The sequence below is a fragment of the Microbacterium sp. CFH 31415 genome, assembly GCF_022538185.1.
GTDB lineage: Bacteria > Actinomycetota > Actinomycetes > Actinomycetales > Microbacteriaceae > Microbacterium.
Genome location: NZ_JAKYXC010000018.1, coordinates 1 through 56199, shown reverse-complemented (window position 1 = coordinate 56199; position 56199 = coordinate 1). Strand labels below are relative to the sequence as shown.

Here is a 56199-nt window from a genome sequence, read left to right as displayed (position 1 = left end):
CCGGCGGGGCCTGACCCGCATCAGTCCTGCCCAGGCGCGATCCGCGCCCGCAGGTCGCCCAGGTCGGCCGTCGACGCGTGGTCCGTGGCTCCACCGGCACCGCCGGCCCGATCAAGGTCGAGCGTCGCGTCGAGGAGCTCGGGGGCTGTGAGACGCCGCGGCGACTTCTCGATCGTCGCCGGCTCGACGAGCGCGTCGAGCTTCGTCGCATCGATCCCGGGGAACCGGCGGGCGCTCACGAGCACTCGCGTCTCGAGGGATCCGGCGAACCGGTTGTAGCTGTCGACGGTGCGCTCGATCGCTCGGCGGAGATCGTCGGCGTGACCGGCGAGTGAGCCGAGCCGCTCGTAGAGCTGGTTGCCGAGCTCGAACAACGTGCGCGCCTCGGCCGAGACGTCCTGCTGCGTCCACGTGTAGGCGACAGTCTTCAGCACCGCCCACAGGTTCACGGGCGACGCGAGGGCCACGCGCTTGCCGAAGGCGTGGTCGAGCAGCGACGGGTCTTCTTCCAGGGCCGCAGCGAGCAGCGACTCGCTCGGCACGAAGCACACTACGAACTCCGGGCTCGACGGGAGGCCGGACCAGTACGCCTTCTTGGCCAGGGCGTCGACATGCGCGCGCACCGCCTTCACGTGCTTGTCGAGCAGCGTGCGCCGGCGCGCGGCCTCCGCACCCTGCGCCGTGAGCGGAATGGCGCTGGCCTCGAGGTAGGCGTCGAGCGGAACCTTCGCGTCGACGGCGATGGCCTTGTCGCCGGGGAGCCGGATGACCATGTCGGGTCGGCCGGCGCCGGCATCCGATCGGATCGAGGCCTGCAGATCGAAGTCGACGTAGCGCGTGAGGCCCGCCGCCTCGACGACGCGGCGCAGCTGGGTCTCGCCCCACACGCCTCGGGTCGAGCCGGACCGCAGCGCGCTCGCGAGCGACTCGGTGGTCGCACGCAGGGCTTCGTCGGACTCGTGCGCGCGCCGCAGCTGCTCGGCGAGCGTGCCGAACTGCGTGTGCCGGTCGCGCTCGAGCTCTCCGACCTTGGCCTGCATGGCCGAGAGCGTCTCGTGAACCGGCGCGAGCGCGCGCAGCACCGTCTGCTCGCGACGCTCGCGCTCTTCGCGTGTCGCCTGGTCGTGGCGCGCCTGGCTCGCGAGCTCGCGGTAGAGCACCTGCTGGTGGTCGAGCTGGGCCTGCACGCCCTGTCGCGCGGCCTCGGCCGCGGCCAGGCGGGCGCGCAGTTCGGCATGCTCGCGCGCGGCGCGCGCGGCACCGCGGGCGAGGCCGGCGGTGAAGCCTGCGAGGGCCCCGACGAGCAGGGTCGCAACGGCGATCATCGAGACGAGGAGTGCGTCCATGGGCCCAGGATGACGGAGGCCCCGGACATCGCGGCGGGGGCGCGCCCGCTACGCGACGGCGAAGGAGACCGCGGGCGCCTCGGCCACGGCGATCTGCGACACGCGCACTCCGCAGTACTCGGTCAGGAGGTCGATGTCGTCCGCGGCCAGGCGGCGCGCCGCATCGATCATGACGTGAGCGCACGCGAGCGCGTCGGCGGTGGCGTTGTGATGGGCGAACTCGGAGAATCCGGCCTCTGCTGCGACGAAGGGCAGGCGGTAGGACTCGAGCTGGTACACCTTGCGCGCAACCTGCAGGCTGCAGGCATAGCGGTACGGCGGGCAGTCGTCGCCGGTCGCCTCGCACGCCCGCTTGATGACGGCCATGTCGAAGCCGGCGTTGTGGGCGACCAGCACGTCTCCGCCGATGAATGCGTTCATCGCCGCGAGCTGGCCGGTCCACGTCGCGGCACCGATCACGTCTTCGGCGGTGATGCCGTGGATGCGCGTGTTGAGCTCGAAGAACCGGTCGTGCCCGGCCGGCGGCTGGATCAGCCACCCCGTCTGCGCGACGACCTCGCCGCCGCGCACCTTCACGAGCCCGACCGCGCAGGCCGAGGCATTGCTCGGATTCGCCGTCTCGAAGTCGATCGCGGTGAAGTCCAGGGCCACGTGCTCAGCCTCACCCCCGGTCGGCGGCGCCCGCGGCAGGCGCGCCGTGCTCAACCGGCATCGAGCGTCCTAGGCTCGGAGCATGGCCAGTCGCGATGAGATGTCCCGGTCGTTCGGAGCCGCCGCGAGCGCGTACGAATCGGGGCGGCCCGACTACCCTCGCGAAGCCGTCGAGTGGCTGCTCGCGCCGGTGCGGGCGGAGGGGCGAGCGCTGCGGGTCGCCGACGTCGGCGCCGGCACCGGCAAGCTCACCCGCACGATCGTCGAGGCCGGAGCCGATGTCGTCGCCATCGACCCCGACCCCGACATGCTCGCGACGCTGCGCGACAACGTGCACGGCGTTCCCACGTTCGTCGGGACGGCGGAGCGGATGCCGCTCCCCGACGCCTCCGTCGACGCGCTGCTGCTCGGTCAGGCGTGGCACTGGGTGGATGCCCCGGTCGCCGCCGCGGAGTGCGGCCGTGTGCTGCGGTCGGGTGGCGTGCTCGGGCTGATCTGGAACGTGCGCGACGAGTCCGACGCCTTCGTCAGCGGCCTGACCGCGATCATGCACGCCTCGAGCGCCGAGCGCATGATCGCCGAGGGCGGGCCGGACGTCGGGGAGCCGATCGGCGACCTCGAGAAGCGCGTGTGGACCTGGAGCCGCACGATCGGACGAGACGCTCTGCTCGACATGGTCGCGTCGCGCAGCTACGTCATCACCGCACCCGCGGATGAGCGCGAGCGCATCCTCCGCGGCGTCGGCGAACTCTTCGACGGTGCGAGCCGCGTGACCGACAGCGGCGTCGTCGTCGTCGATCTCCCGTACCGGACCGAGGCGTTCCGCGGCATCCGCGGGATCGACCGCTGAAGACCCGGCCGACGAGTACCGGAACGCGTCCGGCCCGGCTAGCGTGACGCCATGCGCACGCTGACCGTCTGCAACTTCGTCACCGTCGACGGCCGGTACGAGGACGACGACCACGACATCGCCTCGTTCTTCGAGCACCAGCACCCGGACTACGCGGGCGCCGACTCGTTCGACCACTACACGACCGGGCTGCTGCGCGACGCCGGGACGCTCGTGCTGTCGGGTCGCCGGTCGGCGCTGGGCAACCTGGGCTATTGGACGGGGGTGATCCAGGATCCGGACGCCTCGGCCATCCGTCACGAGTTCGCTGAGCTGATCCTCGGGGTCGAGAAGCTCGTCGTGTCCGATTCCCTCACCGACGCCGACCTCGAGCCGTACGAGAACGTGCGGATCGTGCGGGTGGAGCAGGCGCGAGAGTCGGTCCGGGCGCTGAAGGAGGGCGAGGGCGCCGGCATCCTGATCCTCCTCGGACGGCGGATGTGGAACGACCTGATGCACGCGGGACTCGTGGACGAGCTGCATCTGGTGACGTTCCCGCTCATCGCGGGGTCGGGCGTCCCGCTGTTCGATGCCCGCCCGCCCGTGGCGCTGAAGCTGCTCGGCACCCACTCGTGGGAGTCGTCGGGGAACGTGCTGATGCGCTGGCGCGTGGATCCGGTGGCGCCGGTCGAGGCATCCCGCGCCACGTAGACCGAGGCCGCCCGCACTCCTCACCGGCCCCCTGCACCGCGCGTCACGTACGGACGGCGCCCACGACGTGCCAGGGTCCGCTGCGCTCGCGGTAGCGGGGTGCCAGCCCGTGGCCGACCAGCACCGACTCCATCGCCGCGGGGTCGTGCGCGAAGGAGCGATACGGGTTTCCGGTGAGGGTGTACACCGCGTTGATGGCGCGGGAGCCGATCCGGGTCCAGAGGCTGTTTCCCGGGTGGCTGAAGACGAGGGCGCGCCGGCCACGGCCCGCGGCGGCCCCGAGCAGTCTGCGGTAGTCGGGGTAGCAGCAGACGACGCGGTGGAGCACCACGATGTCGGCCGGCTCGATCGCCTCAGGTTCGCCGGCCACGTCGACACCGAGCATCCGCGTGGCCCGGTTGCGCAGTCCGGCCTCGTCCAGCAGACGTGCGGCCTCGGGTTCGTACGCCGACGACAGCTCGACGTTCGTCGTGTGCGCGGCCCCGCGCTTCAGCGCTTCGAGCTGGATGTCGCCGATGCCACCGCCGATCTCGAGCACGGACGCCCCCTCGAGTCCCACCGAGGCGGCGAAGTCGAGGATCAGCTGCGCGCTGGCCGTGAGACCGTCCCGGCGGTACCCGCGGGCCAGCCGGCGGGCGAAGCGGTCGTCGAACTCGCGGTCGTAGCCGCTCGGGGGGCCGGGAGCGCAGCACTCGTCCACGCGCTCAGTATCGTCCCGGCCGGATGACCGGGCAATGCCCGGGGCGCGACCCGCGGGTCGAGGCATCCCGCCCCACGTAGACTGAACTCCCGTGGCTCTCACCATCGGAATCGTCGGACTGCCCAACGTCGGCAAGTCCACCCTCTTCAACGCCCTGACCAAGAATCAGGTTCTCGCGGCGAACTACCCGTTCGCGACGATCGAACCGAACATCGGGGTCGTGAACCTGCCCGACCCGCGCCTGGAGAAGCTCGCCGAGATCTTCGGGTCGGAGCGGATCCTGCCCGCCGCCGTCTCGTTCGTCGACATCGCCGGCATCGTGCGCGGCGCATCGGAGGGCGAGGGCCTCGGCAACAAGTTCCTCGCGAACATCCGCGAGGCGGACGCCATCGCGCAGGTCGTCCGCGGCTTCGCCGACGACGATGTCGTGCATGTCGAGGGCACCGTCGATCCGCAGAACGACATGGAGACCATCAACGCCGAATTGCAGCTCGCCGATCTCGAGACGCTCGAGAAGGCGATCACGCGGTACGAGAAGGAGGTCAAGGGCAAGAAGCTCGACCCCTCCGTCCTCGCGGCGGCCGTCGAGGCCCGCGAGGCGCTGCAGCGCGGTGAGCTGCTGTCGGCCTCGGGCGTCGACCTGTCGCCGATCCGCGAGCTCGGCCTGCTGACCGCGAAGCCGTTCATCTTCGTCTTCAACGTCGACGAGGCCGTGCTGATCGACGAGGCCCGCCGCGCGGCGCTCGCGGCGCTCGTCGCACCGGCCATGGCGGTGTTCCTCGACGCGAAGATCGAGTCGGAGCTCATCGACCTCGACCCCGAGGATGCCGCCGAGCTGCTCGCGTCGACGGGTCAGGATGAGTCGGGTCTCGACCAGCTCGCGCGCATCGGCTTCGACACGCTCGGCCTCCAGACCTATCTCACCGCAGGTCCGAAGGAGGCCCGCGCCTGGACCATCGGCAAGGGCTGGAAGGCACCGCAGGCCGCAGGCGTCATCCACACCGACTTCGAGAAGGGCTTCATCAAGGCCGAGGTCATCTCGTTCGACGACCTGGTCGCGACCGGCTCGGTCGTCGAGGCGCGCGCCAAGGGCAAGGCGCGCCTCGAGGGCAAGGACTACGTGATGCAGGACGGCGACGTCGTGGAGTTCCGCTTCAACGTCTGAGTCTCCGCCTGCGACGGCCCACCCGTCGCACAGGCGTCGCCCACTGGTGGGCGCGACGGCTCATCGAAACCCCGAATCTGAGAGGACCTTCCTCATGTCCGAGATCCAGACCTTCGATCCCGACGGACGCGCGATCCCGTTCGTCGAGGAGGGCGACGGCCCGGTCAAGCTCGTGCTGATCCCGGAGCGCGGTCAGGACGCGCTGGGAGTCGTCGGCCATTACCTCGCCGAGGAGGCGGGCTTCCACGTCGTGCGGATCGGCTACCGGGCGGGATCGGGCGGCCGCCTCTCAGCCGCGGAGCATGCCGAGGACATCATCGCAGTCATGGACCACCTCGGCCTCGATCACTCGTGGATCGGCGGCCACGGCTTCGGCGGCACGGTCGCGCGTGCGGCCGTCGCGGCGCACCACGAGCGCGCGAACGGCCTGCTGCTGCTCGGGGTCGAGGACGAGGACATCCCGCTCGCCCCGGTGATCCCCGTACTCATCGTGCAGGGCTCGGCCGACGACGTCACCGTCCCGGCCATCGGCGAGCAGCTGCAGACGACCGCGCCCGAGCGCGCCAGCGTGAAGACGCTCGACGGCGAGGGCCACTTCTTCCCCTCCACGAAGCCGATCGAGACGGCCGTCATCATCGAGGAGTACCTCGACTGGGACTGACGTCCGGTCGTCAGCGCCCCTGCCGCTTCTTGTAGGGCTTGGGCTGCCCCTTCACCGCGGGCGCACGCCCCTTGCCCTTCGATGCCTTGGCCTTGCCGCCCGCCGCCACGACCGGCTTCGCGGCAGGGGCGGGCTCAGCGGCGATCCGGCTGCGGGCCTCGTCGAGCAGCAGCGTGCCGGCGGGCGTCAGCGTCCATCCGGACTTGCTGCGCGTGAAGAGCGGATGCCCCACTTCGGCCTCGAGCTTGTCGATCGACGAGTGCAGCGAGGCGAGCGGCACGCCCAGCCTCTCGGCGGCACGCGGCACGTGCACTCCGGCATCGACGACGGCGACGAATCGCTGGAGCAGGGTGATGTTCACGTGAGCCTTCCGGAGCGCGGCTGCGCCCGTTCAGGCTACCGGCACCCACGGGAGAGAGGGGAGGGATGCCGCGGCCGGCGTCGGCCGCGGCATCCGTCGTCCTACGCTCCTGCGATCCAGACGGTCGTCTCACCCGGAAGGATGCGCTCGTCGCGGTGCCTGCTCGACAGCGAGATCGGCGGCCCGTCCGGCAGCTCGAACGGCTCGGTGCCGAAGTTCGTGAACACGGTCCACCCGTTGCTGCGGCGGAATGCGAGCACGTCGTCGTGGCCCGTCTCGACCCAGGTCAGCGACTCGTCGGTCTGCAGCAGGCGGCGCATCGCCAGCGCCGCGCGGTAGAGCGCGAGCGAGGACGTCGAATCGTCGTGCTGGGCCGAGACCGCGTAGTCGGCGAACCAGCCCGGCTGCGGCAGGTGAGCACCGCCGGTGCCGAAGCCGAAGGACGGCCCGTCCTCCGACCAGGGCAGTGGTACGCGGCATCCGTCGCGTCCGATGTCCTCGCCCGGGCTGCGGAAGAAGGTCGGGTCCTGCCGATCGGCCTCGGGGATCGCCGCCACCTCGTGCAGGCCGAGCTCCTCGCCCTGGTAGATGTACGCCGAGCCCGGCAGCGCGAGCACGAACAGCGCGGCGGCGCGGGCGCGACGACTGCCGCGCTCGGCGTCGAGAGCCGGCCGCGTACCCCCCGACAGCAGCCACTCGTTGCCGTGCTTGCGCGTGGGCCGGCCGGCGGAGTCACGCTCGGCATCGGGAAGCCCGTAGCGCGTGGCGTGGCGCACCACGTCGTGGTTCGACAGCACCCACGTCGTCGACGAGCCCGATGTTCCGGCGAGCTCGAGGTTGTCGCCCACGATGCGGCGGAACTGGCGCGCGTCGAAGTCGGCTTCGAGCAGGTCGAAGTTGAACGCCTGGCCGAGGCTCTCGGCGCGCGCGTACAGCGGGATGCGCGAGGGCTCCACCCACGCCTCGGCCACCGCGGTGCGCGGCGGGTCGTACGAGTCGAACACGGCGCGCCACTCGGCGTACACCTCGTGCACGTCGTCGCGGTCGATCATCGGGTGGTTGCCGTCGCGGGGCATCGCGTCGAGCTCGGCCTGGGAGGGGAGCGGGTCGACGAAGTCCTTCGTGAGCATGTGGGCGACATCGATGCGGAAGCCGTCGACGCCGCGGTCGGACCAGAACCGCAGGGTCTTCACGAAGTCGGCGCGCACCTCGGGATTCGACCAGTCGAGATCGGGCTGCTCGACGGCGAAGTTGTGGAAGTACCACTGCCCGTCGTCGACGCGCTGCCACGCCGATCCGCCGAACACGGACACCCAGTCGGCGGGCGGCTCCGAGCCGTCGGGGCCCGTGCCGTCGCGGAAGATGTATCTCGCGCGCGCGGCCGAGCCGCGGCCCGCCGTCAGCGCCTCCTGGAACCACGCGTGCTGGTCGGAGGTGTGGTTGGGCACGATGTCGACGATCACCCTGATGCCCGCGGCATGCAACGCGCCGAGCATCTCGTCGAAGTCGTCGAGAGTGCCGAGCCGCGGGTCGACGTTGCGGTAGTCGGCCACGTCGTAGCCCCCGTCGGCGAGCGCCGACGGGTAGAACGGGCTCAGCCAGACGGCGTCGATGCCCAGCTCCTTCAGATACGGCACGCGTGAGGTGACGCCCCGGATGTCGCCGATGCCGTCGCCGTCGGCGTCCTCGAAGCTGCGCGGGTACACCTGGTAGACCACGGCCTGTCGCCACCAGGCGGGCATCTCGCGGTCGTTGAGCTGGGCGGTGAGGGGTGCGGAGTGCGCGGTCGTCACGGGGACGCGGTTCCTTTCGTCGGTTCTTTCGAGGGAGGGATGCCGCGGCCTCAGCCCTTGACGGCTCCCTGGGTGACGCCTTCCACGACCCATCGCTGGGTGAAGAGGTAGACGACGATCGCGGGCGCCATCGCCATGAGATACGAGGCGAACGACACGTTGTAGTTGTTGCTGAACTGGGTCTGGAAGATGTTCTGCACCACCGGCAGGGTCTGCGACGCGGGGTCGGAGATGATGAGCGACGGCATCATGAAGTCGTTCCACGAGGCCAGGAACGCGAAGATGCCGACCGTCGCGCTCATCGGTGCGAGGAGCGGGAAGATGAGCTGCCAGAACGTCTGCCACGTCGACGCGCCGTCGATCCGCGCGCTCTCCTCCAATTCGGCGGGGATGGAGCGGAGGAAGGCGGTGAAGAGCAGGATGCTGAAGCTCAGCTGGAACATGATCTTGAGGATCACGACGCCGATCGGGTTGTCGAGCCCGGCGAGACCCGTCAGCTGGATCTGGGGGAGCGCCACCACCGGGAACGGCAGGAACATCGCCGCGAGCAGGTAGTAGAACGAGTACCGGAACAGCTTGTGATCCCAGTTGCGCGAGATCGCGAACGAGGCGAGCGATGCGAGGAGGATCGTGCCGGCGACGGTGAAGACCGTGATGAACAGCGAGATGATGAATGCGCGCGGGAAGTTGGTCAGCTCCCACGCCGTGACGAAGCCCTCGACGCTCCACGGTGCGGGCAGCGAGAACGCGTTCCCGTCGACCGCCTGACCCTGCGTCTTGAACGCCATCATGACCGTGACGTAGAGCGGGATGAGCACGGTGATCGCGCACAGAGCGAGCACGATCGTGCCGGACCAGTTCACGCGCTCCATTGCGAAACGCGAACGGGGGCGGGCCGGTTTGCGGGGGGCGTCGCCGTCGAGAACGCGCTCGGCGGTCATGTCCTCGGCAGCGAGGGCGGGCTGCGTGGTCATCAGAACACGTTCCTTCCGCGAGTCAGGCGAAGTTGGAGGAGCGAGAGCGTGATGGCGATCAGGAAGAAGATCGTCGCGTTGGCCATCTGGTAGGCGTAGTCGCCGCCGGAGAAGCCGGTGAAGATCGTCATCGCGATGCTCCGGGTCGCCGTTCCCGGGCCTCCGTTGGTGAGGCCGACGATGATGTCGTAGGCGTTGAGGAAGTCCTTGAAGCCGATGATGACGTTGATCACCACGTAGCCGGCGACCAGCGGAAGGGTGATGCGCCAGAGCTGCTGCAGCTTTCCCGCGCCGTCGATCGACGCTGCTTCGTACACGTCGCCGGGGATCGCGAGGAGGCCGGCGATGTAGATGAGCAGTGTGCCCGGGATCGCCTGCCACGCGGTGACGATGACGATCGCGACCCAGGCGAGGTCGGGGTTGGCGAGGATGCTCTCGCTCATCCAGCCGATTCCCCAGGCCTGCCCAAGCGCCGGGACGGAGTTGGAGAACAGGAAGTTGAAGACGTAGGCGATGATGATGCCCGAGATCACCATCGGGATGACGAAGATCGTCCGCAGACCCGTCTTCAGGCGCACCCGGGAGACGAGTCCGACGGCGAGCAGGAACGCCAGCACGTTGACGACGATCACCGTGACGAAGGCGAACCAGAATGTGAACAGGTAGCTCTGCAGGATCGCCGGATCGGTGAACACCGCGAGGTAGTTGACGAGGCCGATGAACTCCCAGTCGCCGAACCCGATGGAATTGGTGAAGCTGAAGAAGATTCCGATCACCGCGGGGATCGTGATGGCCAGCGTGAACAGGATGAGCGAGGGCAGGAGGAAGGCGTAGTAGATGCCCTCCACCTTGCGGCGTCTCTGCGGGGCGGGCTCTTCCGCCCGCCGGCTGTCGGTCTGCGACTCCGTGACGGCCGCCGTGGTCGTTGCCATGATTGCGTTCCCTTCGTCTCGCGCTATTGGCGCAGCGCCAGTCGGGCCCAGTCGGCGTCGAGCGTGCGGAGGGTGCTCTCGACGTCGGCTCCGGTCACGATGCCTTGCATGTAGTTGTCGGTGGGGATGGTCAGCGGGATCGCCTTCGAGGCGCCCTGGTAGAACTTCGCGGCGTCGTAGTACTCCTTCATGCCGACGATGCGCTCGTCGCTGACCGGCGCGGAGTCGGTCGTGGTGCCGTAGCCGAGGAAGGCCGCGTTGTACTCGTCCATCACGTCCTTCTGGAACAGGTAGCTGAGGAAGTCGCGCGCGCCCTCCTTCTGGTCGGACGCCTCGGGGATCCACGCGGCGAGGTCGATGTTGACCCGCACCCTCAGATCGTCGGGGTCGTCCGTCATCGGCAGCGGGAATGTTCCGAGGTCGAGGTCGGGGTTCGTCTTGTCGATCTCGCCGAACGCCCATGGACCCTGGAGATACATAGCCGCCTCCTCCTTGGCGAAGGCCAGGTTGCCGTCGCCGTACGCGCGGCTCGCGGCATCCGCGTTCGTATAGTTCTTCACCAGCTCGGTCATCTGCTCGACCGGCGGGGCGAGCGTCTTCTCGAAGGACACGGGGGAGTCCGGCCCGACCTCCGTGCCGAGCTCGTTCAGCTGCGCGTAGAAGTCGGCCACATCGATCCGACCGCCGACGGCATAGTCGAACCAGCCCTGTCCGACGGTCCACGGGTCTTTGAAGGTGCCGTAGATCGGTGTGATCCCGGCGGCCTTCAGGGTCTCGCACACCTCGATGAGCTCATCCCACGTGGTGGGCACCTCGAGGTCCTGCTCCTCGAAGATCCGTTTGTTGTAGATGACGGATGCCGCCATCACCGAGTACGGCAGCACACTGGTGCGTCCCGGATAGGTCGCGTACTGGTCGACGAGGTCCTGAACCTCGGGGAGGATGCGCTCGGCTTCGGGCATGTCGCTCAGGTCGCTGAGGGCGCCGCGCTCCATGAAGCGGGCCATCTCCATGTTGTAGTTGAGCAAGCCGAGGTCGGGCGGATCACCGCGCAGGAACCCCGCCTGCAGGTTCGACGAGGTGTCGAAGACCACGACGACCTCGTCCTGACTGGCGTTGTACTCCTTGATGAGGTCGCGGAAGTAGGGGATCGCCTCGGGCTTGCTCAGGTGGAATCTCACTTCGGCAGGCCCGGACGATGCGCCGGCGCACGCGGCCAGCACAGTGCCCGCCAGTGCGAGGATCGCAGCCGCGGCTGCGGCGCGACGGAGAACGGATGACACAGGCACGTCGTTGTCCCTTTCCGAGGATCGCTGGGGCAATCGTTGGTTCGGTGAGTAAATTTAGCTATCAAATCAACTCTGGTTAATCCAAGATTGCAGGAGAACCGGCGAAAGGTCAATGGTCTTGTCCCAACCCCCGCTCAGTGCTTCCCGCCTTCGTCGAGCCAGCCTCGACGCGGTGCTCGGATTCGCGTGGGACGTCGACGTCTTCACCGTCTCGGACGTGCTCGACGCGGTCGGGCTCACACGTTCCACAGCGATCGACGTGCTCGAAGAGCTCGTGTCGCGCGGTCTCCTCATCGAGCTGCCGAACGCCCGCGCGGTGGGGGAGTACAGCAAAGGAAGGCCGGCGCGACGGTTCGCCTTCCGGCCGGACGCCGCGCTCGTCGTCGGCGTGGATGCCGGACGCGCGAGCCTCACTGTGACGCTGGCAGACCTGCGAGGTGACTCCGTTGCGGTGCGGCGTCTGGCCGTCGACCGAGCGCATGACTCCGGCGAGGAGCGACGGCGGGCCGCCGCCGGACTCGTCGACGCAGCTCTGACCGATGCGGGCTTCTCGCGTTCGGACGTCGCGGCGCTGTGCATCGGCGTGCCCGCACCCGTCAATGCGCACGGTGAGTCGCCCGCGCATCGCGACGGGTTCTGGAGGCGGATGAACCCGGAGTTCGGCGAGCTCTTCGGTGCGTGGGCCCCGCTCGTCCGCGTCGAGAACGACGCGTCGCTGGCGGCGGTGGCCGAGCGCGCCGTCGGCGCGGCGGTCGGATGTGACGACTTCGTCGCGCTGATGGCGGGTGAGCGGCTCGGCGCCGGCGTCTGCGTCGACGGGCGTCTGCTGCGGGGCGCGCACGGGGGCGCGGCCGAGATGGTGGCCTTCGATCACGTGAACGGCGTCGAGGGCGCGTGGGGTCTGGGGCACCGCGCGGCCGCGCTGGCTCGCGCGGCGCACGCAGAGGCGACGCTGCCCGCGTCGAGCGCACTCCGCGCGATGGACCCGGCGCAGATCGACGGGAAGGCCGTGCTCGGGCTGGCGAAGCAGGGCGATCCCGGGGCCCTCGACATCGCGCGCCAGGTCGGCGAGACGCTGGCCGTGATCGCCGGCGTGCTCGGGAGCCTCTTCGACTCGACGCGGATCATCGTATCGGGGGCGGTGGCCGACGGAGCAGGGCCGGTGATCGACGCGGCCGTGCGGGCGCTGCCTCAGGAGCTCGACCTGCCGGTGCCCGAGATCGTCGCTTCGACCTTGGGCGGCGACATCGTCTCGGTCGGCGCCGTGTGCGCGGCGGTCGAAGCTGCTCGCGCCGGCGCTCTGGACCTGCCGGCGTTCGCTGCGGCCGGCTGACGCGGCTGACTACGCCTGGCGAGCGAGCTCGAGCAGGCGCGCCCGGCCGGGCGCGATGTTCTGCTTGAGGCGCTCCCTGGCGTCGACCACCGCGGGATCGCCGGCGCGATCGGCGGGGATGCGCACCGGGTTGAGGGCGGTCTCGTTCGCCCACGCCCGCAGATCGGGTTCGATCGTCATGGCCAGCGACGCATCGCCGCCGATGACCTGCATGGCAGCCCAGTCGGCGGGCGTGTTCGAGAAGGGCGACGGCCGGCAGACGTGGTTCTTCTCGGTGTCATCGTCGCGCGTCGCCTCGACGTGGCCGACGATGGCGGCGCCGAAGCACGGGAACCCGACGCGCACCGGCTGCGGGGTGATGGCCTCCGGCGACCAGATGGGGCGCAGCCCGGGGTACTTCAGCCCCTCGGCGGCGCAGTGCACGATGAGCGTGTCGGACGGCACTCGCACGTCGCCGTCGTCGAAGCGCAGGCGCCCGGGCGCGACGGAGCGCACGTGCCCACGGCGCACCACGTCGACGATGGTGCGGACGAGGGCGAGCTCCCATGCGGCCAGGGTGGGGGTCTTCGCCATCGTCGGCAGCACCGTCGCGTCGATGCGCAGCATGATGCCGGCGTCCTCGAGTCGGAGGAACACGTCGTCGGGGCTGGTCGCCGCCGCCGCGGCGGCCATCGTGTCGGCCGCCATCGTCAGGAAGACGGCCGGATCGGGCTGGACGAACGCGCGGTTGAGCATCCACGGATCGCGCGGTCGTACCCAGGTGATCGCGTTCGGATCGACGCCCTGCTGCAGCAGCCACACGCACGTGTCTGTCCCGGTCTTGCCCGCGCCGACGACGACGTAGTGCCGGGGCGCCCGGTCGAGGCGCACCAGCTCGTTCACGGTGACGACGTGCGCCCCCTCCTCGACCGCGAACGGCGGAGGCGTGAGGAGCGGGATGTCGGGCGCCAGGTACCGGGCGTCCACGAGGCGCGCGCGAGGGGCCTGGAATCGCGTGCCGCTCAGCAGCGAGGCGAAGCGGCGCTCGCCGCGGTACTCGCTGCGGCCGTGGAACTCCACCCGGCCGGTGGCGGTCAGTCTCGAGAGCACGCGGTCGTAGTACGCGCGCACCTCGTTCGCGGTCGCCCGCTCGTGCAGGCCGCGCTCGGGGCCATCGGTCTGCAGTCGTCCTTCACCCAGCAGGGTGGAGGCGACGCCGTAGAACGCCGACGCCTGGTGCAGGCGCACGAAGCCGTACGCGTCGAGCCAATGACCGCCCGCGCCATGTCGACGGTCCACGATCGCGACCGTGGCCCTCTCGTCGGCGGCGACCAGCGCGTCGACGAACGCCATCCCCATCGCCCCGGCACCGACGACGAGGTAGTCGACATCGACGATCGACTTCATGCGCCCATGAGAGCAGGCGGCGTCGGGCGAGTCAATGGAGGGAGCGGTCGCGGCCGCGCGGAGCGCACCCCCTTGACGTGGGCGAGGATCGTGTTCGCGGGTGCCCGGGTCGTCCGCGCCTCATTCGCTGAATCGCGCCACCAGGCGGATCAGGGTGGGCAGGCCGCGCGATGTGGCGCGCCGGCCCGTCAGTCGCTCGAGCACGGGAGTCGCGTGCCCTTCGCCGTCGACGTCGTTGCGCACGACTGCCCACCCCGGACCGGTGTCGACGAGGGAGCAGCGGTGTTCGGCGGTGAGGGCGACGACGTCGGGAGACCGGCCGTCGATCGAGCCACCGCCATGCAGGGTGAACTCGATACGGTGCGCGTCGGGCGCCGAGCCGTGCGCATCGACGACCGAGGCCAGCTCTGTCAGGCTGACCCACCGGATGTCGCGCTCGACGCCGGAGCGCACACCGATCGCCTCTTCCGCCAGTTCGACCACCCGAGCGGGCTCGTCGGACTCGAAGACGATGGTGCCGTTGCTCTGGAAGGTGCGTGCGTCGGAGCAGCCGGCGTCGGCGAACCCGCCCAGGATGTCGGACGTCGACGGGTGACCGCGCTGACCCTGGTTGACGTTTCGCATGAAGGCCACGCACCGCATGCTCCGAGCGTACGAGGCGGCGGGGACACGTCGGGGTGGCAGGGGTGCTGTGCGCACCCTCCTCTCGGGTGTATCGTTCGGCTGTCCGCGACGCAGACTCTGCGGGCGCGGGTGACCGGCGGACGACACTGGGGAGTGCGACATGGTCACCAAGCTGCCTTCGTCCGGGGCGATGCCGGAGGGCCAGGAGGCCGGGTGCGACACATCCGGTCTGATCCTCGTGCACCGGATCTTCCGCTGGCTCTACAGCGAGCTGCCGAAGCTCGTCCGCGAGGTGCGGCCCGGTGATACCGCCCGCGCGGCGATCGTCGGGCGCTACGCGAACCTCGACTTCTTCGCCCTGCACATGCACCACGAGACCGAGGACCTCGCGCTGTGGGACCGGCTGACGTCGCGCGACCCCGCGTGCGCGGTGCACGTCGAGCAGATGAAGGCGCAGCACGCCGAGGTGGCCCGGCAGCTGGCGATCATCGAGCCGCAGCTGCAGCCCTGGGTCGCGTCGGCCGATCCGAAGCTCGGCGAGGCTTTCGCCCGCGACATCGACGCTCTGCGTGAGACGCTCACCGCGCACCTCCGCCAGGAGGAGGCGAGCATCATGCCCGTCGCGGGCGCTGTGCTCTCACAGCAGGAGTGGGACTGGATGGAGGAGCACACGCGGGCGGAGCTCTCCGCGCACCGCAAGGAGCTGGGCAAGGACATCATGGCCCTCCAGGCCGGCCTCCTGATCGCCAGCGTGCCCGAAGCCGAGCGCGAGGAGTGGATGCGCGCGAACATCCCGGTTCCGCTCCGGGTGCTCTACCAGCTGCTGCTGAAGCGGCAGTACGCCCGCGCGATGCGCGACCTCTACCCCGACCGTCCTGTTCCCGCGATGGTGTGACGACCATGTGGCGGCGCGTGGTGCTCGACGTGCTCCTGCCTCACCCTCCCGCGCGCGTCTACCCGCTCCTTGCCGATCCGGCCCGTTGGCCGGAATTCGCGCCGGCGGTCGCCTTCCGTCAGCGGATCGGCGACGGCCCGCCCGACGTCGGGAGCCGCTGGTGGGCGGTCGACCGCATCGGACCGTTCCGCGTGCGGTTCGCCGACGTGCTCGAGAGCGTCGAGCCGGAGGAGCGCGTCGTGTGGCACTCGACCTCGCCGTGGAACTCGCGCGTCGAGTACGTGTGTGCGCCAGATGGCGGAGGCACACGCGTGCACGCCCGCTACGAGGGCGACATCGCGGGCTGGCTGCAGCTGACCGCGCTGCTGCCCGACGTCGTGTGGAGGTCTATCCTGATGCGCGACTTCCGCGGCATCACCCGCCTGCTCGACGCGGACGACCGGGCGATGGGGAAGACCGCAGACCGGATGCCGCAGCCGCCGTAGCGACCGGCTCCCGATGGCGCAACCCCCGTGCGCCGCTTCTCGGCCTTCGTTAGACATGGGACATGAAGGCGCTGATCTATGCGGGGAGCGAGTTTCTCACGAGCGACGCGATCGCCGACGCCCTCCTCGAGTACGGAGCAGCACTCGCCGAAGGGCGCACGGGGGCCACGGTCGAGATCCCCATCGTCGACGCGGCAGGGAAGGTCACGACCGCGGTGTTCCTGGTCGGCCCGGCCAGCCAGATCGTCGCGCGCGAAGTCGTCACGGATCTCGCCGAGCCCGATCGACTCGAAGTCGTCGAGCACCTCGAAGCACTCACGCGGCGGCTGCACCCGACGGCGCGTGCCGACACCGAGGCACCTCCCGACATGGACTGGAGCTGGGAGAGCTGAGCGCCCTACGGCTCCGGCGGCGCCTCCAGATGCATCTCGTTGCCGTCGGCGCCCCACACTGATCCGCCGGCGACCTCGGGGGCGTCGTCGGGGATAGGGATGATCGCGAGCGATACGCCCGGCGTGAGCATGAGGTGGGCCCATCGCGGCGCACCCTCGCCGTCGTTGACCGTGATCCACCCCACCCCGCCCGATGCGAGCTGGTCCTCGATCTCGGCGCGGAGCGAGTCGAGATCACGGCCGCCGACGCTGTAGTGCTCGCCGCCGTAGATGATGTCAATTCTCTTCATCGTGCATCTCCAGCGAGCTCTCGGCGGGTTCCGGCACGAGGTAGAGGCCTGCCGGGGAGTTTGCGGTGTACACCAGCGCCTCGATCCAGGCCATGTTGATCGTCGGCTTGCGGCTGCCGTAGTACTTGTACACGAGCGTGCACCGCGGGTGCACCCACACGGTGGTGCGGCCGTTGCCGATGCTCGTGTCGTCCTTCCAGGTGAAGTGGAACGGCTCGCCCCGGCGCAGCTTCGTGCCGATGACGAGCTGAAGATGCGCCAGCGTCCGGTCGTCGAAGTCGACCTTGACCGAGCCGTCGTAGATGAACTTTCCCATCGTCAGCCTCCGCGACGGCCCCGGATCGAGGCGATCACGGGGGCGGGGCCGCCGACACCACTGTCGTCGCGGGCGCGGCCCGGGCCAACTCCCTTGACACCCGCAGACCTCGCGGCTATCGAGCAGAGCGGCGGGCCCAGCGGAAGGAGAGCGGGGCCCGATGCGGGATCGGGACCGGCTTCGAGTCGCCGACCACCGTCGACGACAGGCGCCGGCTGCCCGCGACGAGCACGGCCTCCAGCGAGGGGAAGGTCTCGACCGCGGGTCCGCGCCACACCCACACCGCCTCGTACTCGCCGCCGGCGACCCTTTCGATGTAGGCGATCAGGGTGCCGTCCTCGTCGCTGCCCAGTCGGATCCGCGACCGGTCGCACAGCCGCCAGGCGCCGTCCCCCATGGGCACGAGCTCCAGATGGTGAACCGGTGCAGCCTCGATCGTCATGGGTCCCACTCCTTCGTCGCAGGCATCATGCGGTTCGGTCCGATGGAGCAGGGAGGGGCTTGACTTCCGTGCACGCACTGTCTACCGCGTGACCGCCGACGGCGCTGTCGTCAAGCGCGTGCCTCCGCGGTGTCTTCGCGCTAGACAGGAGGCATGCCCCGCTCCGATGACATCGAGATCCGCGACATCCGCCCCGACGACGCCGGCGAGACACTGACGCTGCAGCGCGCGGCGTTCGTGCAGGAGGCGCTGATCTACGACAGCGTGCAGATGCCGCCGCTCACGCAGTCCCTCGACGAACTGCGTGCGGAACTCGTCGGCAACCTCGGGTGCGTCGCCGTCGACCACGGGAGACTGGTGGGCGCAGTGCGTGCGCAGGCGGACGGCGAGCTCCTGCTGATCGGCCGACTGGCGATCGCGCCCGACCGACAGGGCGAGGGTCTCGGATCCCGGCTTCTCGAAGCCGTCGAAGAACGGGGAAGGGCGAGCGGATGCCGCGAGTCAGAGCTCTTCACCGGCTCGCTCAGCGAGGCGAACCTTCGGTTGTACGAGCGGTGCGGCTATCGCGAGACCACGCGGGTGAAGGAGGACGACGGCATCGAGCAGGTCTTCCTGCGCAAGCCTCTCAGCTGATCGAGGGATCGGGATCGCGGGTGCCGTGGTGTCGGGACCCGGTGCCAGGATGGGGACATGCCGGAGTCTCCCGAGGTGCAGGCGCTCGCCGAGTTCCTCGACGAGCGTGTGCGCGGTCGCACGGTCAACGAGGTCGACGTTCTCGAGTTCCGCACAGTCAAGACCCGTCAGAGCCCGCCGTCCACCCTGGTGGGGCGGGCCTTCGTCGGTGCCGAGCGGCACGGCAAGCACGTCGTGCTCGTCGTCGACGTCGACACCCGGCTCGTGGTGTCGCTGGGCCGCCACGGATGGGTGCGCTGGCGTGACACCGAGTCGGACGAGCTGCCGGCCGACGCCCCGCCGGCGCTGGCTGAGGTCGCGCTCGACGATGGGTCGGTGATGCAGGTGACCGATGCCGGCACCTGGGTGTCGCTCGGCCTGTTCGTCGTCGACGATGCGCTCGCCGTGCCGGCGATCGCCAAGCTCGGCCCGGATCCCGCCGACGCGTCGTACTCGCACAACGACTTCGAGGTCGCGCTCGGCCGACGCCGGAAGCAGGTGAAGGCGATCCTCCAGGAGCAGGAGTCGATCGCGGGCATCGGCAACGCCTACTCCGATGAGATCCTGCATCTGGCGAAGGTGTCGCCCGTCGTGCACGCGGCGACTCTCGACGACGGCGCCCGATCCCGCCTTTACACCGCGACGATCGAGACCGTGCGAGGCGCGATAGGCGCCCGGCGCGGCATCCCGATCGATCTCCTGAAGGCGGCCAAGGTCGCTTCGATGCGCGTGCACGGTCGCGCCGGCGAGGCGTGTCCGGCGTGTGGCGACACGATCCGCGACTTCTCGTTCGCGAGTACCGACGCGCAGTACTGCCCGACGTGCCAGACCGGCGGCGATGTGCTGTGAGCACGTCCTGCGGCCGGCCCGGTGTCGCCGCGGGTAGCATGGCGGAATGACTTCTTCGCAGCTGCCCACCCCGACCCTCCAGCCCGTCGCAGAGGACAAGAATCTCCTCACCGTCGTCGAGTCCGCAGGGTCGTGCTGCGGTGGCGGCAACTGCACCACCGACTGACCCGTCACCACTCCCGCGCGCGACGCTGACTGCGATGTCCGACGATCAGCTCCACATCACGCCGCGCATCGCGCGCGTCCTGATGTCGGAGGAGGCCATCTACGGCCTCATCCTGGTGTCGGGCATGATCGTCGTCAGCGCCGGCAGCACTTCCCTGATCGCGTTCCTGACCGTCGCCGTCACCGTCGTGGTCTTCTACGCGGCGCACGTGTACGCGGGCACCCTCGGGCGCCTCGCGGTCAGTGAGGGGCAGCGCGGCCTGCGATCGAGCCTCCGCGCCGCAGCGAAGCAGTCGTCCGGCATGCTTCTCGCGTCGATCGCACCGCTCCTCGCCCTGCTGCTGGGCACGCTGAGGGTGATCCCCGATGACACGGCGCTGTGGTCGGCGCTCATCCTGAACACCGTGATCCTCGGCGGTCTCGGATGGACCGCGGTCGCGCGCTGGAGCACCCACTGGTGGGCGCGCGTGATCAGCGCGCTGCTCACCGCCGCGTTCGGCGGAATCCTGATCCTCCTCAAGGCGGTCATCCACCACTGACGCCGCAGCGCCGATGCGACGCCGGGTACGCCGGCGACGTAGGCGCCGGTCAGGTGGTCGGGTCGAGCGGCGAGAGCAGCGCGGCGACCAGCTCGGGGCCCAGGTCGGGCACCTCGTCTGTCGGCACCGCAAGAGCGAGCAGCGCCCGGCTGAGGAAGTTGCGCGCCGCGGCGGCGAGCGTGATGTCGACCATCTGCCGGTCGCTGAAGCCGACCGCGCGCAGCCGCTCGGAATCGGCATCCGTCATGCTGCGCGGATCGCTCGACAGCTTCTCGGCGTAGGCCATCACCGCGACGTCCGCCTCGCTCAGCCCGGCGGACGTATAGTCGCGCGCGACCCGTGCGAGCTGATCCTCGTCCATGAGTTCGGCGCGCAGGGTCTTTCGGCCGTGCGCGAGCAGGCAGTGCGACGAGCCGATGGCACGTGCCGCGCCGAGTGTGGCGAGCTCGTACACGCGGATCCCGATCGAAGGCACGATCGCATGCACGAGCCCCTCGAAGGCCTGGTGCGCCTCGGGATTCACCGCCAGCGCCTGGGTGTGGGAGAGGACGAACCCCACGTCGGCGATGTCGCCGGAGTACATCTCGGCCGCGTGGTCGGTCACCTCGTCGGGTGCGGATGTCTGAATGATCATCGGGGCCTCCTGCTGCTCGGTGGCGGATCCCACAATGCCGGATGCCCCACCCCCCGTCGAGGGGATGGGGCATCTCGGTGATGCGTTGGTCAGTGCACGGCCGCGCCCATCGGCTGGTCGGCCGGCTTGCGGATGAGGAACGCCCCCACCAGCAGAGGCAGCGACAGGAACGCGGCCGTGAGGAACGCGGCGTGGGTGCCCGCGGCCCCGGCGGTGAGTGCGTCGGCGCCCGCCTCGGTCGCGGCGCTGTCGGCCGCGGCCATCACGCCGAACATCAGCGCGATGCCGGCAGCACCGGCGACCTGCTGCGCGGTGCCGACGACCGCCGAGCCGTAGGAGTAGAACCTCGGCTGCAGGGACGCCAGCGACGCGGTGAACAGCGGCGTGAACGACAGCGCCAGTCCGAAGGACAGCACCGTCTGCACGACCGCCACCAGCCACACCGGGGTGTCGACGCCGAAGGTCGTGTAGACCCAGAGCATCGACGAGGTGATGACGGCGCCCGGCACGAGCAGGACGGTCGTACCCCAGCGGTCGTAGATGCGGCCGATGAAGGGCCCGGCAAGGCCCATCGCCAGCGCGCCCGGGAGCACCACGAGACCCGTGGTCAGCGGATCGACCTCGAGCACGTCCTGGAGGTACAGCGGAACGACCGTGATCGCGCCGAAGAACGCCATCGACATGACCACCATCTGGCCCATCGACAGTGAGAAGTTCCGGCTGCGGAACACCCGCAGGTCGAGCAGCGCGTCGTCCTTGCGCTGAAGCAGCACCTGACGCCAGCCGAACAGGCCGAGCGCGACGACGCCGACCGTGAGCGACACGATGAGGGTCGTCGTCGACGTGGCCGTCGCGGCCGCGGCATCCGCTCCACCGCCGTGACCACCGGCGCCCAGCTGGCTCAGCCCGAACACGAGACCGCCGAAGCCGAAGGCCGAGAGGATGACCGACAGCACGTCGATCGGTGCGCGCGTGGTCTCGCCCAGGTTGTGGATCCAGCGGCCGCCGACGACGAGCGCGACGATGGCGATCGGCAGCACGATGCCGAAGATCCAGCGCCATTCGAAGTTGTTGAGGATCGCGCCCGCGAGGGTCGGGCCGATCGCCGGGGCGAGCGACATCACGATGCTGACGCGGCCCATCATGCGACCGCGGATCGCCGGAGGCACCACCGTCATGAGCGTGGTCATGAGCAGCGGCATCATGATCGCGGTGCCGGACGCCTGCACGACGCGCGCGACGAGAAGAACCGGGAAGCCGGGCGCCAGGAAGGCGATGAGCGTGCCGGTCGAGAACAGCCCCATCGCGGCGATGAACATCGCACGCGTCGTGAAGCGGCGCAGCAGGAAGCCCGTGATCGGGATGACCACGGCCATCGTCAGCATGAAAGCGGTGGTGAGCCACTGCGCCGAGAGTGCGGTGATGCCGAGATCGGTGATGAGATGCGGGATCGCCACGCCCATCGTGGTCTCATTCAGGATCGCGACGAAGGCGGCTGCGAGCAGCAGCCAGATGACGCGGCTCTCCTGGGGGCCCAGCTTGAGCCTGATATCGGGGGATACGCGGATGCCGTCGGTGGCGGGATGCATGTCGGTGGCGGCCATAGGGCGTCTCCTCATGGGATGGAAGGGCGAAGGTCTGCCTTGGACGATGGCGAAGAGTCGGCCACGCGTGGATGACAGGAGGGCCGCACGAGAACGGCAAGCCATGAGCATAACGGCGGGGTCGGACACGACATTCCCGCGGGACCGGATCGGATCCGGCTTCTCGTCAGGGGCGGGGCGCTCCCGCGAGAACGGAGGTCAGTTCTCGAGCGTCTCCTCCGACGCCGGGCGATCCCACTTCTCGCTGCCCAGCGCGTCGGTCGCGTGCGGTGTGGGCTCGTTCTCCTCGACGAAGGGAGGGAGCGGGTTGAGCAGATCCTCTTCGGGGATGGCCTTGAGGGCGTCGATCTCCTCGCGAAGCGCCGCCAGGTCGGAGCCGTCGTGCTGCGGGTTATCAGGAGTGGAGACCATGGGGCAAGCCTAGCGGGCGCGGGGAAGGCCGTCAGTAGGCTTCGAGGGTGAGCATGCGTGGCGGTGGCGGCGGGGGCGGCCATCCCGGATTCCGCGGTGTCGACATCGAGTCGCAGAAGAAGCTGAACGCGGCCGCGCCCAAGATCCCGAACCTCGGCCGACGCGTCATGGCGCTCTTCCGACCCTATGCGTGGCCCCTCGCCATCACGGGCGTGCTCGTCATCGTGGGCGCCGGCATCGCGGTCATTCCGCCGCTCATCGTCCAGCGCATCTTCGACGACGCCCTCTTCCCGGTCGACGGCGGACCGCCCGACATCCCGCTCCTGTGGCAGCTCGTCGGACTCATGATCGCGCTGTTCCTCCTCTCTGCAGGACTCGGCGTCCTGCAGACGTGGTTCACGTCGACCATCGGCAACAAGGTCACCGGAGACCTCAGGGTGACGCTCTTCGATCACCTGCAGTCGATGGAGCTCGGCTTCTTCACGCGCACCAAGACCGGCGTCATCCAATCGCGGCTTCAGAACGACGTGGGCGGCGTCTCGGGTGTGCTCACGAATACGTTCACGAGCATCCTCGGCAATGTCGTCACCGTCATCGCCTCGCTCATCGCGATGATCATCATCGACTGGCGCCTCACGATCATCGCGGTCGTGCTCATGCCGATCCTCGTCGTCGTGCAGCGCCGCGTCGGCCAGGTGCGGGCGCGCATCGCGGGCGAGACGCAGGAGTCGCTGTCCGAGCTCACCGCCATCACGCAGGAGACCCTGAGCGTCTCGGGCATCCTCCTCTCCAAGTCGTTCAACCGGCAGCGGGCGGAGTCCGCGCGCTACTCCGACGAGAACCGCAATCAGGTGCGGCTTCAGGTGCGCCGAGCGATGAGCGGTCAGGGCTTCTTCGCCGTCGTGCAGGTGCTGATGGCCAGCGTTCCGGCGGTCATCTACCTCGTCGCCGGGTACTTCATCACGGGGGGCGAGGCGGTCATCACCGCAGGGACGATCGTCGCGTTCACCACCGTGCAGGCGCGCCTGCTCATGCCCCTCATGGGCCTCATGCGCGTGAGTCTCGACCTGCAGACCTCGGCGGCGCTGTTCGCGCGCATCTTCGAGTACCTCGACCTCGTGCCCGCGATCCAGGACGCCCCCGACGCCGTCGACGTCGCGCACGCCCCCGGTCCGATCGGCCGCATCGAGTTCCGTGACGTCGTCTTCCGGTATCCGGATGCCGCGGAGGGCGCCCGCCCGACCCTCCAGGGCGTCACCTTCACGGCCGACCCGGGGCAGCACGTCGCGTTCGTGGGCCCGTCCGGCGCGGGCAAGACGACCGTGCTGTACCTCACGCCGCGCATGTACGAGGCGTCCGAAGGAGCCGTGCTGTTCGCGGGCGAAGACGTGCGGCGCCTCACGCAGGAGTCGATCATCGACCAGGTCGGCATCGTGTCGCAGGAGACCTACCTGTTCCACGCGACGATCCGTGAGAACCTCCGCTACGCGCGCCCCGAGGCGACAGACGCCGAGCTCGAGGCGGCCTGTCGCGCCGCGAACATCCACCACGTGATCGAGGGCTTCGACCTCGGCTACGACACCGTCGTCGGCGAGCGCGGCTACCGGCTGTCGGGGGGCGAGAAGCAGCGGATCGCGATCGCCCGCGTTCTGCTCAAGGACCCGCCGGTGCTGCTCCTCGACGAGGCCACCTCGGCGCTCGACACCGTCTCGGAGCGCGTGGTGCAGGAGGCGCTGGATGCCGCGGCCCGCGGCCGCACGACCCTGTCGATCGCTCACCGCCTGTCGACGGTCATCGCCGCCGACGTCATCCACGTGATCGAGGCGGGGCGCATCGTCGAATCCGGCACGCACACCGAGCTCATCGAGCACGGCGGCCTCTACGCCGAGCTCGCCGCGCAGCAGCTCGCGGCGTCGCGCATCCTCGAGGCCGAGGAGTCCGACCCGCCCGCCGACCACCCCGACCGGCGCGCCGACCGCCCGCCGGTCGAGCCCGCACCGCGCACTTCCGCCGTCGCGCCGGTACCCGCTGAGCCGTGGGTTCCCACGCCGGAGGTCCCCGGCACCTGAGCCGCCCGGGCCTCTATGCCCGTCTCGGGCGTCACCAGGCCAGGGCGTCGGCCACCGGCGGGGCTATCGGAGCGGAGGACCGCGCGGCCAGGGAGCGCACGAACGCGCCCAGCGCCGCTCGGTAGGCGGGGTCGGGGTGCGCGCGGCCGAGCTCCACGAGAGGCGGGAGGTCCATCGCGAGGATCAGACGGACACGGGATGCCGCGGCTCGCGCGTGGCCCGCGGAATCCAGCACCGCGATCCCGCCCGCGAGAGCCTCGAGGTAGTCGCGCAGCACGGGCAGCGCGTCCTTCCGCTGGGTGATCGACGAGCCGTCAGCGCGTTCGCGCCATTCGACCACCACGTCCGGGATCACGTCGAACGCATGCGCCCTCGTGTACATCTCCTGCGCGACGATCTGGTCTTCGTACGCTTTGCCGACCGGGAAACGCAGCCCCGCGCGCTTCCACAACGACAGGCGGCTCACCTTCGACCACGCGACGATGTTGCCCGACACGTCGGGGTGGTCCTCGAGTGTGGCGCCGCGGCGGGCCGGGTCGGTCGCCGCCGCCACCCACGGCTGCACCTCGCCCGCCGTGTAGCCGCCGACGGCGTCGGGCCGCAGCCGCACGTATGCGCCGACCGCGACATCGCTCCCGCTCTCCGTCGCCGCCCCGACCAGCAGATCCAGTGCGCGCGGGGTGTACCGGTCGTCGGCGTCGAGGAACGCGACGAACGGCGTCTCGACCAGATCGAGCCCGGTGTTGCGTGCGGCACTGAGGCCGCTCTGCGATCGGTGGTGCACGACGCGGAATCGCGGGTCATCGGCTGCCGCGTCGTCGAAGATGATGCCGGTGCCATCGGTCGAGCCGTCGTCGACGAGCACGGCGGTCCAGTCCTCGAGGGTCTGCCTGCGCAGGGAGTCGAGCGCCTCCGGCGCGAACTCGGCCACGTCGTACCCGGGGACGATGACGGTCACGACGGGTGCGCGGGGTGGGGTCACCCGCTCGATCCTACGGCCGCGACGGAGGCCGCGACCGCGTCGGCGACGGCGTCCAGCGGCTGGCCCAGCCAGTGCGGGAAGGTGAAGCGCACCGCGGTGCGGGCGACCTCGGGATCGACGCCCATCGCGAGGAGCACGTGCGACGGTTCGTCGCTGCCTGCCGCGCACGCCGATCCGCTCGACGAGACCACGCCGCGCCGCTCGAGCTCGAGCAGCACCGCCTCGCCACTCGTGCCGGCGAACGTGAAGCTGGCCGTGCCGGGCAGCCGGTGCACCGGGTCGCCGGTGAGCTCGGCCGACGGAACCGTCGCCAGCACTCGGGCGACGAACCGGTCGCGGATGGCCGTGACCCGAGCGGATGCCTCGCTCCGGTCCGCCTCGGCGAGCTCCAGCGCCGTCGCCACGCCCACCGCTCCGGCGACGTCCTCGGTGCCGCTGCGGCGCCCGCGCTCCTGCCCGCCGCCGTGCATCAGCGGCTCGAGGGGAACGCGTCCGCGCACCGCGAGGACGCCCGTGCCCTTCGGTGCTCCCACCTTGTGCCCGGCGAGAGAGATCGCGTCGACGCCGAGCTCTGCGGCCGACAGGGGCAGCCAGCCCGCCGCCTGCACCGCATCGATGTGCACCGGCACCCCGCGCTCGCGCGCGACTGCGGCGATCGCGGCGACGTCCTGGATGGTGCCGACCTCGTTGTTCGCGTACCCCAGGGAGAGCAGCGCGGTGTCATCGCGCAGGGCCGCGGCCGCGGCATCCGGGTCCACTCTCGCGAAGCGATCGACCGCGAGATGGGTGACCTCGAACCCGTGGACTCGCGAGAGGTAGACGGCCGACTCGAGGATCGACTCGTGCTCGATCGGGGTGGTCACGACGTGCCGGCGACCGCTCGCCTGCCACGCGCCGATGCCGATGCCCTTCACGGCGAGGTTGTTGGCCTCGGTGCCACCCGACGTGAAGACGACGTCGCTCGCGCGCATCCCGAGCACTCGCGCCACGCGAGCGCGCGCGTCGGCCAGCGCACCGGCCGCCGCCTCGCCGACGGTGTGGTGGCTCGACGGGTTGCCGAACCACTGCGTGAGGTACGGCATCATCGCCTCGAGCACCTCTGGACGCACGGGCGTCGTGGCGGCGTTGTCGAGGTAGAGCATGCTCATCGCGGCCGCCTCAGGCGAGGTCGATCCGCACGTCGAGCCCGAGGTCGAGCGCGCGTGCCGAGTGCGTGAGGGCGCCGACCGAGATGACGTCCACGCCGGTCTCGGCGATCGCGCGCACCGTCTCGAGGGAGACGCCGCCGGATGCCTCGACCGTGGCGCGGCCCGCGACCTGGGCGACCCCCGCCCGCAGGTCGTCGAGCGAGAAGTTGTCGAGCATGATCGTGCCGACCCCCGCGGCGAGCACGGCCTCGATCTGGTCGAGCCGGTCGACCTCCACCTCGACGTGGGTGGTGTGGGGGAGGCGCGCGATCGCGCCCTGCAGGGCGGCGGTGATCGACACGCCCTTGCGGGAGAGGATGGCGAGATGGTTGTCCTTGGCCATCACCGCATCCGAGAGCGAGTACCGGTGGTTGTGGCCGCCGCCGTTCACGACTGCGTGCCGCTCGAACGCCCGCAGTCCCGGCGTCGTCTTGCGGGTGTCGGCGATGCGGGCGCCGGTGTGCGCCACCTCGGCGACGTAGCGGCCGGTCAGCGTCGCGACCCCAGACATCCGCTGCGTGAAGTTGAGCCCGACGCGCTCGGCCGTGAGCACGCCGCGAGCGGGGCCCTGCACCGTCGCGAGCACGTCGCCCGGCTCGAACCACGCGCTGTCCTCGACGACGAGTTCGACGTCGATACGGGGATCCGTCAGGCGGAAGGCGGCCTCGAACACCTCCCCGCCGCTGAAGACGCCGCTCTCGCGGGCGACGAGATCCGCCCGCGCGATCGCGGTCTCGACGATGAGGTAGGCGCTCGTGACGTCGCCCCACGGCGCGTCCTCCTCGAGCGCGGCCGCGACGACGCGGTCGATGGTGGCGCGGTTCAGCATGCGACGGCCTCCTGGCGGATCGGGGCGGACGTCACCGGGTCGTCCCGCCGGTAGTGCGCGCCGACCGACCCGCGGCGGGCCCGGGCTGCGGCGACGAGGTGGTCTGCCACCACGAGGAGATTCTCGTTCTCGTACTCGAGCTCGGTGTGCGGCTCGCGCCTCTGCGTCCGCCAGACGGAGAGGACGGATGCCGCGTGCCCGAGGCCTGCGTCGTCGCGGACGAGCCCGGCGTCGTGCCACAGCAGCTCCTGCAGGGCGGCGCGGGAGAAGGGCGGCGCGTCGGCGGGGTCGTCGCCCGCCGGCGCGGCCCCGGCCGGTTCGCCGCCGGACGCGCGCTCGGCCGACGCGCCCGCCGCGACGGGCCAGTCGGCCGATGCCGCATCCGATGCGATCACGTCGCCGGCACGGGCTCCGAACACGGCGCCCTCGAGCAGCGAGTTCGAGGCCAGGCGGTTCGCGCCGTGCACTCCCGTGCACGCGACCTCGCCGACCGCGTAGAGGCCGGGCAGCGAGGCGCGGCCGAACAGGTCGGTCGCGACCCCGCCCATCAGGTAGTGCGCGGCCGGCGTCACAGGGATCGGCTCCCTCGCCCAGTCGAGACCGCGCTCGCGCACCGCCCGGTCGATCGTCGGGAAGCGCCGGGCGAGGAAGGCGGCGCGCTCCTCGGGGTCGTCGCCGTGCAGAAGGGTCGCGTCGAGGCGGACGGGGCGCCCGTCCTGGAGCTCCATCTGATGCGCGATGGCGCGGGCGACGACGTCGCGGGGAGCGAGCTCGCCGTCGGGATGCGCGTCGAACGCGAAGCGCCGACCCGTCTCATCGATGAGCGTCGCGCCCTCGCCGCGCACCGCCTCGGACACGAGGAACGACGCGCCGGCAGCCAGCACCGTCGGGTGGAACTGGAAGAACTCGAGGTCGCGCACGTCGGCGCCCGCGCGCAAGGCGGCGGCGATGCCGTCGCCCGTGGCGACCACGGGGTTGGTGGAGTGCGCGTAGAGCTCGCCCGCGCCGCCGGTCGCGAGCACGACGGCGTCGGCGGCGACGATCCCGCGTCTTCCGGCGACCGCCGCCGAGTCGGCCGTCGCCTCGCGGTCGCCCACGAGCAGGTCGACGCCGCGCACGCGGCCGCCCTCGACGACCAGGTCGACGAGGAACGCGTGCTCGATGACGTCGACGCGGCTCGCGCGCAGGCGGGCGACGAGCGCCCTCTCGATCGCGGTGCCCGTCGCGTCGCCGCCCGAGTGGAGGATGCGCGGGTACGAGTGCGCGGCCTCGAGGCCCTTGACGAAGCCGCCGTCCTCGCCGCGATCGAACGCGACGCCGATGTCGATGAGCTCGCGGATGCGCGCGGGGCCCTCGTCGGCGAGCACGCGCACCGCCTCGCGGTCGCTGAGCCCGGCGCCGGCGACCAGGGTGTCGTGGATGTGGTCTTCGACGCGGTCGTCGGCGAACATCACGCCCGCGATGCCGCCCTGGGCGAACCGGGTGTTGGCGTGGTCGAGCACGTCCTTCGTCACGAGCGTCACCCGGCAGCCGTGCTCGACCGCGTGCAGCGCGACGGTCAGCCCGGCGATGCCGCTGCCGACAACGACCGCGTGCGTCGTCATGACGCGTTCTCCCAGGCGGCGGCGGGGGCCGCCGGGGGCTTGGCGGCGAGCATCCGCTCCAGGGCGAGTCGTGCCGGGTCGGCGACGCCCTGAGGGACCGTGATGCGGTTGCGCACCTCGCCCGCGACGAGTCCCTCGAGGACCCAGGCGAGGTAGCCGGGGTGGATCCGGTACATCGTCGAGCACGGGCAGACCACCGGGTCGAGGCAGAAGATCTCGTGCTGGGGATGCTGCGCCGCCAGGCGCTGCACCAGGTTCACCTCGGTGCCGATGGCGAAGGTCGTCGGCTCGGTCGCCGCCTCGATGGCCTTGCGGATGTAGTCGGTCGAGCCGGCTTCGTCGGCAGCGTCGACGACCTCCATCGGGCACTCCGGGTGCACGATCACGCGCACGCCGGGGTGCTCGGCGCGGGCCTTCTCGATCTGGTCGACCGAGAAGCGGCGGTGCACCGAGCAGAAGCCGTGCCACAGGATCACCCGCGCGTCGGCGAGGCTCGCGGCATCCGATCCTCCCAGCGGCCGTCGCGGGTTCCACATCGGCATCTGCTCGAGCGGCACGCCCATCGCCTTCGCCGTGTTGCGGCCGAGGTGCTGGTCGGGGAAGAACAGCACCCGGCGTCCGCGCTCGAACGCCCACTCCAGAACGGTGCGCGCGTTCGACGACGTGCAGACGATGCCGCCGTGGCGGCCGACGAAGCCCTTGATGGCCGCCGACGAGTTCATGTACGTGACGGGGATGACGGGGACCAGCCCGTCGGCATCGGGGGCGTCCATGTCGCCGTAGACCTCGGCGAGCTGCTCCCAGCACTCCTCGACCTGGTCGATGTCGGCCATGTCGGCCATCGAGCAGCCGGCGGCGAGGTTCGGGAGGATGACGGCCTGCTCGGGACGCGACAGCATGTCGGCGGTCTCGGCCATGAAGTGCACGCCGCAGAACACGATCGCCTCGGCGTGCGGGTGCTCGAGCGCGGCGTTCGCCAGCTGGAACGAGTCGCCGACGTAATCGGCGTGCACGACGACCTCTTCGCGCTGATAGAAGTGGCCGAGCACGACGACCCGGTCGCCGAGGATCGCCTTCGCGGTGCGGATGCGCTCGGCGAGTTCGGCCTCGGACGCGTCGCGATACTCGCGCGGCAGCTCTCCCTGTCGGGGCGATCCGGTCGGGATGACGTCGCCCATCGACGACCCCGGGCCGTAGCCGGGGCGGATGTCGAAGTCCCACGGACCCGAGGCGAGGTCGGTGTTGCAGGTCTCGGCGGTCGAGGCCCCCGACACGATGGCCTGGATCGCGTGGTCGACCGAGGCGTCGGTCAGAGGCCGGGGCTGCAGGGTGATGTTGACGGCGGACATGGCGTGCTCTTTCACTGGCGGCGGTCGAGCGGGCCGCGATCGGCCAGTTCGACGTCCTGGTTGTACCGGTACAGCCGTGCGGGTCGGTGGCTGCCGGTGCGGAAGCGGTCGGTCGGGATGAGGGTTCCGGAGTTCTCGACCTGCCGGCGGAAGTTCGCGGGGTCGAGGCGTCGGCCGAGGATCGCCTCGTACACCTCGCGGAGTTCGGCGAGGGTGAACACGTCGGCGAGGAGGCCGTGCGCGATGCGGCTGTAGCCCACCTTGTTGCGCAGGCGCCACAGCGCGTAGTCCACGATCTGGTTGTGGTCGAACGCGAGCCGGGGAAGGGAGGCGGCATCGAACCACTGCACGTTCTCGTCGCTCGCATCGGCCATCTCGTCGGGCCGGATGAGCGCCCAGTAGACGATCGACACGACCCGGCTGGGGGAGCGGTCCACGGCACCGAACGCGTAGAGCTGTTCGAGATAGCTCGGCGCCAGCCCGGTCGTCTCGGCGAGGGTGCGGGATGCCGCGGCATCCAGTCCCTCCGCGGCGTCGAGCCAGCCGCCGGGAAGCGCCCACAGGCCCTCGTGCGGATCGCGCGTGCGGCGCACGAGGGGGAGCACGACGCTCGCGGTCTCGCTGCCGGGCAGGCGCCGCAGCGTGAAGATCACCGTCGAGACCGCGACGCGCGTCGGCTCGACCGCGGCGTCGGCGGCGGGGGCGGCGGTGAAGGTGCTGGTTCTTGTCATGATGACTCTTACTCCGCGTTCATCTTAGTGTCATCGTGACACGAAGGGCAAATGAGGGTCGTCACACAGGTTCGATGCGTAGCCTGGCGCTCCCGGCAGAGCGCCGATCACCCGCAGGAGGATGCATGTCCGTCGTCGACATCGTGCTCATCGTCCTCCTCGTCGTCGGGCTGGTCGTGGGCGTCGGCCGCGGGTTCACGGGCAGCGTCGGACTGCTGCTCGGGCTGGCCGCGGGCGGATTCGCCGCCCATTGGCTCGTGCCGCTGGTCAACGACGCCTGGCCGTGGCAGCAGTGGCGGCCTCTCGTCGTGCTGCTCGCGTCCGCAGCGCTCGTCCTCGGCGGAGCGACGCTCGGCGCGCTGGCCGGGTCCGCGCTGCGCCGCGGCGTAGATCGCACGCCGCTGCGGGCCGTCGACCGCGTCCTCGGCGGGGTCGCGGGCGTCGTCGTCGCCGCCCTTGCGATCTCGCTCACCGGGGCGAGCCTCGCCGCGACCGGCATGCCGATCGTCTCGTCCGCGCTCTCCTCGTCGACCGTGCTGCGCACGATCGACCGCGTGACCCCGGCGCCCGTCACGGCCGCGCTGGCGGAGCTCCGCGGGTTCGTGATCGACGAGGGACTGCCGGCCCTCGGCGATCTGCTCGAGTCGGGACCGGTCACCATTCAGCCCGTCGACCTCGATGATCCCGAGCTCACGCGGGCCGCCGCATCCGTCGCCCGCGTCTCGGGCACCGCCTACTCGTGCGGACGCAGCGCGACGGGAAGCGGCTTCGTCATCGCCCCCGATCGGGTGGTGACGAACGCGCACGTCGTGGCCGGCGTCGAGCAGCCCGTCGTCGAGCTGCCGGGCGTGCGGGCGCGCGAGGGGCGCATCGTCTACTTCGATGCGATCGACGATCTCGCCGTGATCGCCGTCGACGACCTCGGCGTGGCCGCGCTGCCGATCGCACCGACCCTCGCGGCGGGCTCGCCGGCTGTGGTGCTGGGCTACCCGCTCGGCGGCCCGTTCTCGATGGTCCCGGCAGGCGTGCTGTCGACCGGCACCGTCGCGGTGCCCGACATCTACGACGAATCGTCGGCGCCGCGCGAGATCTACTCGCTGCAGGCGCCGGTGCGTCCCGGCAACTCCGGCGGACCGCTGCTGACCGAGGACGGAGCGGTCGCGGGAGTCGTCTTCGCGCGTGCTGAGAACGATCCCGAGCGCGGCTACGCGATGACGATGGCCGAGCTCACGCCGGTCGCCGCCGAGGCGCCCGCCCTGACCGGCGCGGTCTCTTCGGGACGCTGCACCGGCTGACGCCCCGCCGACCGGTATGCTGGCAGCGCAAGTCAACAAGGCCTACGACCCGGGCGGGAGAGCTTCGGCAGCACGCTGCCGAGCACCGAAGGAGCAAGCCTCCCCGCCAATCTCTCAGGTACGCGTACCGTCCGGATCCGGCCGACTCTGGAAAGCGATTCCGAGCGAAGCACGCTCGAATCCGCCGAAGGTGAAAACCCGCGACATCCTCACGGAGCTGCGGGCGAAACTCTCAGGCCCATGACAGAGGGGGAGTTCCACGGCGCCGTCCGGCGTCCGCCCGATCGCGACCCGGGAGAACTCATGACCGACCCCCGCACGACTCCGCTGCACGACCGCCACGCCGCGCTCGGCGCATCCTTCACCGACTTCGGCGGCTGGTCGATGCCCGTGCGCTACAGCTCCGACCTGGCCGAGCACCACGCCGTGCGCACCGCCGCCGGGCTCTTCGACATCTCGCACATGGCGCAGTTCGGGGTCGCCGGACCCGACCGCGAGGCGTTCCTCGCCTACGCGCTCGCCTTCGACCCCGCGCCGCTGAAGCTTTCGCGCGCCAAGTACACGATGATCCTCGCGCCCGACGGCGGCATCATCGACGACCTCATCGTCACGCGCGTCTCCGAGGACCAGTTCCTCATCGTCGCGAACGCGGGGAATCGGGATGCGGTGCGCTCCGCCCTCCTCGACCGGCTCCAGGGCTTCGACGCCGAGCTCGTCGAGCTGCCCGACTCGCTGCTGGCGGTGCAGGGTCCGCGCGCCCGCGAGATCCTCCAGGCCGCAGAGGGCCTCGAGCACGACGACGCGCTCGCCATGGGCCACACGCTCGACACCCTCCCGTACTACGCGGCGATGGGCATGCGCTTCAGCGGCACGCCCGTGCTCGTGAGCCGCACCGGCTACACCGGCGAGGACGGCTTCGAGATCAGCGTGGACGCCGAGCTCGCCCCCGTCCTGTGGGACGCCCTGCTCGCTGCGGGCGAGCCGTTCGGGCTCGTGCCCGCCGGCCTGGCGTCGCGTGACACGCTGCGCCTCGAGGCGGGCATGCCGCTCTACGGCCACGAACTGACGCGCCACATCATCCCCGCTCAGGCGGGTCTCGGCCGCGTCGTGCCGCTCAAGACCAAGTCCGTCGATTTCGTGGGCCGGTCGGCGCTCGAGTCCGTCGTCGCCGCCGACGCGCCCGTGCTCGTCGGCCTCGTGTCGGAGGGGCGCCGGGCCGGACGCGCGGGCTACCCGGTGCTGCACGGCGACGACGTCGTGGGCGAGATCACCAGCGGCGCGCTGAGCCCGACCCTGGGTCATCCCATCGCCATGGCCTTCGTCTCGCCCGCCCTCACGGAGCCGGGCACCGAGCTCTTCATCGACGTGCGGGGGACCCGCATCCCCGCGACAGTGACCGCCCTGCCCTTCTACCGTCGCGCCCAGTGACCGACGACCGTCCACCGGAGGAATCCATGTCCGACCTCAACACCCTCAAGTACACCGCCGAGCACGAGTGGATCGCCCTCGACGGCGACGTCGCGACCGTCGGCATCACCGACTACGCGGCCGACAAGCTCGGCGACGTCGTCTTCGTCGAGCTTCCCGGTGAGGGCACCGACGTGACCGCGGCCACGGTCGTCGGCGAGATCGAGTCGACCAAGTCGGTCGGCGAGCTCTACGCCCCCCTCGACGGCGAGGTCGTCGAGGTCAACGAGGCGGTCGTCGACGACCCATCGCTGGTCAACTCCGACCCGTTCGGCGCCGGCTGGCTCGTCAAGCTCAAGGTCGACGCCGCGGCCGTGGCCGATCTCCTCGACCGCGACGCGTACGTCGCCCTGACCGGCGGCGACGAATGACGGGCGGCTTCGCCGAGCGTCACATCGGAACGGATGCCGCAGCGCAGCGTGTCATGCTCGACGCCTTGGGCTACGACACCGTCGACGCCCTCGTGAAGCGCGCGGTGCCGGCATCCATCCAGGTCGCACCGCGCTCGACGAGCGACATCCCGCCCGCCGCGACCGAGGCGGAGGCGTTCGCCGAGCTGCGGGTCCTCGCGTCGCAGAACCGCGCCGCCAGGCCGATGATCGGCCTCGGCTACTACGACACGTTCACGCCGTCGGTGATCAGCCGCAACGTGCTCGAGAACCCGTCCTGGTACACCGCCTACACGCCGTACCAGCCCGAGATCTCGCAGGGGCGCCTCGAGGCCCTCATCAATTTCCAGACCATGGTGACCGACCTCACCGGCCTCGAGACGGCGAACGCCTCGATGCTCGATGAGGCCACCGCCGTCGTGGAAGGGATGCTCGTCGCCCGCCGTGCGTCGAAGTCGGCGTCGAACGTGTTCCTCGTCGACGCCGACGCACTGCCGCAGACCAAGGCGCTCCTCGCGCATCGCGCCGATGCCGTCGGCATCGAGCTGCACTACACGTCGTTCGACATGTCGCCTCCGCCGGCCGACATCGACGTGTTCGGTGCGTTCGTGCAGTACCCCGGTGCATCCGGTCGCGTGTGGGACCCCACCGACGTCATCGCGGCGGTGCATGACCAAGGCGGTCTCGTCGTCGTCGCCGCCGACCTCCTCGCGCTCACCCTGCTGCGCTCGCCCGGCGCGCTCGGCGCCGACGTCGCCGTGGGCACCACGCAGCGCTTCGGCGTGCCGATGGGCTTCGGCGGTCCGCACGCGGGGTACATGGCCGTGCGCGCGGGTCTCGAGCGACAGCTTCCCGGCCGCCTCGTCGGGGTCTCGCAGGACGCCGCCGGCCACCCCGCCTACCGGCTCGCGCTGCAGACGCGCGAGCAGCACATCCGCCGCGAGAAGGCGACGTCGAACATCTGCACGTCGCAGGTGCTCCTCGCCGTCATGGCCTCGATGTACGCGGTCTACCACGGCCCCTCCGGGCTGAAGGCGATCGCGACCGACGTCGCGCGCAAGGCGGAGGCTCTCGCGCAGCGCCTGCGCGAGTACGACCTGCACCTCGTGTCGGACTCGTTCTTCGACACGATCCGCGTGGTCACGCCCGGACCGTCGCGCCGCGTCATCGAGCGAGCGCGATCGAAGGGATACCAGCTGTTCTGGGTGGACGACGCGACGGTGGGGGTCTCGGTCGACGAGACGACCACCGCCGACGACCTCGCGGCCGTCGCGTGGGCCTTCGGGCTGCCCGAGGCCGACGAGCACGACGTGCGGGACATCCCGTACGCGGACGCCACGCCGCTCGCCGGCGTGCCGTCGCAGCTCGCGCGGGCCGAGGAGTACCTCACCCACCCGGTGTTCAACACGCACCGGTCCGAGACGGCGATGATGCGCTACCTCAAGCAGCTGAGCGACCGCGACTACGCGCTCGACCGCGGCATGATCCCGTTGGGCTCGTGCACGATGAAGCTGAACGCGGCGACCGAGATGGCGGCAGTGTCGTGGCCGGAGTTCTCCCGCGTGCATCCGTTCGCTCCCGAGGCCGACGTGCACGGCTACCTCGCGATGATCGAGCAGCTCGAGGTGTGGCTGGCCGAGGTCACGGGCTACGACGCGGTCTCGCTGCAGCCCAACGCCGGCTCGCAGGGCGAGCTCGCGGGGCTCATGGCGATCCGCGGCTACCACCGCGCGAACGGCGACGTCGAGCGCACGGTGTGCCTCATCCCGTCCTCTGCCCACGGCACGAACGCCGCGTCCGCGGTGCTCGCGGGCATGAAGGTGGTCGTCGTCGCGTGCGACGAGGCCGGCAACGTCGACCTCGACGACCTGCGGGCGAAGATCGCGGCCCACGCCGAGCAGCTCGCCGCGCTGATGATCACCTACCCGTCCACGCACGGGGTGTACGAGCACGACGTGCTCGAGATCACCCAGGCCGTGCACGACGCGGGCGGCCAGGTCTACGTCGACGGAGCGAACCTCAACGCCCTGCTCGGCTACGCGCGCTTCGGCGACCTGGGCGGCGACGTGTCGCACCTCAACCTGCACAAGACGTTCGCCATCCCGCACGGCGGCGGCGGACCGGGCGTCGGACCGGTGGCGGCCAAGGCGCACCTGGCCCCGCACCTGCCGTCGCACCCGCTGTCGCAGCGGAAGGACCACGCCGGAGGGGTGTTCGAGGGCGGCGCCATCTCGGCCGCACCGCACGGCTCGGCGAGCATCCTGCCGATCTCGTGGGCGTACGTCCGCATGATGGGCGCAGAGGGACTGCGGGAGGCCACCGCGGCCGCCGTGCTCGCGGCGAACTACATCGCGCTGCGCCTCAAGGACCACTACCCGGTGCTGTACGCGGGCGAGGGCGGCCTCGTCGCGCACGAGTGCATCCTCGATCTGCGCCCGCTCAAGGACGCGACCGGGGTCTCGGTGGACGACGTGGCCAAGCGCCTCATCGACTACGGCTTCCACGCCCCGACGATGTCGTTCCCGGTCGCGGGCACGCTCATGGTCGAGCCGACCGAGTCCGAGGACCTCGGCGAGATCGAGCGCTTCATCGAGGCGATGATCGCGATCAAGGCCGAGGCCGACGCCGTCGCGGCGGGGGAGTGGCCCGCGGGAGACAACCCGCTGTCGAACGCCCCGCACACGGCGGAGTCTGTCGTGGCCGGCGAGTGGACGCACCCGTACTCGCGCGAGATCGCGGTGTACCCGGTCCACTCGCTGGTGCGCACGAAGTACTGGCCGCCGGTGCGCCGCATCGATCAGGCCTACGGCGACCGCAACCTGGTGTGCGCCTGCCCGCCGATCGAGGCCTTCGCCTGACATACGCAGGAGTGACGGGATGCCGGGCCAACCGGCATCCCGTCGCCCTATGCCCTCGCCGCGCGCTGCCCTGTCCCCGCCCGCGCCCCCCGGCGCCCCACTTCCCGCGAGACTGCATCTGTGCACCGAGGCATCGACTACGGGATGCGGTCTCGGTGCGCTACTGCATTGTCGCGGTGCGGGGCGTGAGGGCCCGCTGCATCGAGCGGAGCTGGAACGTGTCCTCGGGCCGCTCCGCGGGCAGGCCGGCCGCGAGCAGCGCAGCCCGCAGCGGCTTGGTGGCGATCGCGTCGCTCCAGCCCCAGTGAGCCGTGGCCGAGACGCCGCGATCGATCAGTCGGGCGTCGCGCCGGCTCCGGTCGCGCAGGGCAGCACGCGCATCGCCCAGTTCGCCGCTGTACTTGAGCTCGCCATCGGCTTCGCCGGCGATGCGCCACGCCTCCCACCAGAAGTCGAGGCGATCCGCGTCGGGCCCGATGGGGTCGACGATCCACTTCTGGAGTTCCGGCGTCGGGAAGCCGAGCCACTCGATGGCGGCCAGGCTCACGCATTCGAGTGGTGACTCCGGAGTCGCCGTCGCTCGATCGAACACCCAGCGGGCGTGTCGCCGCCCTCGTGTAGACGGACGTGATGCGGAGAGCGCCGCGAACTCCTCTGCCGTCAGCGTCGGGTCGGCGCGCATCGCGGAGCAGGCCACGGCCAAGCCGACCGCGTTGTGACGCGTCCGGGCGATGTCGACGACCGTCTCCGCGCAAGTCGCGACAACCAGTCCGCCGATCTCGTCCACCCTCGGCATCCTCTGCACCGCGTGGATGCGGACGCCCGACACCACGCGCGACGTCGCGCCCATCGGAAGCGCGAGGTGGACGTCACGCGGCTCGAGAAACACGGTGAGTCCGCGCAGTGCGGCCGCCGACTCATGGCAGAACACCGCGTCCGGGTACTTCATGGCCGCCGCGTGGACCCGTGCGAGATATCGGTCCCACGGCTTCAGACTGCGCCAGGCGTCGCGCTCCGCGTAGACGCCGCGCATGACGGGGACGAGCAGCCCTCTGCGGACTGCACGGTCGGAGTGCGGCGCATCGCCTCGGGCGAGCAGCGCGATCGGACTGGGGACGACATCGGATGCTCGGAGGACATTGGTCATCCGCCGACCCTGCGATGCTGCCCACCCGGCGGACGCCTGCTCAGCAAGTCGGTGGACACGTGGCCGGAGCCTGCCCCGTGTGGAGGACGCGCGCGCGCCTCGCCTCGTCTCGCTTCGTCCCGTGCCGTCCTCGCCTCGTCCCGTCGCGTCCCGTCCCGTCCCATCCCGTCGCGTCGCGTCGCGTCCGCGCGAGACTGCAGTGGGGGGGGGGGGGGGGGCGGGGCGGCGCGGGGGGGCGCCCCCCCCCCCCCCCCCCGCCCCCCCCCCCCCCCCCGCGCCGATGAAGTCTCGTGGAACCGAGGTGGAAACCGAGGGCGGGGGCTACGCGGCCGGGGTCGGGGTGGGGGTCGGTGTGCCCGACGGGGCCGGGGCGGGGGCGAAGAGGCCTGGCCACAGAGCGGCGGCGAGCGGGTAGCCCACGAACGCGATGACGTCGATCACCGTGTGGGCGATGACGAGCGGCATGACGCGCCCCCAGCGCCGGTAGCACCAGCCGAAGACGACGCCCATCGCGAAGTTGCCGACCATCGACGGGAAGCCCTGGTAGGCGTGGTAGGCGGCGCGCAGGGCCGCCGTCGACAGGATGACGGCCCACCAGCCCCAGCCGAGCCGCCGCAGCCGGTCGAAGAGGTAGCCGATGAAGATGACCTCTTCGGTGAGCCCGGCTCGCAGGGCCGCCAGCAGGAGCAGCGGGGCTGTCCACCACGATGCGTCGATGGGGGATGCCTCGACCAGCACGGTCAGTCCGAGCGCGCGGCCGAGCACATAGAGGCCGAGCCCGGGGATGCCGATCACCGCGACCAACGCGATCCCGCGGCCGACGTCCCCGCCGAACCGTCGGAAATCGAGCCCGATGCGGCGGAACGCGGAGATGCCGGGCTCCCACAGGAAGAAGATCGCGAGGGCCACCGGAACGAGCGCGAATCCCTGCCCGAGGAACTGGTACAGGACGTCCCAGAACTCCTCCGCGCCGGCGGAGGGATTGAGCGATGTGGTCTGGTCGCCGAGGGCCGCCTCGCGCTGCAGCGCCTGGATCAGCCCCAGCACCGCGTAGATGGCCGACCGCCCTACGGAGAGCAGCAGGACGAGCGCGATCTCCCATCTCAGACGTACGCGGGACACACGGTCCATGGGGCCGGTGTCGGGCAGATTCCCAGACGCGAATGCGTGCACGTTGTCAGATTGTCACACCCACGTAGCGCTGAGTTAAGGATATGTAACGGTTTGCTGTTCTGTTTTGCCCTGCCCCCGGAGCGTGCTTAGTGTGTCCGTGTCCGTGTCCAGCGCTGCCACAGGCTGGGCACTCAACCCTTGCACAGGAGGAAATGTGAAGATCGCGCGTCTTATGGCGGGCGTGGGTGTCGTGGCGGCAGGAGCTCTCGTGCTCTCCGGCTGCGGAAACCCATACCAGTCCGAGGTCGTGGAAGGCACCGAGATTACCACCGCGTACAACTCGGGCTTCTTCCACTTCAACGACGACAGCTCGGCCGGCAACAACACGGCCAACGGCAACGTCAAGTACATGACCGACACCACGTTCGCGTACTACAACAACACCCCCGAGCTGGTGCGCAACACCGACTTCGGCGAGTACGAGCAGGTCAGCGAAGATCCGCTCACCGTCAAGTACACCATCACGGCTGACGCCGTCTGGTCGGACGGCGTTCCGATCGACGAGGCGGACATGCTCCTGCAGTGGGCTGCCATGTCGGGCAATGTGAACGACGCGTTCTCGCCCGCCGCCAGCACCGGCTACAGCCTGGTCACCGAGACGCCGGAGACCGGCGACAAGGAGATCACGTTCGTCTACGACGAGCCGTACGTGGACTGGGAGCTCGTCGGACCGCTGGGCGTTTCGGCCCACGGCACCTACGCGCTCGCGTTCCCGGACGAGTACTCGGACGTCCAGGCCGCGTACGACACCTGGAAGGAGTCGGGCGAGGAGGGTGACTTCACCGCGTACAGCGACGCCGCCAAGGACTTCGCCGAGACCGCCAAGGAGAAGGTCGTCACGGCCATCACCGACGGCGACGAGGAGACCCTTGCCGCTCTGGGCGACGCGTGGAGCAACGCCTACGGCTACACCACGCTGCCCGACAGCCCGGCTGCCGCGCTGACCAGCGGTCCGTACATCGTCGACGACATCGTCGAGGACCAGTACATCTCGATCGCCGCGAACCCGCTGTTCACCTGGGGTCCGTCGCCCAAGTTCGAGAAGATCACGATCCGCACGATCGCCGACTCGACCACCGCGCTGCAGGCCCTCGAGTCGGGCGAGCTCGATATCTGGTCGGGTCAGCCCACGGCCGACATCCTCCAGCTCGCCAACGACATCGACACCGCCACGGTGCAGACCGGTGTCCAGGCGTCGCACGAGCACGTCGACCTGACGGTTAACAACGGCGGTCCGTTCGACCCCGCGACCTACGGCGGCGACGAGGCGAAGGCTCTCGCGGTTCGCCAGGCGTTCCTGAAGACGGTTCCCCGCCAGGAGATCGTCGACAAGATCATCAAGCCGCTCAACCCCGAGGCCGAGGTGCGCAACACCAACCTCGTCTCGCAGGCTGATGTCGAGCGTTACCCGATCCTGACCGAGAGCAACGGTTCGGCCGACTACGCCGAGGTCGACATCGAGGGCGCCAAGGCGCTGCTCGCCGAGGCAGGCGTGACCGGTCCGGTCGAGGTCGGCTTCTGGTACCCCGAGGGCAACGTCCGTCGTGGCCAGGAGTACGAGCTGATCGCCGCTTCGGCTGCTCTGGCCGGCTTCCAGCTGGTCGACGAGAGCGAGCCCGACTGGGTCTTCACCGACCCGGCCGCCGAGCCGATCAACCCGCACGACGCCACGCTGTTCGCCTGGTCGCAGACCAGTCTCGCCGTGGGTGGATCCGACCAGATCTACGCCTGCTACGACGACCCGATGGCCAAGGGCGGCAACTACAACGGGTTCTGCGACGAGGAAGTCACCGATGCTCTCCACACGCTGAACGTCACGTCCGACTACGACGCCCAGACCGACCTGCTCGAGCAGGCCGAGACGGGCATCTGGGCGAGCGCCACGACGCTCCCGATCTTCCAGTTCCCGGGTCTGCTGGTCAACAGCGACAAGGTGACCGAGGTCAAGGAGATGCCCCTGAGCCCGGACTACTTCTGGAACTTCTGGGAGTGGACCCCGGCAGGCGCTGGCGCGGAGTAATCCATGCCATGCCGGGGTGGGCGGCTGAGCCGTCCACCCCGGCAGACATCGTGTGAACTGTGGGTGCCGAGGCGAACCCTTGGCACCCACAGTCATGTCCAACGGGGCTGCGCGACAGACACAGGTGTCGCTCAGCCTCCCTCGTAGTAGTTTTGGGGCGCCGTACCGGCGCTCCGGGACGGACGTAAAATCATGCTTTCAGCCCCATATCCGAGAGGGCTTCCGTGCTGACCTTCATCCTGCGACGACTGGGCGCCATCGCCCTCGTCCTCCTCGTCGCCTCGTTCATCGTCTACAACCTGACGGCGATCGGGACCGACCCCCTCCAAGACCTCAAGGGCAGCAATGCCCCCAACCGTCAGGAGATGATCGACAACCGCACCGAGCTGCTGCGGCTGGATCTCCCTGCTCCCGTCCGTTACTTCACGTGGCTCGGCGGCGCCGCCAAGTGCTTCATCGGCCAGTGCGATCTCGGCATCGCCTTCACCCGAAGCAACCAGCCCGTGACCGAGGCCGTGGCCTCCGCTGCATCATCGACGATCCAGCTGGTCACCGCGGCCACCATCGTGGCCATCATCTTCGGCCTCACGATCGGCATCCTGACGGCACTTCGCCAGTACAGCGGCTTCGACTACTCGGTGACGTTCCTCACGTTCATCGTCTACTCGCTCCCCATCTTCTGGATCGCCGTGCTCCTCAAGGAGTTCGGTGCCATCCGGTTCAACGAGTTCCTCTCGAATCCGGTGATCACGATCCCAGCGATCCTTCTCACCGGGCTGATCGCCGGCCTGATCTTCATGGCGATCATCGGCGGCTCGTGGAAGCGGCGCCTCATCACGTTCGCCTCGGCCTTCGTGGCCGCCGGCGGCATGCTGGCGCTGCTGGGCGTGACGAACTGGTTCGCGGCCCCCTCGATCGGCATCGTCGGCGTCATCATCACCGGCATCGGCGCCGCTGTCGGCGTGACCGCGCTCTCGACGGGACTGGCGAGCCGTCGGACGCTCTATGCCTCGCTGATCACCGTGGGCATCTGGGCAGCGCTGTACTACCCGTTGCAGTACCTGTTCTTCTACGTACCCACCGGGTGGATGCTGTTCCTGATGGGCCTCGTGTCGATCGGCATCGGCATCGGCGTGGGCCTGCTCGTCGGAGGCGACGGCAAGAAGGAAGCGGCACGCACTGCGGCGATCGTGAGCTTCATCACGTTCTTCGTGATCATCGTCGACCGGGTCATGCTGGTCTACACCGACTACGTCGACCGCATTCCCCAGAGCGGCGTCATCGCGACCATCGGTGCGAAGACCCCGGGGCTCAAGGGCGACATGTGGTTCCAGATCCTCGACGGGTTCGCGCACCTCGTGCTTCCGACGATCGCACTGGCCCTCGTCTCGATCGCCGCGTACACCCGCTACTCGCGGTCGAGCCTGCTCGAGGTCATGAACCAGGACTACGTGCGCACCGCGCGGGCCAAGGGCCTGACGGAGCGGACTGTCGTCATGCGCCATGCCATGCGCAACGCCCTCATCCCGATTGCGACGATCATCGCGTTCGACATCGGAGCCCTCATCGGCGGCGCCGTCATCACCGAGACGATCTTCGCGTGGAAGGGCATGGGCGCGCTGTTCGTCGACGGCCTCAACGCCGGTGACGTCAACCTCGTTATGGGCTTCTTCGTGGTGACAGGCATCCTCGCGGTGATCTTCAACCTCATCGCGGACCTTCTGTACTCCGCCCTCGACCCCCGGATCCGGGTGAGCTGACCATGGTTACGACAATTCCCACCGATGCGCCGCAGGACCGCGGCAGCGAGCAGTCGATCGAGCAGAAGGCCGTCGCGGGCATGAGCCAGGGCGCGCTGGTGCGCCGCCGGTTCTTCCGTCACGCCGGAGCGATGGTCGCCCTGGTCGTGCTCGTCCTCGTCATCATCCTGGCCTTCACCTCGGTCGGCACCGTCATCGGCGGCACCGGCAAGCTGCAGGCCAGCGGCGACGGCACGCTCGACATCAACGGCTTCCGCATCCCCGGATGGTGGCCGCTGGACTGGTGGACGAGCTATCCCGTCGTCAACGGCGGGCAGCCCACACTTACGCTGTGGCCCTTCGCCCTCGGCGAGCACCCGTTCGGCCAGGACACCCTGGGCAAGGACATCTTCGCGCAGGTCATGCGCGGCACCCAGCAGTCGCTGACCGTCATGTTCCTCGTCGGCATCGTGTCGCTGATCCTGGGCGTGCTCTTCGGTGCACTGTCGGGCTACTTCCGCGGCTGGACCGATTCGCTGATCATGCGATTCACCGACGTGATCATCATCATCCCGATCATCGTCATCGGCTCGATCATCGGAAAGATGCTCGGCGGCAGCAGCGCGGTGGTGTTCGGCGTCTTCCTCGGTGTGCTGAGCTGGACGGGTCTGGCGCGACTCGTGCGAGGCGATTTCCTCGCCCTGCGGGAACGTGAGTTCGTCGACGCGGCACGTGTCGCCGGCGCCGGCAACGGCCGCATCATCTTCCGCCACATCCTGCCCAACGCAGTCGGCATCATCATCGTCAACACCACGCTGCTCATGAGCGCCGCCGTGCTGACGGAAGCGGCGCTGAGCTTCATCGGCTTCGGCATCACGGCGCCCGATGTGTCGCTCGGGCAGATCATCAGCGAGTACCGCGAGGCGTTCCGCACGCGGCCGTGGCTGTTCTGGTGGCCGGGTCTGTTCATCGTCATCCTGGCGCTGTGCATCAACTTCATCGGCGACGGTCTGCGTGACGCCTTCGACCCGCGTCAGCAGGGCAAGGTCAGCCGCCGCAAGGCGAACCGTGCGGTGGCGGCGATCCCGTCGGTGCAGGGCGTGCAGATGGTCGAGGGGCCGACGTCGTCCGACGACGAGCGGTACATGGACGAGTTCGGCGGCGGTGCGCTGCCCGAGCCGCCCGCCGTCGAGGAACGCCGTGAACGGGGTGATCAGCCGTGAGGCAGGGCGAGGCTCAGCACCGCGGCGGCGATCAGCACCGCTGTCACCGCGATGACCGGAACGTTCAGCGTCGAGGCCGTGCCGCCGGGCGTGGTGCTGCCGCCGCTGCGGCGGTACTGCTCGAGCGTGCGCCGCACCAGCGCGGTCGCGTCGCCGCTGGCGGTGCCCTCGGCGTCCGACGGGCGGCGCGTGTCGCCCTCGCCGGGCGTGCGGGCGACCTCCTCGCGGTTCGTCGTCATCGCCTGGCGAGCGCTGGGGGCGGGAGCTGCCCAGGCGCGGATGCTGCGGCCGCGGGTCGTGTGAACGGTCAGCGCGTAGCGCGAGTCGACGTCGGCCATGTCGCCCCACGGCACCCTGTGCGTGCGGAAGACGTTGCCGATCTCGATGAAGCCCTCGCTGATCTGCACGTGCGGTCGGATGTAGAGGATCCACGCCAGCCAGGCCACGAGAACGATCGGCCACGCCCACACGATGAGGCTGGGCACGCCGTCCGTGACGGCGATGAAGAGCAGACCCAGCGCGCAGACGGCGATCGCCGCCCAGGCGACGATCTGACCGCCGCGCGGACGAAAAGTGACCGGTTCGGGCATCTGCCCATCCTGACACGGGAGACGGTTCGATGAGCATGAAAGAGGGTGCCCGCATGCGCGGACACGTCCCGCAGCAGGAGGGCGGCCCGGTGCTGTCCGTTCAGAACCTCGGAGTCGAGTTCTGGGTGGGCGGCGGCTGGGCGGCGGCGGCCAAGCACGTGACGTACGACCTGATGCCGGGCAAGGTGCTGGCGATCGTCGGTGAGTCGGGTTCGGGCAAGAGCACGAGCTCGATGGCGATCATGGGCCTGCTTCCGAAGAACGCCCGCGTCACCGGCAGCGCGAAGCTCGCCGGTCGCGAGCTGGTCGGCGCCCGTGACGAGGTGCTGCGCCAGGTGCGCGGCGAGGGGATCGCGGCGATCTTCCAGGAGCCGATGACGGCTCTCAACCCGGTCTACACGATCGGCTTCCAGATCTCCGAGACGATCCTCACCCACCGCCCGGGCATGACCCGCAAGCAGGCGAAGGCCCGCGCGATCGAGCTCCTCGGCCTCGTCGAGATGCCCGACCCGACCAAGGCGTACAACTCGTACCCGCACCAGCTGTCGGGCGGTCAGCGCCAGCGTGCGATGATCGCGCAGTCGATCTCGCTCGACCCGCGCGTGCTCATCGCCGACGAGCCGACGACGGCGCTCGACGTCACGGTCCAGGCCGAGATCCTCGACCTGCTGCGCCACCTGCACCAGAAGCTCGACTCGGCGATCATCCTCATCACTCACGACATGGGCGTCGTGGCCGACATGGCCGACGACGTCATGGTGATGAAGGACGGCGACGTCGTCGAGCACGGCACCGCGGCGCAACTGTTCACCGCGCCCGAGCACCCCTACACGAAGGCGCTCATGGCGTCGGTGCCGCACCTCGGTCTGGGCACCGCCGTCGCCGAGGACGCGAGCCACAGCGACGACTCCACGGCGGCGCTGCTGCTCGAGAACGTGTCGATCGACTACCCCAAGCGCGGCCGCGTGCCGGCGTTCCGGGCCGTAGCCGACGCGTCGCTCTCCATCCAGCCCGGCGAGGTCGTGGGACTCGTGGGCGAGTCCGGCTCCGGCAAGACGACCATCGCGCGCGCCATCGTGGGGCTCGTCCCGATCGCTGAGGGACAGCTGCGGGTGGCAGGTCAGGACATGGTCGGCGTCGACCCGAAGCAGCTGCGCGCCGTGCGCCGGAAGCTCGGCATCGTCTTCCAGGACCCGGGCTCATCGCTGAACCCGCGCTGGCCCGTCGGCGAGTCGATCGGCGAGCCGCTCGAGCTGGCCGGTCGTGACCGCAAGGAGATCTCGAACCGGGTGACCGAGCTGCTCGACATGGTCGAGCTGCCCCGCGACTTCCGCAACCGCTACCCGCACGAGCTCTCGGGCGGTCAGCGTCAGCGCATCGGCATCGCCCGCGCGCTCGCCCTCGACCCCAAGGTCCTCGTGGCCGACGAGCCTACGAGCGCGCTCGACGTGTCGGTTCAGGCGCGTGTCCTGGAGCTGCTGCAGCAGATCCAGAAGGAGAAGCAGTTCGCGACGCTGTTCGTGACGCACGACCTCGCGGTCGTCGACCTGCTCGCCGACCGCATCGTCGTGATGCAGCACGGCAAGATCGTCGAGCAGGGCTCGAAGGAGCAGATCCTCCGCAACCCGCAGGACCCGTACACGCAGCGGCTCATCGCGGCCGTCCCCGTGCCGGACCCGACCGAGCAGCGCATCCGCCGCGAGGCGCGTGCCGCGCTTCTCGCGCAGCAGGACTAGAACCACCCGGAAGCGACCTGGGCGTACGCGTGCGCACCCTCAGGTCGCTTTCGGCTGCCTGCGCTAGGCTGGACCGTCGGCATCCCGGCCATTCCCACTTCTTGCAAGGATCTCTTTCATGGCGCGCGCCCTCCGTCCTGACCTCCGAAACGTCGCGATCGTCGCGCACGTCGACCACGGCAAGACGACGCTCGTCGACGCCATGCTGCGCCAGACCGGCTCGTTCGGCTCGCACGAGCACATGGAAGAGCGCGCCATGGACTCGAACGACCTCGAGCGCGAGAAGGGCATCACGATCCTCGCCAAGAACACGGCGATCACGTACAGCGGCGCGCACACCGACGTCCCGGTGACGATCAACGTCATCGACACCCCCGGTCACGCCGACTTCGGCGGCGAGGTCGAGCGCGGCCTGTCGATGGTCGACGGCGTCGTGCTGCTCGTCGATGCGAGCGAGGGCCCGCTGCCGCAGACCCGCTTCGTGCTGCGCAAGGCGCTCGAGGCGAAGCTCCCCGTCATCCTCCTGGTCAACAAGACCGACCGCCCCGACGCCCGCATCGCCGAGGTCGAGGAAGAGGCGCACGACCTGCTGCTCGGACTCGCGTCCGACCTGCACGAGGACGTGCCCGACCTCGACGTCGACGCGCTGCTCGACGTGCCGGTGGTCTACGCGTCCGGTCGCGCCGGCGCGGCGTCGCGCAACCGTCCCGCCAACGGCGAGCTGCCCGATAACGACGACCTCGAGCCGCTGTTCGGGGCCATCCTCGAGCACGTGCCCGCGCCGTCGTACGACGACGAGGCGCCCCTTCAGGCGTGGGTCACGAACCTCGACTCGAGCCCGTTCCTCGGCCGCCTCGCGCTGCTGCGCGTCTTCAACGGCACCCTGAAGAAGGGCCAGACGGTCGCATGGGTGCGCCACGACGGCTCGCACTCCAACGCTCGCATCACCGAGCTCCTCAAGACCCGCGCACTCGACCGCTACCCGGCCGAGTCCGCCGGCCCCGGCGACATCGTGGCCATCGCCGGCATCGAGGAGATCACCATCGGCGAGACGATCGCCGACCCCGAGGATGTCCGTCCGCTCCCGGCGATCACCGTCGACGACCCCGCGATCTCGATGACCATCGGCACGAACACCTCGCCGCTGGTCGGCAAGGTCAAGGGCCACAAGCTCACCGCTCGCATGGTCAAGGACCGGCTCGACCGCGAGCTCATCGGCAACGTCTCGCTCAAGGTCGTCGACATCGGCCGTCCCGACGCGTGGGAGGTGCAGGGCCGCGGCGAGCTTGCCCTCGCGATCCTCGTCGAGAACATGCGCCGCGAGGGCTTCGAGCTCACCGTCGGCAAGCCGCAGGTCGTCACGCGCAAGGGTGAGGACGGCAAGGTCCAGGAGCCGTTCGAGCACCTCACGATCGACGCCCCCGAGGAGTACCTCGGTTCGATCACCCAGCTCATGGCCGCTCGCAAGGGCCGCATGGAGACCATGACGAACCACGGCACCGGTTGGGTGCGCATGGAGTTCGTCGTGCCGTCACGCGGCCTGATCGGCTTCCGCACCGAGTTCCTCTCGACCACCCGCGGCACCGGCATCGCCAACGCGATCTCCCACGGCTACGACGACTGGGCCGGACACATCCAGGCCCGTCAGAACGGCTCGATCGTCGCCGACCGCGCCGGCGTCGTCACCCCCTTCGCGATGATGGCCCTGCAGGAGCGCATGAGCTTCTTCGTGCAGCCGACCGAAGAGGTGTACGAGGGCATGGTCGTCGGCGAGAACACGCGTGCCGACGACATGGACGTCAACATCACCAAGGAGAAGAAGCTCACCAACATGCGCTCGTCGACCGCCGACGAGCTCGAGCGTCTCACTCCGCCCCGCCAGCTCTCGCTCGAGGAGAGCCTCGAGTTCGCCCGTGACGACGAATGCGTCGAGGTCACGCCTGAGAAGGTGCGCATCCGCAAGGTCGTGCTCAACGCGACCGAGCGCGGCCGTGCCACCGCGCGACTCAAGCGCCAGGACGCCAACGCGTAAGCAACGAGCGGATGCCGCGACCCGCCGAGCGGCAGGTCGCGGCATCCGTCGTCTGCACGGCAGCTCGGCAGGAATCGTGCCACGCATGTCGCACCGGCCCGCGGAGCGTGGGGGAGCCGCTCGGTAGCATCGATCGGGTGACTCTCGATCCCCACTTCGACGACGTCCACAGCGCCGGCGAAGCGCGCCGTGCGGCGCGCGAGGGCGTCGGCGTGGCGCTGGCCACGAGCGCATACGGGATCTCATTCGGGGCCTTGGCGGTGGCATCCGGTCTCGATGTCTGGCAGACCTGCGTGATGAGCCTGCTCATGTTCACGGGCGGTTCGCAGTTCGCATTCGTCGGGGTCATCGGCGCCGGCGGGCTCGCCGCGGCGCCGGCAGCCATCGCCTCGGCGGCACTCTTGGGCGTTCGCAACGTCGCGTACGGCATGCGCATGTCTCCCGTGATCGGCACCGGGCTCTGGCGCCGGGCCGCGGCCGCGCAGTTCACGATCGACGAGTCGACGGCGGTCTCGCTCGCGCAGACCACCCACCATGCGCGCACTGTCGGCTTCTGGGTCACGGGCATCGGCATCTACATCGGCTGGAACCTCTCCACTCTGGCTGGGGCACTGCTGGGCGACGTCCTCGGTGATCCGCGGGCGTATGGGCTGGATGCCGCGGCCGCGGCCGCGTTCCTCGCACTGCTGTGGCCGCGCCTGCGCCGCCGGCAGCCCATCGTGGTCGGGATCGCCGCCGCCGTGATCGCCACCATCTTGACTCCGGTGCTCATGCCGGGGCTGCCCGTGATCATCGCGGCGACCGTGGCGATCGTCGTCGGCTGGTTCAACTGGCTCGGCGCCCCCGATCCGATCGGGTCGGCGCGAGACGAACCGAGAGACGTCGCCGAGCGGGAGGGACTGCCGTGACCCTGTGGACCGCGCTGCTTGTGGCGTCGATCGTGTGCGTGGCGCTCAAGACCGTCGGCTATCTCATGCCGCCGAAGTGGGTGGAGGCCCCTCGGCCGATGCGGACCGCCGACCTTCTCACCGTCGCTCTTCTCGCGGCGCTCGTGGCGGTCCAGACGCTCGGCGCCGGGCAGGCCATCGTGGTGGATGCCCGCATCCCGGCCGTGCTCGTCGCCGCCGGGCTGCTCCTGCTCCGGGCGCCCTTCCTCGTGGTCGTGGCCGCCGCTGCACTCACCGCGGCCCTGCTGCGGCTGTGGGGCTGGGCGGCATAGGACGGGCCGGCGCGGGGCCGGGCCGGCAGTAGAGTCGACGCGTGCGCTCCTCCGTCCCCGCCCGCGTGGGCACGTGGTTCGTGGCCTTCCTCGTCGGTGCGGTCTACGGCCTGGCGGGCACGATCGCGCACTCGTACGAGCTCGGCTGGTTCCCTCTCGGACTCGTGCTCGCGATCGTCGGCTGCGCCGGTCTGCTGGTCGCGGTCCGCTTCCTCACCGCCGATCGATGGGCGGCGCTGGCCACCGGACTCGGCATGATGACTTCGACCCTGGTGTTCTCGGGGAAGGGGCCGGGCGGATCCGTTATCGTGCCCGAAGGTGCGCTCGGCAGCGTGTGGACGCTGGCTCTGCCGATCCTCGTGGCGATCGTGGTGGCCTGGCCTGACCGCATCCGTCCTCTCGCAGAGAACTAGACTGGCACCGTGACGTATGTGATCGCTCTTCCGTGTGTGGATGTAAAAGACCGGGCCTGCATCGACGAATGCCCTGTGGACTGCATCTACGAGGGCGACCGCTCGCTCTACATCCACCCCGACGAGTGCGTCGACTGCGGTGCGTGCGAGCCGGTGTGCCCCGTCGAGGCGATCTACTACGAAGACGACCTTCCCGACGAGTGGCAGGACTACTACAAGGCCAACGTCGAGTTCTTCGACGATGTGGGATCGCCCGGCGGCGCCGCCAAGGTCGGCGTGATCCACAAGGACCACCCGATCATCGCCGCACTCCCGCCGCAGGCACCGTGACGCGCGGCGGCGGAGCAGAGGCCTGACATGGGTGTCGCGGACCTCGCCGACTACCCCTGGGACGCCGTCGCTCCGTACGCGGAGCGCGCCCGCGCGCACCCCGACGGCATCGTCGACCTCTCCGTCGGATCGCCCGTCGACGCGACACCGCCCGTCGTCGCCGATGCCCTGCGCGCGGCGACCGACGCGCACGCCTATCCGCTGACGATGGGCACGCCCGCGCTCCGGACGGCGATCGTGGAATGGTACGAGCGGCGGCGCGGCGTCCCCGGTCTGACCGCCGCGAACGTGCTGCCGACCGTCGGCTCGAAGGAGCTCGTCGCGCTGCTCCCGCTGCTCCTCGGCCTCGGGCCGGCCGACGTCGTCGTCCACCCTCGCGCCGCGTACCCGTCGTACGAGGTCGGCGCCCGCCTGGTCGGCGCGGCGCCGCTCTCTTCAGATGTGCCGGCCGACTGGCCCGCAGAGACCCGGCTCGTCTGGCTCAACTCGCCCGGCAATCCCGACGGGCGGGTGCTGGATGTCGCGCAGCTGCGCGCGGCGGTCGCCCGGGCTCGCGAACTGGGCGCGGTGCTCGCCTCCGACGAGTGCTACGCCGAACTCGGCTGGGCGGCGCCGTGGGATGCCGACCCTATCCCCTCGGCCCTGGACCCGCGCGTGACGGACGGGTCGCTCGACGGCGTGCTGTCGGTGTACTCGCTCAGCAAGCAGTCGAACCTCGCCGGCTACCGCGCCGCATTCCTGGCCGGCGACGCGCAGATCGTCGCGCGCCTGCTCACCGCCCGCAAGCACCTCGGACTCATGCTCCCGGCGCCCGTGCAGGCGGCCATGGTCATCGCCCTCGGCGACGACGCGCACGTCGCCGCGCAGAAGGAGCGCTACCGTGCCCGGCGTGCGCTGCTCAAGCCCGCGCTCGAGGGGGGCGGGTTCCGGATCGACGCCAGCGAGGCCGGTCTGTACCTGTGGGCGACCGAGGGGCGCGACGCGTGGGAGAGCCTCGGTCGCCTCGCCGACCTCGGCATCCTGGCCGGGCCGGGGCATTTCTACGGATCGCACTTCCCGCAGCATGTCCGTCTGTCGCTCACCGCGCCCGATGAGCGCATCGCCGCGGCGGCTGAGCGGCTCGCGCAGATTTCGTGAGGTTTCCTCCATCGGATGCCGCGGACCTTTGGCTGTGTCCGCAGTAGGCGCATGAGCGGACTAGGCTGTAGGAAACGCGGCGGCGCGGCATTCCCCGTCCCCGCTGCCGTCCTCGGAAGACGCCTCCTGTGCGTCCGCGAGGCGGACGACACCCCCGGCACGACCAGAAATCGCGAGGAGGCGCCGTGAGCGAAGCGGGCACCCAGCAGGAGAAGGCCACCCTCACGATCGGTGACACGACCGCCGAGTTCCCGTTGCTGCGGGGCAGTGACGGCGCGCCGAGCGTGGACATCTCCACCTTCACCCGGCAGACGGGGCACACGGCTCTCGACTACGGGTTCGTCAACACGGCGGCCACCAAGTCGGCGATCACATACATCGACGGAGACCAGGGCATCCTGCGCTACCGCGGCTATCCGATCGAGCAGCTCGCGACGAACAGCACCTACCTCGAGGTGGCGTGGCTGCTGATCTACGGCGAGCTTCCGAGCGCGTCCGAGCTGGCCGAGTTCGACGAGAAGATCCGCCGCCACACCCTGCTGCATGAAGATCTCAAGCGGTTCTTCTCGGCGCTCCCGCACACGGCGCACCCGATGTCGGTGCTCTCGTCGGCGGTGTCCGCGCTGTCGACCTACTACGAGCACCAGTCCGATCCGAACAACCCCGAGCATGTCGAGCTGAACACCATCCGCATGCTCGCGAAGCTCCCGGTGATCGCCGCCTACGCGCACAAGAAGAGCATCGGACAGGCGTTCCTCTACCCCGACAACTCGCTCGGATTCGTCGACAACTTCCTCAAGCTCAACTTCGGCGTGCTGTCCGAGGTCTACGAGGTCGACCCGGTGATGTCGCGGGCGCTGGAGCGACTGCTCATCCTGCACGAAGACCACGAGCAGAACGCCTCCACGTCGACCGTGCGGCTCGTCGGTTCGACCGGCGCCAACCAGTTCTCGTCCATCTCGGCCGGGATCAATGCGCTCTACGGCCCTCTTCACGGCGGTGCCAACGAGGCCGTGCTCGACATGCTCGCGCGTATCCGTGACTCCGGCGAGAGCGTGCAGCGCTTCGTCGAGCGGGTGAAGAACAAGGAAGACGGTGTGAAGCTGATGGGCTTCGGGCACCGCGTCTACAAGAACTACGACCCGCGCGCCAAGCTCGTGAAGGAGTCGGCCGACGAGGTGCTGTCGGCCCTCGGCGTCAGCGACCCGCTGCTCGACCTGGCCAAGGAGCTGGAGGAGATCGCGCTCAACGACGCGTACTTCCAGGACCGCCGCCTCTACCCGAACGTCGATTTCTACACCGGTGTGATCTACAAGGCGATGGGCTTCCCCACGCGCATGTTCACCGTGCTGTTCGCGATCGGCCGTCTGCCCGGCTGGCTGGCCCAGTGGCGCGAGGCCGGTGCCGACCCGCAGACCAAGATCGGCCGTCCGCAGCAGCTGTACACGGGTGCGGGGGAGCGCAGCTACCCCGGACTCTGAGTCCGGCGGACGCGCTGCGGGGGGACGGCATCCCGGGGCAGTAGGGTGTGGCCATGATCAGCGCGGACTTCCTTCCCCCCGACGACTCCGGCTTCGGCTCCCCGAGCATTCCCGCGGAGTTCTCGGTGGTCTTCGCGCTCTTCGCGATCGTGGTGGTCGCCGGCATCGGCTTCTCGATCTACGTCGGTGTCCGCAAGTACGCGATCCTCAAGCAGGCGGGCCACGATCCGCTCACGGTGGATGCGGCTCTGGCCGCCAAGGTTCTCAACAGCGACCTCCTGCGCCCGGGTACGGCCGTCGACGACGCCGCACCGGCCAAGTCGCTCGAGGAGCGGCTGTCCGAGGTGGACTCCCTCCATGCGCGCGGTGTCATCTCCGACGATGAGCGCGCTGCCGCCCGAGCCTCGATCCTGCGGGGCTGAGCGGATGCCGCGGCTCCTGGTCCGTCGTCCATCTCCGCTGCTCGCCGAGGGTGAGCTCACGCATCTCGACCGCGTTCCGGTCGATCCGGCGCTCGCGCGGACGCAGTGGGAGACCTACGTCGACGTCTTCCGCTCCCGCGGCTGGGATGTGATCGAGGTGGCCCCCGCAGACAGCCATCCCGACGGCGTGTTCGTCGAGGATGCCGTGGTGGTCTTCGGCGACCTGGCGGTGCTCTGCCGTGCCGGCGCGGAGTCGAGGCGCGGCGAGTCGACCTCCGTGCGGGCGGCGGTCGAGGCATCCGGTCTCCGCCTCTCGACGATCGAGGCACCGGGCACCCTCGACGGGGGCGATGTCCTCAAGGTCGGGCGCACCGTGTACGTCGGCGCGTCGTCGCGCACGAATGCGGACGGGGTCGCGCAGCTTCGGGAAGCGCTGGCGCCTGACGGCTGGGATGTCGTCGCGGTGCCGGTCAGCAAGGTGCTCCACCTCAAGTCCGGTGTGACGGCGCTGCCCGACGGCACGGTGGTCGGCTTCCCGCCGCTCGTGGACACACCTGGCGCGTTCGAGCAGTTCCTCCCGGTGCCCGAGGAGCACGGCACAGCGGTCGTGGTCCTCGATTCGCAGACCGTGCTGATGTCGGCGGATGCCCCGGTGACCGCGGCGCAGCATCGGGCACGCGGCCTCGACGTGCTCACCGTCGACGTCAGCGAGTTCGAGAAGCTCGAGGGCTGCGTGACCTGCCTGTCGGTGCGGATCCGCGACTGACTCGGTGCCGCCGTTCGGCTCAGGCGTGCAGCGCCTCGTTGAGCGTCACGCCGTGGCCGATCCGCCGGACGGCTTCGATCGCCCCGGTGAGGGAGTTGCGACGGAAGAGGATGCCGTCGAGCCCCGACAGCTCCTCACCCTTGGCCGTCACGCGCGACCCATCGGCACGCGGCGGTTCGTCCGCGAGCACGACCTTCGAGCCGGCGGTGACGTACAGGCCCGCCTCGACCACGCAGTCGTCCCCGAGCGAGATGCCGATGCCGGCATTCGCGCCGAGCAGCGTACGGGCGCCGATCGACACCTTGTGCGTGCCGCCTCCCGACAGCGTTCCCATGATCGATGCGCCGCCGCCGATGTCGCTTCCGTCGCCGACGATGACGCCCTGCGAGATCCGGCCTTCGACCATGCTCTGACCGAGAGTTCCGGCATTGAAGTTCACGAAGCCCTCGTGCATGACGGTGGTGCCGGGCGACAGGTACGCGCCGAGGCGCACGCGCGAGGCATCCGCGATCCGCACTCCCGGCGGCGTCACGTAGTCCAGTAGCCGCGGGAACTTGTCGAGACTCTGCAGCTGAATCCCCTCGCGCGCGAGGAAAGGGCGCTGACGCGTGAGGGCGTCGGGATGCATCGGGCCCGCGTTGGTCCACGCGACAGTGGGAAGGTGGCCGAAGATCCCGTCGAGGTCGACCTCGTTGGGGGCGACGATCCGGTGCGACAGTGCGTGCAGTCGCAGGTAGGCATCCGACGTCGAGGCCGGTGGTGCGTCGAGGTCGACTTCGAGTGTGACCACCTCGACAGTGACCGCGCGGCGCGCGTCGGGCACCGCGAGGCGGTCCAGCGCGTCCGGCGGCATGGCGGGATCGAACCCGAGCGGAATGCGTCCCGCTTCGGGGGAGGGGTACCAGGTGTCCAGGACCGTGCCGTCGTCTGCCGTCGTCGCGAGGCCGACGCCCCACACCCATCGCTCGTCGCTCATGCCTCAACGCTAGCGGCGCCGCGCTGTAAGCCGGGGTGAGATTGCGTCGCGGTACGTGGTCGCGACAGGCGGGCGGCGTGAGCGAATGCCGTGCGATCGGGGCTTCTCAGCGCGAGGAAGGGAGTGGACGGATGCCGCACCCCGGCCGCGACACGCCCGGGGTGCGGGGCCGATTCGACGGGGCGGGGTTGCCCGGGTAATGTTCTTGTTGTTCGCCCCACAGGGAAGCGGAGAGGCTGAGAGCCTTACCCCCCTCAAGCGGCGGACCACCTTCCTTTCGAAAGCTCCTCTATGAGGCTGCTGGCCTTCGGGTCTAGAATGGGAGTCTTCCTCTCGTGGACCGCGGTCATCGATCGCTGCTGCAGGCCTGTCGGCTTCGGCGCGTCGGTTTGACAGACGGAACGGGATGGATAAGATTGTGAAGTTGCCCTGCTGGGCTGGCCGTGTGGCTGGTTGGTGGGAGCGTCCGATCCTTGAGAACTCAACAGCGTGCACTTGTCAAATGCCAATTAACCTCGTCGGTCATTTTTTGATCGTTTGAGATTCCTTTGGATCAAGTCCAGCCTCTTTTTGGGGTTGGCGTATG

General features: G+C 70.0%; 56 protein-coding genes and 1 riboswitch (1 of these 57 only partly in view). Of the genes, 30 read left to right on the top strand and 26 right to left on the bottom strand.

The genetic code is table 11. The annotated features are described in order from the left end of the window. Positions 1-14, top strand: partial view of a UDP-N-acetylmuramyl pentapeptide phosphotransferase gene (locus tag MK786_RS15805; protein WP_191767272.1) — the end only. Its footprint begins 208 nt before the window's first position; 14 of the gene's 222 nt are visible here — the last part of the coding sequence; its start codon lies off the left edge, out of view; it ends in the stop codon at positions 12-14. Positions 15-20: 6 nt separating this feature from the next. Here MK786_RS15805 and MK786_RS15800 read toward each other — a convergent pair whose 3' ends face one another. Both MK786_RS15800 and MK786_RS15795 read right to left on the bottom strand, forming a co-directional pair. Next, positions 21-1346, bottom strand: coding sequence for a DNA recombination protein RmuC (locus MK786_RS15800; protein WP_241113186.1), 1326 nt, complete (start codon positions 1344-1346; stop codon positions 21-23). A gap of 48 nt (positions 1347-1394) precedes the next feature. After that, positions 1395-1997 carry a 3'-5' exonuclease gene (locus MK786_RS15795; RefSeq protein ID WP_241113185.1) on the bottom strand — a complete coding sequence of 201 codons (603 nt, stop codon included), beginning with the start codon at positions 1995-1997 and terminating at the stop codon, positions 1395-1397. Between the two features lie 82 nt (positions 1998-2079). On the opposite strand from MK786_RS15795, the gene MK786_RS15790 reads away from it, so the two are divergent. Together MK786_RS15790 and MK786_RS15785 are read left to right on the top strand one after the other, a co-directional pair. Continuing rightward, positions 2080-2847, top strand: coding sequence for a class I SAM-dependent methyltransferase (locus tag MK786_RS15790; protein WP_241113184.1), 768 nt, complete (start codon positions 2080-2082; stop codon positions 2845-2847). Positions 2848-2898: 51 nt separating this feature from the next. Next, positions 2899-3537 (top strand): dihydrofolate reductase family protein, encoded by a 639-nt coding sequence (locus MK786_RS15785; RefSeq protein WP_241113183.1) that lies wholly within the window; start codon positions 2899-2901, stop codon positions 3535-3537. 43 nt (positions 3538-3580) lie between these two features. On the opposite strand, the gene MK786_RS15780 is transcribed toward MK786_RS15785, so the two are convergent. Beyond that, on the bottom strand, positions 3581-4237 hold the full coding sequence (locus MK786_RS15780) for an SAM-dependent methyltransferase (protein WP_241113182.1): 657 nt from the start codon (positions 4235-4237) through the stop codon (positions 3581-3583). A gap of 91 nt (positions 4238-4328) precedes the next feature. Here MK786_RS15780 and ychF point away from each other — a divergent pair, with 91 nt between their 5' ends. Continuing rightward, on the top strand, positions 4329-5402 hold the full coding sequence (ychF, locus tag MK786_RS15775) for a redox-regulated ATPase YchF (RefSeq protein ID WP_241113181.1): 1074 nt from the start codon (positions 4329-4331) through the stop codon (positions 5400-5402). Positions 5403-5496: 94 nt separating this feature from the next. Continuing rightward, complete coding sequence (locus MK786_RS15770; protein WP_241113180.1) at positions 5497-6063, top strand: alpha/beta hydrolase; 567 nt, start codon at positions 5497-5499, stop codon at positions 6061-6063. A gap of 10 nt (positions 6064-6073) precedes the next feature. Here the strand turns inward: MK786_RS15770 and MK786_RS15765 are convergent, their stop codons facing one another. The 5 genes from MK786_RS15765 to MK786_RS15745 form a co-directional block, all read right to left on the bottom strand. Continuing rightward, positions 6074-6424 carry a LysR family transcriptional regulator gene (locus tag MK786_RS15765; RefSeq protein ID WP_241113179.1) on the bottom strand — a complete coding sequence of 117 codons (351 nt, stop codon included), beginning with the start codon at positions 6422-6424 and terminating at the stop codon, positions 6074-6076. Between the two features lie 101 nt (positions 6425-6525). Beyond that, on the bottom strand, positions 6526-8166 hold the full coding sequence (locus MK786_RS15760) for a glycoside hydrolase family 13 protein (protein ID WP_241113238.1): 1641 nt from the start codon (positions 8164-8166) through the stop codon (positions 6526-6528). A 101-nt stretch (positions 8167-8267) separates the two neighbouring features. Then, positions 8268-9191, bottom strand: coding sequence for a carbohydrate ABC transporter permease (locus tag MK786_RS15755; RefSeq protein WP_374200496.1), 924 nt, complete (start codon positions 9189-9191; stop codon positions 8268-8270). Continuing rightward, on the bottom strand, positions 9191-10123 hold the full coding sequence (locus MK786_RS15750) for a carbohydrate ABC transporter permease (RefSeq protein ID WP_191767263.1): 933 nt from the start codon (positions 10121-10123) through the stop codon (positions 9191-9193). The genes MK786_RS15755 and MK786_RS15750 overlap by 1 nt, the downstream gene beginning before the upstream one ends. Positions 10124-10146: 23 nt before the next feature. Beyond that, a complete protein-coding gene (locus tag MK786_RS15745; RefSeq protein ID WP_241113178.1) occupies positions 10147-11412 on the bottom strand; it encodes an extracellular solute-binding protein in 1266 nt (421 codons plus the stop codon). Between the two features lie 172 nt (positions 11413-11584). On the opposite strand from MK786_RS15745, the gene MK786_RS15740 reads away from it, so the two are divergent. After that, positions 11585-12745: an ROK family protein gene (locus MK786_RS15740; RefSeq protein ID WP_241113177.1), complete on the top strand. Its 1161-nt coding sequence runs from the start codon at positions 11585-11587 to the stop codon at positions 12743-12745. A 9-nt stretch (positions 12746-12754) separates the two neighbouring features. Here MK786_RS15740 and MK786_RS15735 read toward each other — a convergent pair whose 3' ends face one another. Both MK786_RS15735 and MK786_RS15730 read right to left on the bottom strand, forming a co-directional pair. Continuing rightward, entirely contained in the window at positions 12755-14131 is a 1377-nt protein-coding gene (locus tag MK786_RS15735; protein ID WP_241113176.1) for a pyridine nucleotide-disulfide oxidoreductase, read from the bottom strand. Between the two features lie 120 nt (positions 14132-14251). Then, positions 14252-14764 (bottom strand): DUF1697 domain-containing protein, encoded by a 513-nt coding sequence (locus MK786_RS15730; RefSeq protein ID WP_308220052.1) that lies wholly within the window; start codon positions 14762-14764, stop codon positions 14252-14254. Positions 14765-14915: 151 nt separating this feature from the next. Between MK786_RS15730 and MK786_RS15725 the strand changes: the two genes are divergently transcribed. The 3 genes from MK786_RS15725 (at position 14916) to MK786_RS15715 (ending at position 16527) form a co-directional block, all read left to right on the top strand. Then, the gene (locus MK786_RS15725; RefSeq protein WP_241113175.1) at positions 14916-15650 is read left to right on the top strand and encodes a hemerythrin domain-containing protein; all 735 of its coding nucleotides are present in this window, start codon (positions 14916-14918) and stop codon (positions 15648-15650) included. 5 nt (positions 15651-15655) lie between these two features. Further along, positions 15656-16135 (top strand): SRPBCC family protein, encoded by a 480-nt coding sequence (locus MK786_RS15720; protein WP_241113235.1) that lies wholly within the window; start codon positions 15656-15658, stop codon positions 16133-16135. A gap of 62 nt (positions 16136-16197) precedes the next feature. Then, positions 16198-16527 (top strand): hypothetical protein, encoded by a 330-nt coding sequence (locus MK786_RS15715; protein WP_241113174.1) that lies wholly within the window; start codon positions 16198-16200, stop codon positions 16525-16527. Positions 16528-16532: 5 nt separating this feature from the next. Here MK786_RS15715 and MK786_RS15710 read toward each other — a convergent pair whose 3' ends face one another. The 3 genes from MK786_RS15710 to MK786_RS15700 form a co-directional block, all read right to left on the bottom strand. After that, positions 16533-16817, bottom strand: coding sequence for a hypothetical protein (locus MK786_RS15710; protein ID WP_241113173.1), 285 nt, complete (start codon positions 16815-16817; stop codon positions 16533-16535). Further along, entirely contained in the window at positions 16804-17133 is a 330-nt protein-coding gene (locus tag MK786_RS15705) for an ATP-dependent DNA ligase (RefSeq protein WP_191767248.1), read from the bottom strand. The genes MK786_RS15710 and MK786_RS15705 overlap by 14 nt, the downstream gene beginning before the upstream one ends. A 115-nt stretch (positions 17134-17248) precedes the next feature. Next, on the bottom strand, positions 17249-17575 hold the full coding sequence (locus MK786_RS15700) for a hypothetical protein (RefSeq protein WP_241113172.1): 327 nt from the start codon (positions 17573-17575) through the stop codon (positions 17249-17251). Between the two features lie 153 nt (positions 17576-17728). Here MK786_RS15700 and MK786_RS15695 point away from each other — a divergent pair, with 153 nt between their 5' ends. The 3 genes from MK786_RS15695 to MK786_RS15685 all read left to right on the top strand — a co-directional run bounded on the left by MK786_RS15695 (position 17729) and on the right by MK786_RS15685 (position 19800). Next, the gene (locus tag MK786_RS15695) at positions 17729-18208 is read left to right on the top strand and encodes a GNAT family N-acetyltransferase (RefSeq protein ID WP_241113171.1); all 480 of its coding nucleotides are present in this window, start codon (positions 17729-17731) and stop codon (positions 18206-18208) included. Positions 18209-18265: 57 nt separating this feature from the next. Then, the gene (locus MK786_RS15690) at positions 18266-19096 is read left to right on the top strand and encodes a DNA-formamidopyrimidine glycosylase family protein (RefSeq protein ID WP_241113170.1); all 831 of its coding nucleotides are present in this window, start codon (positions 18266-18268) and stop codon (positions 19094-19096) included. A gap of 200 nt (positions 19097-19296) precedes the next feature. After that, a complete protein-coding gene (locus MK786_RS15685) occupies positions 19297-19800 on the top strand; it encodes a hypothetical protein (protein WP_241113169.1) in 504 nt (167 codons plus the stop codon). Between the two features lie 49 nt (positions 19801-19849). On the opposite strand, the gene MK786_RS15680 is transcribed toward MK786_RS15685, so the two are convergent. The 3 genes from MK786_RS15680 to MK786_RS15670 all read right to left on the bottom strand — a co-directional run bounded on the left by MK786_RS15680 (position 19850) and on the right by MK786_RS15670 (position 22449). After that, positions 19850-20434 carry a carboxymuconolactone decarboxylase family protein gene (locus MK786_RS15680; RefSeq protein ID WP_241113168.1) on the bottom strand — a complete coding sequence of 195 codons (585 nt, stop codon included), beginning with the start codon at positions 20432-20434 and terminating at the stop codon, positions 19850-19852. Positions 20435-20523: 89 nt separating this feature from the next. Then, positions 20524-22038, bottom strand: a complete 1515-nt coding sequence (locus MK786_RS15675) for an MDR family MFS transporter (RefSeq protein ID WP_308220051.1) — start codon at positions 22036-22038, stop codon at positions 20524-20526. Positions 22039-22236: 198 nt separating this feature from the next. Beyond that, positions 22237-22449: a hypothetical protein gene (locus tag MK786_RS15670; protein WP_241113167.1), complete on the bottom strand. Its 213-nt coding sequence runs from the start codon at positions 22447-22449 to the stop codon at positions 22237-22239. Positions 22450-22502: 53 nt separating this feature from the next. On the opposite strand from MK786_RS15670, the gene MK786_RS15665 reads away from it, so the two are divergent. After that, positions 22503-24518, top strand: coding sequence for an ABC transporter ATP-binding protein (locus MK786_RS15665; RefSeq protein WP_241113233.1), 2016 nt, complete (start codon positions 22503-22505; stop codon positions 24516-24518). A 31-nt stretch (positions 24519-24549) separates the two neighbouring features. Here MK786_RS15665 and MK786_RS15660 read toward each other — a convergent pair whose 3' ends face one another. The 6 genes from MK786_RS15660 to MK786_RS15635 are packed head-to-tail and all read right to left on the bottom strand — an operon-like array spanning position 24550 to position 31200. Next, positions 24550-25500 carry a glycosyltransferase family 2 protein gene (locus MK786_RS15660; protein WP_241113166.1) on the bottom strand — a complete coding sequence of 317 codons (951 nt, stop codon included), beginning with the start codon at positions 25498-25500 and terminating at the stop codon, positions 24550-24552. Beyond that, on the bottom strand, positions 25497-26642 hold the full coding sequence (locus MK786_RS15655) for a cysteine desulfurase family protein (protein WP_241113232.1): 1146 nt from the start codon (positions 26640-26642) through the stop codon (positions 25497-25499). The genes MK786_RS15660 and MK786_RS15655 overlap by 4 nt, the downstream gene beginning before the upstream one ends. A gap of 16 nt (positions 26643-26658) precedes the next feature. After that, positions 26659-27516, bottom strand: a complete 858-nt coding sequence (gene nadC / locus MK786_RS15650; protein WP_241113165.1) for a carboxylating nicotinate-nucleotide diphosphorylase — start codon at positions 27514-27516, stop codon at positions 26659-26661. Beyond that, positions 27510-29120, bottom strand: a complete 1611-nt coding sequence (gene nadB, locus MK786_RS15645; RefSeq protein ID WP_241113164.1) for an L-aspartate oxidase — start codon at positions 29118-29120, stop codon at positions 27510-27512. The genes nadC and nadB overlap by 7 nt, the downstream gene beginning before the upstream one ends. After that, the gene (gene nadA, locus MK786_RS15640; RefSeq protein WP_241113163.1) at positions 29117-30469 is read right to left on the bottom strand and encodes a quinolinate synthase NadA; all 1353 of its coding nucleotides are present in this window, start codon (positions 30467-30469) and stop codon (positions 29117-29119) included. The genes nadB and nadA overlap by 4 nt, the downstream gene beginning before the upstream one ends. Before the next feature lie 11 nt (positions 30470-30480). Next, positions 30481-31200: an NUDIX domain-containing protein gene (locus tag MK786_RS15635; protein ID WP_241113162.1), complete on the bottom strand. Its 720-nt coding sequence runs from the start codon at positions 31198-31200 to the stop codon at positions 30481-30483. Between the two features lie 125 nt (positions 31201-31325). Between MK786_RS15635 and MK786_RS15630 the strand changes: the two genes are divergently transcribed. From MK786_RS15630 to gcvP, 4 genes are all read left to right on the top strand, one after another. Beyond that, positions 31326-32495 (top strand): MarP family serine protease, encoded by a 1170-nt coding sequence (locus tag MK786_RS15630; protein ID WP_241113161.1) that lies wholly within the window; start codon positions 31326-31328, stop codon positions 32493-32495. A gap of 44 nt (positions 32496-32539) precedes the next feature. Beyond that, a riboswitch (glycine riboswitch) is annotated at positions 32540-32635 on the top strand. A gap of 163 nt (positions 32636-32798) precedes the next feature. Beyond that, positions 32799-33923, top strand: coding sequence for a glycine cleavage system aminomethyltransferase GcvT (gene gcvT / locus MK786_RS15625; protein ID WP_241113231.1), 1125 nt, complete (start codon positions 32799-32801; stop codon positions 33921-33923). A 26-nt stretch (positions 33924-33949) separates the two neighbouring features. Then, entirely contained in the window at positions 33950-34333 is a 384-nt protein-coding gene (gcvH, locus tag MK786_RS15620) for a glycine cleavage system protein GcvH (RefSeq protein ID WP_241113160.1), read from the top strand. Continuing rightward, complete coding sequence (gene gcvP / locus MK786_RS15615) at positions 34330-37209, top strand: aminomethyl-transferring glycine dehydrogenase (protein WP_241113159.1); 2880 nt, start codon at positions 34330-34332, stop codon at positions 37207-37209. The genes gcvH and gcvP overlap by 4 nt, the downstream gene beginning before the upstream one ends. A gap of 160 nt (positions 37210-37369) precedes the next feature. Here gcvP and MK786_RS15610 read toward each other — a convergent pair whose 3' ends face one another. Together MK786_RS15610 and MK786_RS15605 are read right to left on the bottom strand one after the other, a co-directional pair. Beyond that, on the bottom strand, positions 37370-38356 hold the full coding sequence (locus MK786_RS15610) for a hypothetical protein (protein WP_241113158.1): 987 nt from the start codon (positions 38354-38356) through the stop codon (positions 37370-37372). 321 nt (positions 38357-38677) lie between these two features. Further along, a complete protein-coding gene (locus MK786_RS15605; RefSeq protein WP_241113157.1) occupies positions 38678-39487 on the bottom strand; it encodes a CPBP family intramembrane glutamic endopeptidase in 810 nt (269 codons plus the stop codon). 196 nt (positions 39488-39683) lie between these two features. Between MK786_RS15605 and MK786_RS15600 the strand changes: the two genes are divergently transcribed. From MK786_RS15600 to MK786_RS15590, 3 genes are all read left to right on the top strand, one after another. Continuing rightward, positions 39684-41549 (top strand): ABC transporter family substrate-binding protein, encoded by a 1866-nt coding sequence (locus MK786_RS15600; protein WP_241113156.1) that lies wholly within the window; start codon positions 39684-39686, stop codon positions 41547-41549. A 224-nt stretch (positions 41550-41773) separates the two neighbouring features. Further along, complete coding sequence (locus tag MK786_RS15595; RefSeq protein ID WP_241113155.1) at positions 41774-43309, top strand: ABC transporter permease; 1536 nt, start codon at positions 41774-41776, stop codon at positions 43307-43309. Positions 43310-43311: 2 nt separating this feature from the next. After that, positions 43312-44511, top strand: a complete 1200-nt coding sequence (locus tag MK786_RS15590; protein ID WP_241113154.1) for an ABC transporter permease — start codon at positions 43312-43314, stop codon at positions 44509-44511. Here the strand turns inward: MK786_RS15590 and MK786_RS15585 are convergent. Next, entirely contained in the window at positions 44502-45101 is a 600-nt protein-coding gene (locus MK786_RS15585; RefSeq protein ID WP_241113153.1) for a PH domain-containing protein, read from the bottom strand. The genes MK786_RS15590 and MK786_RS15585 overlap by 10 nt on opposite strands. A 53-nt stretch (positions 45102-45154) precedes the next feature. Between MK786_RS15585 and MK786_RS15580 the strand changes: the two genes are divergently transcribed. From MK786_RS15580 to ddaH, 10 genes are all read left to right on the top strand, one after another. Then, on the top strand, positions 45155-46837 hold the full coding sequence (locus MK786_RS15580; RefSeq protein WP_241113152.1) for an ABC transporter ATP-binding protein: 1683 nt from the start codon (positions 45155-45157) through the stop codon (positions 46835-46837). A gap of 118 nt (positions 46838-46955) precedes the next feature. Then, positions 46956-48869, top strand: coding sequence for a translational GTPase TypA (gene typA, locus MK786_RS15575; RefSeq protein ID WP_241113151.1), 1914 nt, complete (start codon positions 46956-46958; stop codon positions 48867-48869). A 137-nt stretch (positions 48870-49006) separates the two neighbouring features. Beyond that, positions 49007-49777 (top strand): AzlC family ABC transporter permease, encoded by a 771-nt coding sequence (locus tag MK786_RS15570; protein ID WP_241113150.1) that lies wholly within the window; start codon positions 49007-49009, stop codon positions 49775-49777. Further along, entirely contained in the window at positions 49774-50088 is a 315-nt protein-coding gene (locus MK786_RS15565) for an AzlD domain-containing protein (protein ID WP_241113149.1), read from the top strand. The genes MK786_RS15570 and MK786_RS15565 overlap by 4 nt, the downstream gene beginning before the upstream one ends. A gap of 41 nt (positions 50089-50129) precedes the next feature. Next, a complete protein-coding gene (locus MK786_RS15560) occupies positions 50130-50501 on the top strand; it encodes a DUF6113 family protein (protein WP_241113148.1) in 372 nt (123 codons plus the stop codon). A gap of 9 nt (positions 50502-50510) precedes the next feature. Next, the gene (gene fdxA / locus MK786_RS15555) at positions 50511-50831 is read left to right on the top strand and encodes a ferredoxin (protein WP_191767224.1); all 321 of its coding nucleotides are present in this window, start codon (positions 50511-50513) and stop codon (positions 50829-50831) included. Between the two features lie 27 nt (positions 50832-50858). Then, the gene (gene dapC, locus MK786_RS15550) at positions 50859-51968 is read left to right on the top strand and encodes a succinyldiaminopimelate transaminase (RefSeq protein WP_241113147.1); all 1110 of its coding nucleotides are present in this window, start codon (positions 50859-50861) and stop codon (positions 51966-51968) included. Positions 51969-52153: 185 nt separating this feature from the next. Further along, entirely contained in the window at positions 52154-53449 is a 1296-nt protein-coding gene (locus MK786_RS15545) for a citrate synthase (RefSeq protein WP_241113146.1), read from the top strand. A 53-nt stretch (positions 53450-53502) separates the two neighbouring features. Continuing rightward, the gene (locus MK786_RS15540; RefSeq protein WP_241113145.1) at positions 53503-53871 is read left to right on the top strand and encodes an SHOCT domain-containing protein; all 369 of its coding nucleotides are present in this window, start codon (positions 53503-53505) and stop codon (positions 53869-53871) included. A gap of 4 nt (positions 53872-53875) precedes the next feature. Next, positions 53876-54637 (top strand): dimethylargininase, encoded by a 762-nt coding sequence (gene ddaH, locus MK786_RS15535; protein ID WP_241113144.1) that lies wholly within the window; start codon positions 53876-53878, stop codon positions 54635-54637. A 19-nt stretch (positions 54638-54656) separates the two neighbouring features. Here the strand turns inward: ddaH and dapD are convergent, their stop codons facing one another. Then, the gene (gene dapD / locus MK786_RS15530; protein WP_241113143.1) at positions 54657-55613 is read right to left on the bottom strand and encodes a 2,3,4,5-tetrahydropyridine-2,6-dicarboxylate N-succinyltransferase; all 957 of its coding nucleotides are present in this window, start codon (positions 55611-55613) and stop codon (positions 54657-54659) included. Between the last annotated feature and the right edge of the window lie 586 nt (positions 55614-56199).

Excerpts from the sequence above, each read along its gene's own strand:
- MK786_RS15720 (WP_241113235.1), top strand. The coding sequence starts at position 15,656 with ATGTGGCGGCGCGTGGTGCTCGACGTGCTCCTGCCTCACCCTCCCGCG.
- MK786_RS15540 (WP_241113145.1), top strand. The coding sequence starts at position 53,503 with ATGATCAGCGCGGACTTCCTTCCCCCCGACGACTCCGGCTTCGGCTCC.
- MK786_RS15710 (WP_241113173.1), bottom strand. The coding sequence starts at position 16,817 with ATGAAGAGAATTGACATCATCTACGGCGGCGAGCACTACAGCGTCGGC.
- MK786_RS15670 (WP_241113167.1), bottom strand. The coding sequence starts at position 22,449 with ATGGTCTCCACTCCTGATAACCCGCAGCACGACGGCTCCGACCTGGCG.
- ddaH (WP_241113144.1), top strand. The coding sequence starts at position 53,876 with ATGCCGCGGCTCCTGGTCCGTCGTCCATCTCCGCTGCTCGCCGAGGGT.
- dapD (WP_241113143.1), bottom strand. The coding sequence starts at position 55,613 with ATGAGCGACGAGCGATGGGTGTGGGGCGTCGGCCTCGCGACGACGGCA.
- gcvP (WP_241113159.1), top strand. The coding sequence starts at position 34,330 with ATGACGGGCGGCTTCGCCGAGCGTCACATCGGAACGGATGCCGCAGCG.
- MK786_RS15610 (WP_241113158.1), bottom strand. The coding sequence starts at position 38,356 with ATGACCAATGTCCTCCGAGCATCCGATGTCGTCCCCAGTCCGATCGCG.
- dapC (WP_241113147.1), top strand. The coding sequence starts at position 50,859 with ATGGGTGTCGCGGACCTCGCCGACTACCCCTGGGACGCCGTCGCTCCG.
- MK786_RS15800 (WP_241113186.1), bottom strand. The coding sequence starts at position 1,346 with ATGGACGCACTCCTCGTCTCGATGATCGCCGTTGCGACCCTGCTCGTC.
- gcvH (WP_241113160.1), top strand. The coding sequence starts at position 33,950 with ATGTCCGACCTCAACACCCTCAAGTACACCGCCGAGCACGAGTGGATC.
- MK786_RS15705 (WP_191767248.1), bottom strand. The coding sequence starts at position 17,133 with ATGGGAAAGTTCATCTACGACGGCTCGGTCAAGGTCGACTTCGACGAC.
- MK786_RS15675 (WP_308220051.1), bottom strand. The coding sequence starts at position 22,038 with ATGGCCGCCACCGACATGCATCCCGCCACCGACGGCATCCGCGTATCC.
- MK786_RS15690 (WP_241113170.1), top strand. The coding sequence starts at position 18,266 with ATGCCGGAGTCTCCCGAGGTGCAGGCGCTCGCCGAGTTCCTCGACGAG.
- MK786_RS15760 (WP_241113238.1), bottom strand. The coding sequence starts at position 8,166 with ATGCCCGCCTGGTGGCGACAGGCCGTGGTCTACCAGGTGTACCCGCGC.
- MK786_RS15755 (WP_374200496.1), bottom strand. The coding sequence starts at position 9,191 with ATGACCACGCAGCCCGCCCTCGCTGCCGAGGACATGACCGCCGAGCGC.
- MK786_RS15590 (WP_241113154.1), top strand. The coding sequence starts at position 43,312 with ATGGTTACGACAATTCCCACCGATGCGCCGCAGGACCGCGGCAGCGAG.
- MK786_RS15695 (WP_241113171.1), top strand. The coding sequence starts at position 17,729 with ATGCCCCGCTCCGATGACATCGAGATCCGCGACATCCGCCCCGACGAC.
- MK786_RS15680 (WP_241113168.1), bottom strand. The coding sequence starts at position 20,434 with ATGATCATTCAGACATCCGCACCCGACGAGGTGACCGACCACGCGGCC.
- MK786_RS15665 (WP_241113233.1), top strand. The coding sequence starts at position 22,503 with ATGCGTGGCGGTGGCGGCGGGGGCGGCCATCCCGGATTCCGCGGTGTC.
- typA (WP_241113151.1), top strand. The coding sequence starts at position 46,956 with ATGGCGCGCGCCCTCCGTCCTGACCTCCGAAACGTCGCGATCGTCGCG.
- MK786_RS15685 (WP_241113169.1), top strand. The coding sequence starts at position 19,297 with ATGTCCGACGATCAGCTCCACATCACGCCGCGCATCGCGCGCGTCCTG.
- nadB (WP_241113164.1), bottom strand. The coding sequence starts at position 29,120 with ATGACGACGCACGCGGTCGTTGTCGGCAGCGGCATCGCCGGGCTGACC.
- MK786_RS15630 (WP_241113161.1), top strand. The coding sequence starts at position 31,326 with ATGTCCGTCGTCGACATCGTGCTCATCGTCCTCCTCGTCGTCGGGCTG.
- nadC (WP_241113165.1), bottom strand. The coding sequence starts at position 27,516 with ATGCTGAACCGCGCCACCATCGACCGCGTCGTCGCGGCCGCGCTCGAG.
- MK786_RS15770 (WP_241113180.1), top strand. The coding sequence starts at position 5,497 with ATGTCCGAGATCCAGACCTTCGATCCCGACGGACGCGCGATCCCGTTC.
- MK786_RS15605 (WP_241113157.1), bottom strand. The coding sequence starts at position 39,487 with ATGGACCGTGTGTCCCGCGTACGTCTGAGATGGGAGATCGCGCTCGTC.
- MK786_RS15785 (WP_241113183.1), top strand. The coding sequence starts at position 2,899 with ATGCGCACGCTGACCGTCTGCAACTTCGTCACCGTCGACGGCCGGTAC.
- MK786_RS15715 (WP_241113174.1), top strand. The coding sequence starts at position 16,198 with ATGAAGGCGCTGATCTATGCGGGGAGCGAGTTTCTCACGAGCGACGCG.
- MK786_RS15700 (WP_241113172.1), bottom strand. The coding sequence starts at position 17,575 with ATGACGATCGAGGCTGCACCGGTTCACCATCTGGAGCTCGTGCCCATG.
- MK786_RS15580 (WP_241113152.1), top strand. The coding sequence starts at position 45,155 with ATGCGCGGACACGTCCCGCAGCAGGAGGGCGGCCCGGTGCTGTCCGTT.
- MK786_RS15585 (WP_241113153.1), bottom strand. The coding sequence starts at position 45,101 with ATGCCCGAACCGGTCACTTTTCGTCCGCGCGGCGGTCAGATCGTCGCC.
- MK786_RS15750 (WP_191767263.1), bottom strand. The coding sequence starts at position 10,123 with ATGGCAACGACCACGGCGGCCGTCACGGAGTCGCAGACCGACAGCCGG.
- MK786_RS15790 (WP_241113184.1), top strand. The coding sequence starts at position 2,080 with ATGGCCAGTCGCGATGAGATGTCCCGGTCGTTCGGAGCCGCCGCGAGC.
- MK786_RS15655 (WP_241113232.1), bottom strand. The coding sequence starts at position 26,642 with ATGCTCTACCTCGACAACGCCGCCACGACGCCCGTGCGTCCAGAGGTG.
- MK786_RS15735 (WP_241113176.1), bottom strand. The coding sequence starts at position 14,131 with ATGAAGTCGATCGTCGATGTCGACTACCTCGTCGTCGGTGCCGGGGCG.
- MK786_RS15635 (WP_241113162.1), bottom strand. The coding sequence starts at position 31,200 with ATGACAAGAACCAGCACCTTCACCGCCGCCCCCGCCGCCGACGCCGCG.
- MK786_RS15725 (WP_241113175.1), top strand. The coding sequence starts at position 14,916 with ATGGTCACCAAGCTGCCTTCGTCCGGGGCGATGCCGGAGGGCCAGGAG.
- nadA (WP_241113163.1), bottom strand. The coding sequence starts at position 30,469 with ATGTCCGCCGTCAACATCACCCTGCAGCCCCGGCCTCTGACCGACGCC.
- gcvT (WP_241113231.1), top strand. The coding sequence starts at position 32,799 with ATGACCGACCCCCGCACGACTCCGCTGCACGACCGCCACGCCGCGCTC.